Below are 55619 nucleotides of genomic sequence, written 5' to 3' on the forward strand. Positions count from 1 at the left end.
GCGACGGCGGCGGCCGTCCCCAGCGCCGCGCGCACCGGGACCACACCGGCGACCGCCGCGCCGAGCCCCTCCGGGCGGGCCGCCGGCACCCCGGCACGGGCGGCCAGGGTGAGGGCCAGGCGGGCGGCGGTCGCCGAGACCACGGCGGCGAGCGCGCCCCGGCTCCAGGAGGTGCCGTACGCCTGCGCCAGGGCGGCCGCTTGGGCGAGCAGCACCAGGACGAGGGTGAGGACGCCGAACGGCCCGATGTCGGACTGTTTCATGATCCGCAGCGCGTCCTCGGCGGGCCTGCCGCTGCCGAGCCCGTCCGCGGTGTCGGCCAGCCCGTCGAGGTGGAGTCCCCGGGTGAGGGCCGCGGGTACGGCGACGGTGGCCACGGCGGCGAGCGGCGGGCCCGCGCCGAGCAGCAGCAGGACCAGTCCCGCGGCGGCGGCCGCGACCCCGACCGCGAGGCCGGCCAGCGGGGCGCAGAGCATGCCGCCGCGCGCGGCCGTCCGGTCCCAGCGGGTCACCCGGACCGGGAACGCGGTGAGGGTGCCGAAGGCGAAGCGCAGGCCGTCGCGGGCGGGGTTCTCGGACACCGGCGCAGACTACCCGGCGGCCCCCGGGGCGCCCCGGGCAGGCGGGGACACCCGGGGATAAAGTGCGCGTATGGGAGATTGGTGGCAGCGCAACATCGCCGAACCGGGCAAGCTGCCGCTGCTCCTCGCGCTGGTCGCGTTCGTGCTGACGTTCGTGATCACCCGGGTCGTCACCCGGCTTATCCGCGCGGGCAAGGGACCGTTCGGCAACGTCCGGGCCGGCGGGGTGCACATCCACCATGTGGTGCCCGGGGTCGTCCTGACCGTCGTCGGCGGGTTCGGTTCGGTGGCGGGCGGCGGACGGGGTTTCGGTTCCGCGACGTGCGCGGTGGTCTTCGGGACCGGGGCGGGCCTGGTCCTGGACGAGTTCGCGCTGATCCTGCATCTGGACGACGTGTACTGGACGGAGGCGGGCCGCAAGAGCGTGGAGGTGGTGGCGCTGACGGCGGCGCTGGTGGGGCTGGTGCTCGCGGGGTTCACGCCGTTCGGGGTGGACGGTCTGTCGCAGGACGAACTGCGGGACCGGGCCAACGTCATCACGACGGTGGCCGCCGACTTCGTCCTCGCGCTCGTCGCGCTGGGCAAGGGCAAGGCCCGGCTCGCCCTCTTCGGGGTGATCGTGCCGCTCGTCGCGCTGGTCGGCGCGGTACGGCTGGCCCGGCCCGGTTCGCCCTGGGCCCGGCGCTTCTACGGCCGCCGCCCGCGGGCCCGCGCGCGGGCGGCGCTGCGCGCCTACCACCACGACCGGCGCTGGTCCGGCCCCCGCCGCGCCGTCCAGGACTGGATCGGCGGCCGCCCGGACCCGGCCCCCCGAACGCTCGACCACAGGTGACCCGGCCGACGGCCGGGCCGCGCGCCCTCGCCCTGAGGTGGCCGCCGGGTGACGGGCGCACCCGGGCCCGCCGGACGCACCCCGCCGACGGGCTCACGCCCCCTCGGTGACCTCGGTCTCCGCCGCGGCCTCGGTCTCCGCCTCGGTCTCCGTCTCCGCCTCGGCTTCCTCGGCGGTGACCGGGAGTTCCGCCGCCAGTGCCGCCGCGGCCCGCACCAGGGGCAGGGCCAGCAGACCCCCGGCGCCCTCACCCACCGTCAGCCCCTGCGTCAGCAGCGGCTCCAGGGCCATCCGGTCCAGCGCCTTGGCCTGGCCGGGCTCCCCGCTGTCGTGGCCCGCCAGCCACCAGTCCGGCGCGCGGAACGCGATCCGCTGGCCGACCAGCGCACAGGCGGCCGCCACCACCCCGTCCAGGATCACCGGCATCTTCCGTACCGCGCTCTGCAACAGGAACCCGGTCATCGCGGTCAGGTCCGCGCCCCCGACCGCGGCCAGCAACTGGAGCTGGTCCCCGAGCACCGGACGGGCCCGCCGCAACGCGTCCCGGATCGCCGCGCACTTGCGCATCCAGGCGAGGTCGTCGATGGCCAGTCCGCCGCGTCCGGTGACCACCGACGCGTCCGTCCCGCACAGCGCCGCGACCAGTACCCCCGCCGCCGTCGTCCCGCCCACGCTCACATCGCCGAGCACCACCAGATCCGTACCGGAGTCGGCCTCCTCGTCGGCCACCGCGACCCCGGCGCGGAACGCGGCCTCCGCCTCCTGGAGGGTCAGCGCGTCCTCGACGTCGATCCGGCCGCCGCCGCGCCGCACCCGGTGCCGCACGACCTCGGCCGGGAGGCCGTCGGCGTCGCAGTCGAGGGCCATGTCGACGACCCGCACGGGTACGTCCAGGCGCCGGGCCAGCACGGACACCGGACGGCCGCCCGCCAGGACCTCCCGCACCAGGTCGCCGGCGCTGCCCGCGGCCCGTGCCGACACGCCGAGTTCGGCCACCTTGTGGTCGCCGGCGAAGAGCACCACCCGCGGCCGCGCGACCGGCCGCACCGGTACGGCGGACTGCGCGGCGGCCAGCCACTCGCCCAGTTCGTCCAGGCGGCCCAGCGACCCGGGCGGCACGACCTGACGCTCCCGGCGCGCTTCGGCGTCGCGGCGCACCCCGCTGTCCGGGCGCTCGATCAGATCGGTGAAGTCGTCGAGATTCAGCGCGCTCATTCGCCGAACAGTACCGGCCCGGATCAAGGGCGGCAGAGGGACCGCCCCGTCCCCGCCCGAGCGGCGTCGTTGCACCCCGCACCGGTATCCCATACGTTCCGTTTTGCAGTGGAATGTCGCTGGAGTGGATCGCCGCCAGCGAAGTCGCCCACGTCCCGTCGTCCCCGGCCCGGGAGCCGCCCATGTCCGCACCGCCCGCCCCACCGCCACCCGCACCACCACCCCCACCGCCCGCTCCCCGGTACGCGCCGTACCGCGAGGACTGCCCCTGGTGCGGATCGCTGCGGCTGCGCCCCCGGCCGCGCGGCGGGCACCCGCGCCCCCGCCCGGCCGCCCTCGCCACCTGCCGGGACTGCCGGCACGTCTTCGGCAACCCGCCGCCCGCCGCCGTCCCGGAGGGGGCCGGCTCCCCACCGGCCGCGGCGGTCGTACGGCTCAGGCACCGGCTCGCCGCCCGCGCGCTGCTGCGCCGCTGCCCCGAGCCGGAGAGCTGGCTCGACGTGGACACCGCGGACGCGTGTTTCCCGCACGCGGCGCGACGGCTCTTCCCGTACACCTCCTTCGACGGCCTGGACACCACCGCCCGCGTCCTGCGCGCCCGCGCGCGCGACCGCGTCGAGGAGGCGTACGTCGGCCGGCCCGCCGACCCGTACCTCGCCGCGCGCCTGCGCGCCCGCTACGACGTCGTCAGCCTGTTCCACCTGCACCGCGCCCCGGACCCGCGTGCCGAACTGCGCGCCGCGCTGCGCCTGCTGCGCCCCGGTGGCCACCTGCTCGTCGACGTCGTCGACCCGCGCGCCCTGCTCGCGCAGCCGCCGGGCCCCCGGGCCACCGCCCGGCTGCGCACCGAGCTGACGGCGCAGGGCTGCACGCTCCTCGGCGCCGGCGGCGGCCACCGGATCGTCGCCCGCACCCCGGTGCCGCCCCCGTGGCGGCGGTCAGCCCCGTAGCACCAGCGCCTGGCCCGCCACCACCAGCAGCAGATGCTCGCACTCCGCGCCGAACGCCGCGTTCAGGCGGCCCAGTTCATCCCGGTAGCGGCGGCCCGACGCGGTGGCCGGCACGATCCCGGAGCCCACCTCGTTCGAGACCGCGACGACGGTACGGCGGGTGCCGCGCACCGCCTCGGTCAGGTCCCGTACCCGGTCCCGCAGCGCCCGCTCCCCGCCGTCCGCCCACTGCGCGTCGTCCCACGCCCCTGCGGCGTCCATCGCGTCGGTCAGCCACAGCGAGAGGCAGTCGATCAGCAGCGGCGGCCCGTCGTCGTCCTTGAGCAGCGGAATCAGGTCGCAGGTCTCCGTGGTGCGCCAGGACCCCGGGCGCCGCTCCCGGTGCGTGGCCACCCGCCGGGCCCACTCGGTGTCGCCGTCCCGGGTGCCGCCGGTCGCCACGTAGAGCACGTCCGGGAACGCCTCAAGCCGCCGTTCGGCCTCCACCGACTTCCCGGACCGCGCCCCGCCCAGCACCAGGGTCCGGCGCGGAACATCGGGTACGTCCTCGTACGCGCCCACCGTCAGCGTCGTCCCGTCCGGCACCGCCCGCGCCCCCGCCGCCGCGAGCCGCCGCCGCAACTCGGCGCCCGGCGGCACGTCGTGACCGAGGTGGACGGCGACGACGTCGGTGGCCGGGCCCACCGACCCCACCGCCCGCAGCCTCGCCAGCGCGTCCGGCCGCCCGACGACGTCCGCGAGGACCAGGTCGTAGCCCTCGCCCGGCCCCTCAAGCCCGGCGGGCGCGCAGCCGGGCGGCAGATACAGCAGCCGCTCCCCGCCGGGACCGGTCACCGCGTAGCCCGTACCCGGCGAGTCCATCGCCACCGCCCGCACCCGGTGGCCGGTCAGCAGCGCCAGCTCCCGCCCGTCCGGCACCCGGCCCGGCTGCGGCAGCCCGGCCGGCACCTCCACCGCCGGGCCGTCGTGCGGGTGCGACAGCAGCACCTGGCCCACGCCGCCCAGCGACCGCCCGGAGCGCGCGGCGGCGAACACGGCGCCCGGCGTCAGGTCGAGCAGCAGCGCCCCGTCCACCAGCAGCGCGGTCGCCGCCCGCGCGTGGGGGCCCTGCGCGGCGGCGCAGGCCGCGCAAGGACAGTCGGGGCGGGGGAGTCCCGAGGGGGCACCGGTACCGAGCAGAGTCACGTCCACGCCCCGATCTTCCCCGCTCACCGCCCGGCCTGCGCGCCCGAGGCCCCCCTCGGGGTCTGTCCGGCAGCTCTCGTGCGGTGCGGTGGTCCGCCCCGGCGGGCCCGGTCGAGCGCATAGGCTGCGACCGGGAGCGGGACCAAGATCCGGTCCGCGCTCCGCAGGTGCTCACATCTTGGAGGCGACATGGCGGCATGGGCGTGGCGGTTCGAGACGGCCGACGGGACGGAGGTCCAGCCCGCGGTGCAGCCCGAGGAGTTCACCACGCAAGGGGACGCCGAGTCGTGGATCGGGGAGTACTGGAAGGAACTGAAGGAAGGCGGCGCGGACCAGGTGCGGCTGTTCGAGGACGCCGCGGAGATCTACGGCCCGATGAGCCTGCACGCCGAGGACGCCTAGAGATCCACGGGCCGGTCCACGCCGGTCCACGTGCCGTGCCGCACCCCCGTCCACCGCGGCGGGGTGCGGCACGGCGTCACTGCTCGCCCAGCGTCACCTCGGCGCTCCGCTCGCGGTCGTCGCGGGTGTACGTCAGCTCCGTGCGGGCGCCCGGTTTCCGGGTCGCCAGGGCCTCGGTGAGCGAGGTGATCGTGGTGATGTCCGTGTCGCCCAGACGGGTGATGACATCACCGGACTCCAGGCCCGCCTCCGCGGCCGCCCCGCCGTCGGACACCTCGACCACGGCCACCCCGGCGGCCCGGTATCCGTCGTCGACGACCGTGCGGCCGGTGATGCCGAGCGCCGCCCGGCCGGAGTCGGTGACCCGGCCGTCCGCGACGATCTGACCGGCGACCGTCCGCACCATCGACGCCGGGATCGCGAACCCGATACCGGGCGCCGCCCCCTCGCCGAGGCCGGGGTCGGTGGCGGCGAGGGTGGGGATGCCGATGACCCGGCCGTCGAGGTTCACCAGGGCGCCGCCGCTGTTGCCGGGGTTGATCGCGGCCGAGGTCTGCACCATGTCCGCCAGCGTCGCGCCGGTACCGCCGCCCGAGCCGGGCTCGGTGACGGTCCGCCCGGTCGCCGAGACGATGCCCTGGGTCACGCTGGAGGACAGGCCGAGCGGAGACCCCATCGCCAGCACGATCTGCCCGACCTCGACCTTCGCGGAGTCCCCGAGGGAGGCCGGTTTCACCCCGTCCGGCACCCGGTCCAGCTTCACCACGGCGAGGTCCTGCTCCGGATAGGAGGAGACCAGCGTCGCGCGCAGCGGTTCCTCGCTGTTGGCGGCCGTCACCTGGAAGGTCCTGGCGTCCCCGACGACGTGCGCGTTGGTGACGATGTGCCCCTTGGCGTCGTACACGACCCCCGACCCCAGGTCGTCGCCCGCCTGGATCTGCACCACCGAGGGCAGTACGTCCTCGATCACCCGCTGGTAGTCGCTCTGCAGGTCGCTCGCGGCCCGCGGCACGGCGGCCCGGGGCACCGCGGCCCGCTCGGCGGCCGGCCGGGTCCGCGGCACGTCGACGCCGGAACAACCCGTGAGCACGGCGAGCAGGGCGAGTACGGCGGGTACGACACGTACGACACGTACGGGGAGGTTGGCGGCCGAGCGGACCGGCGCGGTGAGGGGCGCGGCGACGGGGGCGTCGGGCCGGGCGGGGCGGGGCCGGGAAACGTCCATGCCCGCAGTCTCGCCACCGGCCGGACGCCCGGCTTCCGGGGAGCACCCGAACGGGCGCCCACCCCGGCGCGCGCGGCGCGTCAGCCCCGTACCCCGCACAGGTGCAGCAGCGCGGCGACGCCGCGGTACGGGTCGGTGCGGCCGGCCCGCTCCTCCACCGCGAGGAGTGCCTCGACGTCGGCCGGGACGGGGGCCTCGTCCGGCGCGGTGTCCGTGAAGACGCGCACCCCGTACCAGGTGTGCAGCGGGGCGCCGATCCCCGCCAGGGTCGCGGTCAGCGCCGCCCGCCGGTCCGCGCGGACGTCGAGGCCGAGACGGTTGCGGTACGCGGTGGTCTCGAAGGCGGTCAGCGCGCCCGCCCAGTCGCCGTACAGGCCCGGCCGCATCGCCAGGGCGTCGCCGTTACGGGCCAGCAGCGACAGCAGCCCGCCGGGGGCCAGCATCCGCGCGAGGCCCGCCAGCAGCGGATCGGGCTCCTCCACGTACATCAGTACGCCGTGGCAGAGCACCACGTCGAAGCTGCCGGGCAGGAAGTGCACCCCGGTGTCCCGGCCGTCGCCCTCGATGATCCGCATCCGCTCCTGGATGCCCGCGGGCTGGCCGGCCAGAGCCTCCCGCGCCGCGGCGATCATCGTGGCGTCCTGCTCCAGACCGGTCACCTGGTGTCCGGCGCGGGCCAGCCGCAACGCCTGCGTGCCCTGGCCCATACCGACGTCGAGCACCCGCAGCCGCTGCCCCACCGGGAACCGGCCGGCTATCTGCTCGTCGAGCTGCCGGGCCACCAGCTCCTGCCGTACGACGTCCCGCAGACCGCCGAGCCCCTTGAGCCAGGCCGCCGCCGCGCCCCCGGTGAACGACGCGCCGCTCAGGGCCGCTCCCCGCGCTTGACCTGCGGCTTCGGCAGCCGCAGTCGCCGCATCTGAAGCGAACGCATCAGGGCGTAGGCGACGGCGCCACGCTTGTTGTCGTCACCGAAGCGCTCCCGCAGGGCCTTCTTCAGACGCGTGGCGCTGACGATCGAGTCGAGCACGATCAGCAGGATCACGACCAGCCACAGCAGCAGCGCCACGTTCTGCAGCGAGGCCACGCGGACCATGCTCAGGACGAGGATGACCACGGCCATCGGCAGGAACCACTCCGCGATGTTGAACCGCGAGTCGATGAAGTCGCGCGCGAACTTGCGCACCGGGCCCTTGTCACGGGCCGGCAGGTACCGCTCGTCACCGCTGGCCAGCGCCTTGCGTTGACGCTCCATGGCGGTGCGGCGATCCTCGCGCTGCCGCTTGGCGGCCTCCTTGCGCGTGGTCGGCGTATTGGCGACGCTGCGGCGCTGGCCCTGGGCCTGGCTGCGCTTGGGCGTCGGGCGACCCTTGGGCGCCTGCGGGTGGCGGGACTGCGTGGAGTCGGTCGGCGACGCCGTGGAGGCGGTCGCGGCCTTCTCTTCCTTGGCACGGCTACGGAACACAAAACCCAAGGGTAAGGGCTCTCCCGGCATGGACCACAGTCCGGCGGGGAACGATCCCGCAACACCACTCGTCTGTAAGGGGACAGACGGGACGTTGCGCACACCCCGGGCCCCTCGCGGGTGTCCCGGGGCGGCCGCCCCGGGGATCACCTACTCCCTGGGCCGGATCAGGAGCGTACGCAGTCGTCCTTGGGGATGAGCGCATCGGTCCCCGAACAGTGCGGTAATGGAAGCAGGGCCCGTACTGTGGGTTCTGTCGCAGAGCTGGTGCCGGAGTCCGTCAGAAGGGGGCGCGCGAAGCCCATGAGCGGTGTCATGAAGCGTATGGGGATGATCTTCCGCGCGAAGGCGAACAAGGCCCTTGACCGGGCCGAGGACCCGCGCGAGACCCTCGATTACTCGTACCAGAAGCAGCTCGAACTGCTCCAGAAGGTCCGCCGCGGCGTCGCCGACGTGGCGACCAGCCGCAAGCGCCTGGAACTCCAGCTCAACCAGCTCCAGTCCCAGTCGTCCAAGCTGGAGGACCAGGGCCGCAAGGCGCTCGCGCTGGGCCGGGAGGACCTCGCCCGCGAGGCGCTCTCCCGCCGCTCCGCGCTCCAGCAGCAGGTGACCGACCTGGAGACGCAGCACGCCACGCTCCAGGGCGAGGAGGAGAAACTCACTCTGGCGGCCCAGCGCCTCCAGGCCAAGGTCGACGCCTTCCGCACCAAGAAGGAGACGATCAAGGCCACCTACACGGCGGCCCAGGCCCAGACCCGGATCGGGGAGGCGTTCTCCGGCATCTCCGAGGAGATGGGCGACGTGGGCCTCGCCATCCAGCGCGCCGAGGACAAGACCGCCCAGCTCCAGGCCCGGGCCGGCGCCATCGACGAACTGCTCGCCTCCGGGGCCCTCGACGACCCCTCCGGCATGCGCAAGGACGACATCCAGGCCGAGCTGGACCGCCTCTCCGGTGGTACGGATGTAGAGCTGGAACTGCAGCGCATGAAGGCCGAGCTGGCCGGCGGCTCCACCGCCGGACAGCAGGCCATCGAGGGCGCCGACCGCACCGAGCGGCCCGCGCCGGCGCCGCAGGACACCCCGCGCTTCGACAAGCAGTAGCCAGGGCGGTGAGACCCGCCGCAGCCCGGGCCGTGGCCCACGCCGAGGAGGGCGACATGATCGTACGGATCATGGGGGAGGGGCAGGTGAGGCTGGCCGCCGGCCACCTCGCCGAGCTGGACAGGCTGGACGACGAGCTGCTCGCCGAGATGGAGAACGGCGACGGGCCCGGCTTCCGCCGCACCCTCGCGGCCCTGCTCGCCAGGGTCCGCGAACTGGGCGAGCCGCTCCCCGACGACTTCCTGGAACCGTCCGAGCTGATCCTCCCCGCCGAGGACGCGACCCTGGACGACGTCCGGGAACTGCTCGGCGACGACGGCCTCATCCCGGGCGGTACCTGACGGACGCCGGGGCACATCCGGTCACCGGGATACGTCCGAACGCCGGGGCACATCCGGTCACCGGGATACGTCCGGTCGCCGGGGCACGTCCGGTCACCGGGATACGTCCGGTCGCCGGGGCACGTCCGGTGCCGGGCCGGGCGGTGACCGTCACCGTGGCCGCTCAGCTCCACTCCGACCACCACCGTGGACAGCCGTGAGCACACTCGCCCGAGCCCGCCGCGGACTCGGCGCCCACCCCTTCGCCCTCGACGCGGCCCTCGCCGCGTTCGTCCTGGTCTGCATGGTCGCCGGTTCCTTCACCGACCCGCACGGCCCCGACGGCGCCACCTGGGGCGTGCGCACCCCCGACCCGCTGAGCCTGGTCCTCATGGCGCTCGGCGCCGCCGCCCTCGTACCGCGCCGCCGCGCCCCCAAGGCCGTCCTCGCACTGACCAGCGGCGTCTCCGTCGTGGAGAGCGTCACCGGCGACCCCCGCGCCCCCGTCGTCATGTCGGCCGTCATCGCCCTGTACACCGTCGCCGCCACCACCGACCGCCCCACCACCTGGCGGGCCGGCCTGCTCACCATGACCGTCCTCACCGGCGCCGCCATGCTCTCCGGCCCGCTGCCCTGGTACGCCCAGGAGAACCTCGCCGTCCTCGCCTGGACCGGCATCGGCGCCACCGCAGGCGACGCGGTACGCAGCCGCCGCGCCTTCGTGCACGCCATCCGGGAACGCGCCGAGAAGGCCGAGCGCACCCGGGAGGAGGAGGCCCGGCGCCGGGTCGCCGAGGAGCGGCTGCGCATCGCCCGCGACCTGCACGACGTCGTCGCCCACCACATCGCGCTGGTCAACGTGCAGGCCGGGGTCGCCGCCCACGTCATGGACAAGCGCCCCGACCAGGCCAAGGAGGCGCTCGGGCACGTCCGCCAGGCCAGCCGCTCGGCCCTGGACGAACTCCGTGCCACGGTCGGCCTGCTCCGCCAGTCCGGCGACCCCGAGGCCCCGACCGAACCCGCCCCCGGCCTGCACCGCCTGGACGAACTGGCCGACACCTTCCGCAACGCCGGCCTGCACGTCGAGGTGGCCCGCGCCGACCAGGGCACCACCCTGCCCGCCGCCGTCGACCTCGCCGCCTACCGCGTCGTCCAGGAGGCCCTGACCAATGTGCAGAAGCACGCGGGCACCGGCGCCAGGGCCGAGGTCAGCGTCGTCCGCGTCGGCCCGGACATCGAGGTGACCGTCCTCGACGACGGTGCCGACGGGACGGACAGGTCCGACGGGTCCGACGGGACCACCGGCCCCGCCCCGGACGCCGGTGGCGCCGGTGGCGGCGGACACGGACTGCTCGGCATGCGCGAGCGGGTCGTGGCGGTGCGCGGCACCCTGACCACCGCCCCCCGCTACGGAGGCGGTTTCCGGGTCCACGCGACCCTCCCGGTCCACGCGACCCTTCCGGCCCATGCGATCCTTCCGGTCGAGAACCGGACAGACGCCGCGGAGGGCCCCGTATGACGATCCGTGTCCTGCTCGCCGACGACCAGGCGCTGCTGCGCAGCGCCTTCCGGGTGCTGGTCGACTCCGAGCCCGACATGGAGGTGGTGGGGGAGGCGTCCGAGGGCGCCGCGGCGGTGCGCCTGGCCCGCGAGCAACGCGCCGACGTCGTGCTGATGGACATCCGGATGCCGGGCACCGACGGCCTCGCCGCCACCCGCATGATCAGTGCCGACCCCGCGCTGGCCCACGTCCGGGTGGTCATCCTGACCACCTTCGAGGTCGACGACTACGTGGTGCAGTCGCTGCGCGCGGGCGCCTCCGGCTTCCTCGGCAAGGGCTCCGAGCCCGAGGAACTGCTCGCCGCCATCCGGATCGCGGCCGGCGGCGAGGCGCTGCTGTCGCCCACCGCCACCAAGGGGCTGATCGCCCGCTTCCTCGCCCAGGAGGGCCCGGCCCGCGAGGACCGCGACCCCGCCCGCGCCGAGAAGCTGGGCACGCTGACCGTGCGCGAGCGCGAGGTGCTGGTGCAGGTGGCCGGCGGACTCTCCAACGACGAGATCGCCGAGCGCCTGGAGGTCAGTCCGCTCACCGTGAAGACCCATGTGAACCGGGCCATGGCCAAACTGGGCGCCCGGGACCGGGCCCAGCTCGTCGTCATCGCCTACGAGTCGGGGCTGGTACGTCCAAGGGTGGAGTGACCTCCGCCCGGGTGTACTGCGCCGGGAGTATGTCCCGGATAAGGAAATGGACCTGGGGCCTAGGGAACCGGGGGCGCCCATGGCTCAGTGTGTGTGGAGTGGGCGTACGCATGTGCCCCGTCCCCCGCTCGGCCACAGAAGAGAGACCCTGACCCATGTCCTGGCTGTCGAGATTCAGCCTCGCGCAACGGGCCCTGATAGGGCTGATGTCGATCGTCGCGCTCGTTTTCGGGGCGATCGCCATCCCCCAGCTCAAGCAGCAGTTGCTGCCCACCATCGAACTTCCCATGGTGTCCGTGATCGCCCCCTACCAGGGCGCCTCTCCGGACGTGGTCGAGAACCAGGTCGTCGAACCCATCGAGAACAACCTCGAAGGGGTCGACGGCATCTCGGGCGTCACCTCCACGGCCAGCGAGGGCAGCGCCGTGATCATGGCGTCCTTCGACTACGGCCCCGACACCCAGCAGTTGGTCGCCGACGTCCAGCAGGCCGTCAACCGGGCCCGCGCCCAGCTCCCGGACGACGTGGACCCGCAGGTCGTGGCCGGCTCCACGGACGACATCCCCACCGTCGTCCTCTCCGTCACCTCCGACAAGGACCAGCAGGCCCTGGCCGACCAGCTCGACAAGACGGTCGTGCCCGCGCTGGAGGACATCGACGGCGTCGGCCAGGTGACCGTGGACGGCGTGCGGGACGTGCAGGTCGCCGTCACGCCCGACGACGCGAAGCTCGCCAGGGCCGGCGTGACCACGCAGACCCTCGTACAGGCGCTCCAGGCGGGCGGCGCGACCGTCCCGGCGGGCTCCTTCGACGAGGACGGCGCCAACCGCACCGTGCAGGTCGGCGGCGGCTTCACCTCGGTCGGGCAGATCCGGGACCTGATGGTCACCGGCGAGGGCGTGGACAAGCCGGTCCGCCTCGGCGCCGTGGCCGAGGTCGAGGAGAAGGAGGCCACGGCCGACTCGCTCACCCGGACCGACGGCAAGCCCAGCCTCGCCGTCGCCGTCACCATGGACCGGGACGGCTCCGCGGTCGCCATCTCGGAGGCCGTCGACGACAAGCTCGGCGACCTGCGCGAGCAGCTCGGCGCGGGGGCGACCCTCACCGTCGTCAGCGACCAGGGCCCCGCGGTCTCCAAGGCCATCGAGGGCCTGACCACCGAGGGCGGCCTCGGTCTGCTCTTCGCGGTCGTCATCATCCTGGTCTTCCTGGCCTCGATCCGCTCCACCCTGGTCACCGCGGTCTCCATCCCGCTCTCGGTGGTGCTCGCGCTGATCGTGCTGTGGACCCGCGACCTGTCGCTGAACATGCTCACCCTCGGCGCGCTGACCATCGCCATCGGCCGCGTCGTGGACGACTCGATCGTGGTCCTGGAGAACATCAAGCGGCACCTGGGCTACGGCGAGGAGCGCCAGGACGCCATCCTCAAGGCCGTGCGCGAGGTGGCCGGCGCGGTCACCTCCTCCACCCTCACCACGGTCGCCGTCTTCCTGCCGATCGGCCTGGTAGGCGGCATGGTGGGCGAGCTGTTCGGCTCCTTCAGCCTCACCGTCACCGCGGCGCTGCTGGCGTCCCTGCTGGTGTCGCTGACGGTCGTACCGGTCCTGTCGTACTGGTTCCTGCGGCCCCCCAAGGGCACCCCCGAGGACGCCGGCGAGGCCCGCCGGCTGGCCGAGGAGAAGGAGGCCAGGAGCCGCCTCCAGCGCGTCTACGTGCCCGTCCTGCGGTTCGCCACCCGGCGCCGCCTGACCAGTGTGGCCCTCGCGGCGGTGGTGCTGATCGGCACCTTCGGCATGGCCCCGCTGCTGAAGACCAACTTCTTCGACCAGGGCGAGCAGGAGGTCATCAGCGTCAAGCAGGAGCTGAAGCCGGGCACCAGCCTGGCGGCGACCGACCTCCAGGCGAAGAAGGTCGAGAAGCTCCTCGGCTCCCTCGACGGCGTCAAGGACTACCAGGTCACGGTCGGTTCGTCCGGCTGGATGGCGGCCTTCGGCGGCGGTACCGACACCAACCAGGCGTCGTACCAGATCATGCTGGAGGAGTCGGCGTCCTTCGCCGACGTGCAGGACGGCATCGAGTCCGGCCTGGCGAAGCTCGACGGCATCGGCTCCACCACGGTCTCCGGCGGCGACGGCTTCTCCAGCCAGGACCTCAGCGTCGTCGTCAAGGCGTCCGACCCCGAGACGCTGCGCACCTCCGCCGAGCGGGTCCGCAAGGCGGTCGCCTCCCTGGACGACGTCACCGACGTCACCAGCGACCTCTCCCAGAGCATCCCGCGCATCTCGGTCCGGGCCAATGCCCGGGCCGCCGAGGCCGGTTTCACCGACCAGACCCTCGGCGCGGCCGTCACCCAGGCGGTCCGCGGCACCACCGCCGCCAAGGCGGTCCTGGACGACACCGAGCGGGACGTCGTCATCACCTCGGCGAAGCCCGCCGCGACCGTCGCCGAGCTGAAGGCGCTGCGCCTCGGCCCGGTGAAGCTCGGTGACATCGCCACCGTGGAGCTGGTGGACGGCCCCGTCTCGATGACCCGTATCGACGGCCAGCGCGCGGCGACCGTCACCGCCCGCCCGACCGGCGACAACACCGGCGCGGTCTCCGCCGACCTCCAGTCGAAGATCAACGCCCTGGACCTGCCGACCGGAGCCACCGCCGAGATCGGCGGCGTCTCGGCCGACCAGGACGAGGCGTTCGTCAACCTGGCCCTGGCGATGCTCGCGGCCGTGGCGATCGTCTTCATGCTGCTGGTGGGCACGTTCCGCTCGCTGGCCCAGCCGCTGATCCTGCTGGTGTCGATCCCGTTCGCGGCGACCGGCGCGCTCGGCCTGCTGATCGTCACGGGCACCCCGATGGGCGTCCCCGCGATGATCGGCATGCTGATGCTGATCGGCATCGTGGTCACCAACGCCATCGTGCTGATCGACCTGATCAACCAGTACCGCAGGGACGGCTACGGCGTGGTCGAGGCGGTCGTCGAGGGCGGCCGGCACCGGCTGCGGCCCATCCTGATGACGGCGCTCGCGACCATCTTCGCGCTGCTCCCGATGGCCCTGGGCGTCACCGGCGAGGGCGGCTTCATCGCCCAGCCGCTGGCGGTGGTCGTCATCGGCGGCCTGGTCACCTCCACGCTGCTGACCCTGCTCCTCGTCCCGACGCTCTACGCGATGCTGGAGCTGCGCAAGGAGCGCCGGGCGGCGAAGAAGGCGGCCAAGCGCGGCGGCGACGTACCGCCGCAGGCGACCGGGGCCCCGGCCGCGACGGCCGCGGACGACGACCCGGAGCCGGCGAAGGTCTAGCAACGGGCCCCGCCGCGAGGCGGGCCCCCGGCCCGTCAAAAGACGCCCCGGCCCGTCCCAGGTGAAGTCCTGGGACGGGCCGGGGCGTTCGTCGTCCGCGTCCTTCAGGGCCGCGACGGACGCGGTCCGGGCGGTGGCCGGTTACGGCAGCGCCAGCATCCGCTCCAGCGCCAGCTTGGCGAACTTCTCCGTCTCCGGGTCCACCTGGATGCGGTTGACGAGGGTGCCCTCGGCGAGGGACTCCAGCGTCCAGACCAGGTGCGGCAGGTCGATGCGGTTCATCGTCGAGCAGAAGCAGACCGTCCGGTCGAGGAACACGATCTCCTTGCCCTCGGGGGCGAAACGGTTCGCCAGCCGCCGGACCAGGTTCAGCTCGGTCCCGATGGCCCACTTGGAACCGGCCGGGGCCGCCTCCAGCGCCTTGATGATGTACTCCGTCGAGCCGACCTGGTCCGCCGCGGCGACGACCTCGTGCCGGCACTCGGGGTGCACGAGCACGTTGACGCCGGGTATGCGGGCCCGGACGTCCTGCACCGACTCCAGGCTGAAGCGGCCGTGCACCGAGCAGTGCCCGCGCCACAGGATCATCTTCGCGGCGCGCAGTTCCTCGACGGTCAGCCCGCCGTTCGGCTTGTGCGGGTTGTAGAGGACGCAGTCCTCCAGCGACATGCCCAGGTCCCGCACCGCGGTGTTGCGGCCGAGGTGCTGGTCGGGCAGGAAGAGCACCTTCTCGCCCTGCTCGAAGGCCCAGTTCAGCGCCCGCTCGGCATTGGACGAGGTGCAGATGGTGCCGCCGTGCCTGCCGGTGAACGCCTTGATGTCGGCCGAGGAGTTCATGTACGACACCGGCACGACCTGACCGGCGACACCGGCCTCGGTCAGCACGTCCCAGCACTCGGCGACCTGCTCGGCGGTGGCCATGTCCGCCATGGAGCAGCCGGCCGCGAGGTCCGGCAGGACCACCTTCTGGTCGTCCGTGGTCAGAATGTCCGCCGACTCCGCCATGAAGTGCACACCGCAGAAGACGATGTACTCGGCCTCCGGGCGCGCGGCGGCGTCCCGGGCGAGCTTGAAGGAGTCGCCCGTGACGTCGGCGAACTGGATCACCTCGTCACGCTGGTAGTGGTGACCGAGGACGAAGACCTTCTCCCCGAGCTTCTCCTTGGCCGCACGGGCGCGGGCGACCAGGTCGGGGTCGGAGGGCGAGGGCAGGTCACCCGGGCACTCCACGCCGCGCTCGCTCCTGGGATCGGCCTCGCGGCCGAGGAGCAGCAGGGCGAGGGGCGACGGCTGTACGTCGAGCTCCTGGGCTGGGGCGGTGGTCACGACACCTACCCTTTCTCTACTTTTCGTCTAACTGACGCTATATATCATAACCGGTTCACGTCACTTTGACGATGCCCATCGTGTCGGTGTGACGTGAATCCCGGTCCGTGGGCCGCTGTCCGCAACCCGGGCCATGTGCGAGCATGAGGAGACGAGCCGGGGAGAGAAGCCCGGTCCCGGTCCCGGACCAAAGACACGGGCCCGGTCCAGGAATGAAATCGCGGCCCCGATGGTTCTCATCGTCGGCAAGCAGTCTCCGTACAACCCGGGAGAGATGTAGATGTCCGTATCGGACGAGACCACCACTGTCACCGACGGCATCGTCCTGACCGACGCCGCGGCGGCCAAGGTCAAGGCCCTGCTCGACCAGGAAGGCCGTGACGACCTCGCCCTGCGCGTCGCCGTCCAGCCCGGCGGCTGCTCCGGCCTGCGCTACCAGCTCTTCTTCGACGAGCGTGCCCTCGACGGCGACGTCGTCAAGGACTTCGACGGCGTCAAGGTCACCACCGACCGGATGAGCGCCCCCTACCTGGGCGGCGCGACCGTCGACTTCGTGGACACCATCGAGAAGCAGGGCTTCACGATCGACAACCCGAACGCGACCGGCTCCTGCGCCTGCGGCGACTCCTTCAGCTAGTCGCCCCGGGCGGCCGAAGCGACCAGCCGATCAGGTCCGGTCGCGATCGGCCGACCCGCACGACCGACGAGGGCGGCGGCCCGGATTCCCCCCGGGCCGCCGCCCTCTCGTGCGTCACCGCCCGGCGTCACCGCCCGGCGCCGGCAGGCGCGCGCCCTCCTTGGCGAGCGGGACCCGCTCACCGTCCGCGCCGACCACCCGCCGGTCGCCGAGCGGCTCGTCGAGCGTCACGGTCTGCTCGTACCCCTTGGCGATCAGGATGCAGAACTCGTCCGGGTCGGAGGTCTCGGTCACGGTGAGCGTCACCTCGTCCGCGTCCTCCCGCGCCTCGGTCCCGTACCCGGCGCACACCCCGCCGGTGAAGTGCGCGGTCAGCTCGTCGCCCTCGGCCGTGTACCCGGTCACCTCGACACCCCGCGTCGTGGGCGCCGGGTCCGGCCCCTCGGACGGCGGGGACGGCGTCGGCGTCGCCGACCGCAGATGCGCCGGGTCGAGTGCCGGACGCGTCACCGTGGTGCCCGTCGTGGCTCCCGTGCCGCCCACCTCGAACAGCCAGGACGGCACCAGCGCCTGCCGCCCCTCCACCGGGTACGCGGCCAGCCCGAACACGGCCCGCTCGACGGTCACCGTCTCCCGCGCCCCGCACGCCGTCCCCGGCCGCGTCTTCGCGTCGTCCGCCAGGGGTACCGGGCTCGCGCAGCCGCCGACACCCGCGCGCGGATCGCTCCCCGCGTCCCCGTTCAGCAGCGCGAGCGTCCGCTCCGCGTCCAGGACGGGGTACGTGTCCCCCTTGGCCGGTGCCTTCAGCAGCCCGCTGCCGGACACCACCTGCCCGATGACGTCGACCGTCACCCCGGTGCTCCAGCCGTAGGTGGGCAGCCCGCCCACCACCGGATCGGCGTTCACCGTCCGCCGGGGCCCCACGGCCTGACCGGCGTCCAGCGCCGCCCCGCGCTGGCCCACCGCGGCCAGTACCGGCGCCGCCGCCTTCTTCGCGGCCTTCTCGCTCACCGGGTCGGTGGCCACCGGGGGCGCCATGCACCCGCGTGCCTTCACGCAGTTGTCGCTGCCCGGCCCGTACCGCTGGAAGGTCCAGTTCCCCGGCGCCTCGCGGTCCACCCGCAGCGTCGGACCGGAACCGTCCTTGACCACGCCGACCGTCCACGACGCCCCCCGGGCGACCGGTTTCCCCTCCAGACCGAGCGCCTCGGCCAGCCGGGTGACCTCGGCCGCGGTGACCTCGCCCTCGGCCCGGTACACCGGCGCCGAGCCGGGCCCGTCCGGGAGCGGACCACCGGCCCGGTAGGTGACGCCGTACGGGTTCGGCTCGCCGGGCGCGACGCCGTTCGCACCGTCCGGCGAAGGCGCCGGAAAGCCGTCCAGGGCGAGCGGCGGGGGAGTGCCGTCGCCCGGCGCCGCCGCCGACGTACCGCCGCCCCCGCCGGCACCGTCGGACTCACCGGCACCACCGGAACCGCCCGAGGCGGACGTGGCCAGATACGCGCCGCCGCCGCCGGCCAGCAGTACAGCGGCCGCGACCGAGGCGGTCACGACGGCCCGGGGCCGGCGCCGCCCGGCCCGCTCGCTGCCGCCCGCCGCACGCGGGGCTTTTGCGCCGGTCCCGGCGCCGTCGTGGTCGGGTCGCTCGCTGTTCACCGCATCGCTCCTTCGGCTGTCACGGGGGACGGCGATGGGACGCGGCGCGGGAACATCCGGTTCCCCGCGGTGCGGCGGGCGCCGCCGGGGCGGACCTCAGTCGCCGTACTCCGACATCGCCTCCAGCAGCCGGGCCGACCCCGGCGGCACCGTCACGCCGTGGATCAGTGACGGCGGCACCGGCAGCGCGGCGAACCGCTCCCCGGCCGGCCAGCGCGGCGCCATCCGCGCGCAGTCGCCCCGCAGGGCGGCCAGCTCGCCGTCGGGATCGGCCGGGGCGGGGGAGTGGACCTGGGAAGTCGTCATGGCCGCACGGTAAGCACGCCTCGGCCCGCGAAGAAAGATCTACTATCGGGTAGGTTCGTCCGATTCAGCGGCACCGCGGCGACCGGGTAGCGTGAACTGCCAACCCGCCTCCCTCCAGGAGAGAGTTCACGCCGTGCGCATCGCAGTCACCGGCTCCATCGCCACCGACCACCTCATGACCTTCCCCGGCCGCTTCGCCGACCAGCTCGTCGCGGACCAGTTGCACACGGTCTCGCTCTCCTTCCTGGTCGACCAGCTCGACGTCCGCCGGGGCGGCGTCGGCGCCAACATCGCCTTCGGCATGGGCCAGCTCGGCACCCGCCCGATCCTGGTCGGCGCGGCCGGCCCCGACTTCGCCGAGTACCGCGCCTGGCTGGAGCGGCACGGCGTCGACACCGACTCGGTACGCATCTCCGAGACCCTGCACACCGCCCGTTTCGTCTGCACCACCGACGCCGACCACAACCAGATCGGCTCCTTCTACACGGGCGCGATGAGCGAGGCCCGGCTGATCGAGCTGAAGACCGTCGCCGACCGGGTGGGCGGCCTGGACCTGGTCTCCATCGGCGCCGACGACCCCGAGGCGATGCTCCGCCACACCGAGGAGTGCCGCGCGCGCTCCCTCCCGTTCGCCGCCGACTTCTCCCAGCAGATCGCCCGGATGAACGGCGACGAGATCCGGATACTGCTGGACGGGGCGACCTACCTCTTCTCCAACGAGTACGAGAAGGGGCTCATCGAGTCCAAGACCGGCTGGAGCGACGCGGAGATCCTCGGCCGGGTCGGCCACCGCGTCACCACCCTCGGCGCGCGGGGCGTGCGCATCGAGCGGACCGGCGAGCCGACCATCGAGGTCGGCGTCCCGGACGAGGAGCGCAAGGCCGACCCCACCGGCGTGGGCGACGCCTTCCGCGCCGGGTTCCTCTCCGGCCTCGCCTGGGGCGTCGGCCTGGAGCGGGCCGCGCAGATCGGCTGCATGCTGGCGACCCTCGTCATCGAGACGGTGGGCACCCAGGAGTACCAGTTGCGCCGCGGGCACTTCATGGAGCGGTTCACCAAGGCGTACGGGGACGAGGCGGCCTCCGAGGTCCAGGGCCACCTGGGCTGACCCCCGGACGCGGACGCGGGGCCGGATCACCTGGTCCGGCGGACCACGAAGGCCGTTCCCTTCGCCGCCGGCTCCTCGCCCACGTACCGCTGGCCCCGCATCTCGCACCACGCCGGGATGTCCAGGCGGGCGGCCTCGTCGTCCGCCAGGACGCGGACCGTGCCGCCCACCGGGACCTCGCCGATCACCTTGGCCAGCTCGATGACGGGAAGCGGGCAGAGCTTGCCCAGGGCGTCCAGCACCAAGGCGTCCGGGGCACCCTCCCCCTCGGCGCCGGAGGCGGTCGCCGGGAGGGGCCCGCTCGCCGGGGCGGGCCCGCTCGCCGGGACGGGCCCGGTCGCCGGGGCGGGGGCGGGCGTGGGCGTGGGCGCCCCGAGCTTCTCCCGTACCCCGGCCACCGCCCCCGGCAGCACCTCCAGGAACCGCTCGACATCGGCCTCCACCGCCCCGAACGGCAGCGACACCCGGACGTTGCCCTCGCTGAGCACCCCCATCGCCCTCAGCACATGACTCGGCGTCAGCGTGTCGCTCGTACAGGAGGAGCCGGAGGAGACCGAGAAACCGGCCCGGTCCAGCTCGTGCAGCAACGTCTCCCCGTCGACATAGAGACACGAGAAGGTGACGATCCCCGGCAGCCGGCGCACCGGGTCGCCGACCACCTCCACGTCCGGGACCAGTGCGGGCACCCGCGCCCGGATCCGCTCCGTCAGCTCCCGCAGCCGCGCCGCCTCCTGGGCCGCCTCGGCCCGCACCGCCCGCAGCGAGGCCGCCGCGGCCACGATCGCCGGAATGTTCTCGAACCCGGCGGCCCGTCCCGACTCCCGCTCGTCCACCGGCCGCTGGGGCGCGAAGCGCGTGCCCTTGCGCACCGCGAGCAGCCCGACGCCCGAGGGCCCGCCCCACTTGTGCGCACCGGCCGTCAGCAGCGACCAGCCGCCCGCCACCGGCCCCCAGGCCAGCGACTGCGCCGCGTCCACCAGCAACGGCACCCCGGCCGCCCGGCACGCCCCGGCCACCTCCGCCACCGGCTGCTCGGTGCCCACCTCGTGGTTGGCCGACTGCAGACAGGCCAGGGCGGTGTCCTCGCGCAGCGCCGCCGCGTACGCCGCCGGATCGACCGCGCCGGTCCGCGCCACCGGCATCCGGGTGACCGTGCCGCCGTCCGCCTCGTGCGCCTCGGCCGCGTGCAGCACCGAGGAGTGTTCGACGCTTGACACGATCAGGTGACGCCCGGCGCGCCGCCGCCCGGCCAGCGCGCCCGCGATCCCCGAGTGCACCGCCCGGGTGCCGGACGGGGTGAACACCAGCTCGTCGGCCCGGCACCCCACCGCGTCGGCGGCGGCCTCCCGCGCCGCGTCCAGCAGCAACCGGGCCCGCCGCCCCTCCCGGTAGAGCCGCGCGGGATCGGCCCACCCCTCGTCCAGGGAGGCCAACAACGCCTGCCGGGCGACGGGATGGAGCGGAGCGGAGGAAGCGGCATCGAAGTAGGGCATCCGGCAACGCTAGACGCCCGGCACGCGAACGCCGTCGAGGGGCGCCGGAACGCCGTCCAGGGGCACGGGCCGGGGGCCGCCGGACCCCCGCCCCGAGGCGCTTTCGAGTGACCCCGCGCGCGTATGCCACCCTCCCCGCGAACCTCCGGAGGACGTCGGCTAGGGTTTGGTCCGCATAAACATCCAAACCCCTGCCCGACGCAGGGCGGCGACCGACCTGCGAGAAGGCCGCAGCCGACAGCGCGGGCGAGACTCTCGGGAAGGCGCTACGTGAGTCCCAACGGCTCCGACCTCCCCCACGCCCTGGAGGGCGCGGGCGGTACCCCCATGCCGCGGCGCCCGATGCGGCGGAAGCTGCTGCAGGCACTGACTGCGGGCCTGGTCCTGGCGACCGCCACCGGTTGCACGTCCGAGGACTTCCCCCGCCTCGGCATGCCCACCCCGACCACCGAAGAGGCTCCGCGGATCCTCTCCTTGTGGCAGGGCTCCTGGGCTGCCGCGCTCGCCGTCGGCGTGCTGGTGTGGGGCCTGATCCTGTGGAGTGCGTTCTTCCACCGGCGCAGTCGCACCAAGGTCGAGGTCCCTCCGCAGACCCGGTACAACATGCCCATCGAGGCGCTGTACACCGTGGTCCCGCTCGTCATCGTCTCGGTGCTGTTCTACTTCACCGCCCGCGACGAGTCGGCGATCCTGAAGCTGGAGAAGAAGCCCGATGTGACGGTCAACGTCGTCGCTTTCCAGTGGAGCTGGTGCTTCAACTACGTCGAGACGGTCGCCGGTTCCACCGGTGACGCCAAGACGGCCAAGGAACTGGACGCGATCCCGGACCGCTTCAAGAAGCAGTTCCCGGCGGACGCCGGCGGCGTCTACGACTGCGGCACCCCCAGCACCCGGAACGCCCAGACCGGCAACCCCGGCCCCACCCTGTGGCTGCCCGAGGGCAAGCGCGTCCGGTTCGTCCTGACCTCCCGTGACGTCATCCACTCCTTCTGGGTGGTGCCGTTCCTGATGAAGCAGGACGTCATCCCGGGCCACACCAACTCCTTCGAGGTGACCCCGAACAAGCCGGGCACCTTCAAGGGCAAGTGCGCCGAACTCTGCGGCGTCGACCACTCCCGGATGCTGTTCAACGTGAAGGTCGTCCCCGAGGACGTCTACGAGAAGCACCTCCAGGAGCTCGTGAAGGAAGGGCAGACCGGTTACGTTCCCGCCGGCATCGCGCAGACGAGCCACGAGAAGAACCGGGAGACGAACAACCTGTGAGCATCCTCAACGAACCCCAGGGTGCCGCGGCGGCAGGGTCCCACTACCAGGACGAGCTGCCGGTCCGGCGCCAGAGGCGTGGCGAGATGGTCGTCAAGTGGCTGACCACCACCGACCACAAGACCATCGGCACGCTGTATCTGGTCACGTCGTTCGCGTTCTTCTGCATCGGCGGCGTGATGGCGCTCCTCATGCGCGCCGAGCTGGCCCGTCCGGGCCTGCAGATCATGTCGAACGAGCAGTTCAACCAGGCGTTCACGATGCACGGCACGATCATGCTGCTGATGTTCGCGACGCCGCTGTTCTCCGGCTTCGCGAACTGGATCATGCCGCTCCAGATCGGTGCCCCGGACGTCGCGTTCCCGCGGCTGAACATGTTCGCCTACTGGCTGTACCTGTTCGGCTCGCTGGTCGCGGTGGGTGGCTTCCTCACCCCGCAGGGCGCGGCCGACTTCGGCTGGTTCGCGTACTCGCCGCTCTCCGACGTGGTGCACTCGCCCGGTATCGGCGGTGACCTGTGGATCATGGGTCTGGCCTTCTCCGGCTTCGGCACCATCCTCGGCTCGGTCAACTTCATCACCACGATCATCTGCATGCGCGCGCCCGGCATGACGATGTTCCGCATGCCGATCTTCACCTGGAACGTGCTGCTGACCGGTGTGCTGGTCCTGCTCGCCTTCCCCGTCCTCGCGGCGGCGTTGTTCGCCCTGGAGGCGGACCGCAAGTTCGGCGCCCATGTGTTCGACGCGGCCAACGGCGGGGCGTTGCTCTGGCAACACCTGTTCTGGTTCTTCGGGCATCCGGAGGTGTACATCATCGCGCTGCCGTTCTTCGGCATCGTCAGTGAGATCATCCCGGTCTTCTCCCGCAAGCCGATCTTCGGCTACATGGGCCTGATCGGCGCCACCATCGCGATCGCGGGTCTCTCCGTGACCGTGTGGGCGCACCACATGTACGTCACCGGCGGCGTACTCCTGCCGTTCTTCTCCTTCATGACGTTCCTCATCGCCGTACCCACCGGCGTGAAGTTCTTCAACTGGCTGGGCACGATGTGGAAGGGCTCACTGTCCTTCGAGACACCGATGCTCTGGTCCACCGGCTTCCTGATCACCTTCCTCTTCGGTGGTCTGACCGGTGTCATCCTGGCCTCGCCCCCGATGGACTTCCACGTCTCCGACTCGTACTTCGTGGTGGCGCACTTCCACTACGTCGTCTTCGGCACCGTGGTCTTCGCGATGTTCGCCGGCTTCCACTTCTGGTGGCCGAAGTGGACGGGCAAGATGCTCGACGAGCGGCTGGGCAAGATCACCTTCTGGACGCTGTTCATCGGCTTCCACGGCACCTTCCTCGTCCAGCACTGGCTGGGCGCCGAGGGCATGCCGCGCCGGTACGCCGACTACCTGGCGGCCGACGGCTTCACCGCCCTGAACACGATCTCGACGATCAGCTCGTTCCTGCTCGGCATGTCGATCCTGCCGTTCTTCTACAACGTCTGGAAGACGGCCAAGTACGGCAAGCCGGTCGGCGTCGACGACCCGTGGGGCTACGGCCGTTCGCTGGAGTGGGCGACCACCTGCCCGCCGCCGCGGCACAACTTCCTCACCCTGCCGCGCATCCGCAGCGAATCCCCGGCCTTCGACCTGCACCACCCGGAGATCTCCGCTCTCGACCAGCTCGAGAACGTCGGTCACGGCGACAAGGCCCTCGCTGGCGGCAAGGAGACCGGCAAGTGAAGATCCAGGGCAAGATGTTCATGTGGCTGGGCATCTTCATCCTCGTCATGGCGATCGTCTATGGCGTGTGGTCGAAGGAACCGGCCGGTACCACGGCCCTCTTCCTGGCCTTCGCGCTCGCGATCATGATCGGTTTCTACCTCGGCTTCACGGCCAAGCGGATCGACGCGGGCGCGCAGGACAACAAGGAAGCGGACGTCGCGGACGAGGCCGGCGAGGTCGGGTTCTTCAGCCCGCACAGTTGGCAGCCGCTCTCGCTGGCCATCGGCGGCGCCTTCGCCTTCACCAGCATCGCGATCGGCTGGTGGCTGATGTTCTTCTCCGCCCCGCTGATCGTGATCGGCCTGTTCGGCTGGGTCTTCGAGTACTACCGCGGTGAGAGCCGCACGCAGTAGCACAGGTCACGCCCGAAGGGCCCGGACGCTCCGCCAGGAGTGTCCGGGCCCTTCGTCTGCCGCCCCGCCGTAACCCGTACGGGTTACCCGCCGTGCCGCCGCCGACAGGGCTTCCTACCTTGAGGCCATGAGCCACTTCGTTCACTTCCAGGCGCGGGGGCGCACCACCACCGTCGTCGGCTGCACGCTGCTGGTGATCGCCCTCGGCGCGGGCGCCACCGCCTGCAGCGGCGACGACGGCCATCCGCTGGCCGCCGCGCCCTACGACGCGGCCGGCCACATCTCCTTCAACGGCCCCACCGAGGCGGGGAAGAAGGCCGACCCCGACAAACCCCTGGAGGTGGTCGCCGAGGGTTCCGACGGGCGCATCACGGACGTCACGGCCGTGGACGCGGCGGGACGCTACGTGGCGGGCGAACTCTCCGCCGACGGCGCCCGCTGGCACAGCACCTCACCGCTGGCCGCACAGGCCCGCTACACCGTCCGGGTCAGCACCGAGGACGGGGACGGGGCGCCCGGCCGCAAGGTCCTCTCCTTCGACACCGGCCGGCCCACCACCAAGCAGCGCCTCGACGTCTCCTTCGGACCCGAGCCGGGCACCTACGGCGTGGGCCGGCCGGTCACCGCCGAGCTGAGCCGGCCGATCCGGGACCCCGCCCAGCGCGCGGTCGTCGAACGCGCCCTCAAGGTCGAGTCGGTCCCGGCGGTCCAGGGCGCCTGGCACTGGGTGGACGACAAGGAACTGCACTACCGCCCCGAGGACTACTGGCCCGCCCACGCCACCGTCCGGGCCCGCTCCACCCTGGAGGGCATCAAGGTCGGCGACCGGCTCTGGGGCGGCCGGACGGCGCCGCTGCGGATCAGCACCGGCGACAAGGTCGTCGCCGTCACCGACGCCTCGTCACACACGATGACGGTCTACCGCAACGGCGAGGAGATCAAGCAGATCCCCGTCACCACCGGCAAGCCCGGCTTCGAGACCCGCAACGGCGTCAAGGTCGTCATCGGCAAGGAGCCGTTCGTACGGATGCGCAGCTCCACCGTGGGCATCGCCGAGGGCACCTCGGAGTCGTACGACCTGCCCGTCCACTGGGCCACCCGGCTCACCTGGAGCGGCGAGTACGTGCACGCCGCGCCCTGGTCGGTGGGGTCCCAGGGCTCGGCCAACGTCAGCCACGGCTGCACCGGCATGAGCACCGGCAACGCCGAGTGGTTCTTCGACACCGTCCGCGAGGGCGACGTCGTCCAGGTCGTCAACTCCTTCGGCGACACCATGGAGACGTTCGGCAACGGCTTCGGCGACTGGAACCTCGACTGGAACAAGTGGCGCACGGGCAGCGCCCTGACGGGCGGCACGCCGAACGCCCCCACCCCCCAGGACGCGGCCCGACTGCGCCCGACGGCCGTCTAGGCGCCCTGCAGCCGCTTCTGGCGCAGCAGTGAGGCCAGCGCGGAGGCGAACTCCACCGGCTCGACCGGCAGCGTCACGGCCGCGTCCGCACGGCTCCAGGTGGCCAGCCAGGCGTCCTGGGGCCGCCCGATCAGCAGCAGCACCGGCGGGCAGTGGAAGATTTCGTCCTTGATCTGGCGGCAGACCCCCATGCCGCCCATGGGCACCGCCTCGCCGTCCAGAACGCAGACGTCGATGCCGCCCTTGTCCAGCTCCGAGAGGACGGCGGCCGGAGTCGCGCACTCCACGAACTCCACCACGGGCGCGTCCGGCGCCGGCCGGCGGCCGGTCGCGAGCCGTACTTGCTCCCGGGTGGTGGAGTCGTCGCTGTAGACCAGCACGGTGGCGGTCGGCTGCATGCTTCCTCCGATACGCAGTGGTACGCAGTGGGACATGTGCGGACGCGCCGGAAGAACCGCGGTGGCGCCCGTTGCGCGGGATGCTACTCCTCCCCACTCCCCGTCAACACCGGTCGGAACACCCCGGCGAGGGGCCTTTCGCTGGGCCATCCGGGCAGTCCAGACGGTGCGAACACTCCGAACGGCACCCCCGGGAGTGAGGGCGGGATAAGCGACCGACATAATGTCGGTCGTGGCGACAGCAACGACAGTAGATACCGGGCACGCGCACCCGTCGGTCAACCGGCCGAACCTCACCAGCGTCGGAACCATCATCTGGCTGAGTTCCGAGCTGATGTTCTTCGCGGCCCTCTTCGCGATGTACTTCACCCTGCGATCGGTGACCGGCCCGGACTTCTGGTCCGAGAAGGCCGGCGCGTTGAACTTCCCGTTCTCCGCGACGAACACCACGATCCTGGTGCTCTCCTCCCTCACCTGCCAGCTCGGCGTGTTCGCCGCCGAGCGCGGTGACGTGAAGAAGCTCAGGATGTGGTTCATCGTCACCTTCATCATGGGTGCGATCTTCATCGGCGGTCAGGTGTTCGAGTACACCGAACTGGTCAAGAAGGACGGCCTCTCGCTGTCCTCCGACCCGTACGGCTCGGTGTTCTACCTGACCACCGGCTTCCACGGCCTGCACGTGACGGGAGGGCTCATCGCGTTCCTGCTGGTCCTCGGCCGCACCTACGCGGCCAAGAGGTTCACCCATGAGCAGGCGACCGCCGCCATCGTCGTGTCCTACTACTGGCACTTCGTCGATGTCGTCTGGATCGGCCTCTTCGCCACGATCTACATGATCAAGTAGGCGCGGACCGCTCCCGCGCACATCCAGAAGCATCGACGCAGAAGATCCTGACACCGGGGTAATCCGTGAAAAAGCTCTCCGCACGACGACGCCATCCGCTGGCGGCGCTCGTCGTCCTACTCCTCGCGCTGGCATGCACCGGGGGGCTCTACGCCGTGTTCGCACCCGCGGACCAGGCGCAGGCCGATGAAACGGCCCAGTCCCTCGCCATCGACGAGGGCAAGAAGCTCTACGCCGTCGGCTGCGCCACCTGTCACGGCACCGGCGGTCAGGGCACGACCGACGGACCCAGCCTGGTGGGCGTGGGCGCCGCGGCCGTGGACTTCCAGGTGGCCACCGGACGCATGCCGGCCCAGCAGCCGGGCGCCCAGGTCCCGAAGAAGAAGAACATCTACTCCCAGGCCGAGATCGACCAGCTCGCGGCCTACATCTCCTCGCTCGGCGCCGGTCCGGCCATCCCGACCGAGGAGCAGTACGGGACCGACGACGCGGACATCGCCGAGGGCGGTGAGCTGTTCCGCACCAACTGCTCGCAGTGCCACAACTTCACCGGCAAGGGCGGCGCGCTGACGAACGGCAAGTTCGCCCCGACGCTCGAGGGCGTCGACCCGAAGCACATCTACGAGGCCATGCAGACCGGCCCGCAGAACATGCCTTCCTTCCCCGACAGCACGCTGACGGAGCAGAACAAGAAGGACATCATCGCGTACCTCGACGCGGTGAACGGGGACGACACCGTGGAGCCGGGCGGTCTGTCGCTGGGTGGCCTCGGGCCGGTCAGTGAGGGCCTCTTCGGCTGGATCTTCGGTCTCGGTTCCCTCATCGCCGTCGCCGTGTGGGTCGCCGCCCGGACCGCAAAGGCCAAGAAGTCATGAGTAGCCAAGACATTCCAGAGAAGAACCTGCCCGCAGCGCGGGAGACCACCCACGGCGAGGTCGCGGACGAGCAGCACCCGTTCGCCGACCCGGGGCTGCCGCCCCACGAGCACCGCGTCCAGGACATCGACGAGCAGGCCGCCAAGCGCTCCGAGCGCAGCGTCGCCCTGCTGTTCACCCTGTCGATGCTCGCCACCGTCGCCTTCATCGCCGCCTTCGTGGCGATCCCGCACGACAAGGCGATCTACGTCTTCCCGATCGGGCACCTCAACGCGCTGAACTTCGCGCTGGGCGTGACCCTGGGCGTGGCGCTGTTCGCCATCGGCGCGGGCGCGGTCCACTGGGCCCGCACCCTGATGTCCGACGTCGAGGTCGCCGACGAGCGGCACGCGATCGCGGCCGACCCCGAGGTCCGTGCCAAGGTGCACGCCGACTTCAAGCAGGGCGCCAAGGAATCGGTGATCGGCCGGCGCAAGCTGATCCGCACCACCATGTTCGGCGCGCTCTCCCTGGTGCCGCTCTCCGGCGTCGTGCTCCTGCGCGACCTCGGTCCGCTGCCCGAGGACAAGCTCCGCCACACCCTGTGGTCCAAGGGCAAGCTGCTGGTCAACATGAACACCAACGAGCCGCTGCGCGCCTCCGACGTGGCCGTCGGCTCGCTCACCTTCGCCAAGCCCGAGGGCCTGGAGGAGGAGGACCACGCTTTCCAGAACGAGATCGCCAAGGCCGCCCTGATGATCGTCCGCATCCAGCCGGACGACATCAAGGACAAGCGCGAACTCGAGTGGTCGCACGAGGGCATCGTCGCGTACTCGAAGATCTGCACCCACGTCGGTTGCCCGATCTCCCTGTACGAGCAGCAGACGCACCACGTGCTCTGCCCCTGCCACCAGTCCACCTTCGACCTCGCCGACGGAGCCCGGGTCATCTTCGGTCCCGCCGGTCACGCCCTGCCGCAGTTGCGCATCGGCGTGAACGACGAGGGTTACCTCGAAGCGCTCGGCGACTTCGCGGAGCCCGTCGGTCCTGCATTCTGGGAGCGCGGATGAGCACTTCAGGCAGTAACACGGCCCGCTCACGCGGGAAGGCACCGGCCGGCGAACGCGTCGCCGACTGGGCCGACGGCCGGCTCGGGATCTACGCCCTGGCCAAGGCCAACATGCGGAAGATCTTCCCGGACCACTGGTCCTTCATGCTCGGCGAGATCTGCATGTACAGCTTCATCATCATCATCCTCACGGGTGTGTACCTGACGCTGTTCTTCCACCCGTCGATGAACGAGGTGGAGTACCACGGCAGCTACATCCCGATGCAGGGCCAGTTGATGAGCGAGGCGTACAAGTCGACGCTCGACATCAGCTTCGACGTCCGCGGCGGCCTGCTGATCCGGCAGATCCACCACTGGGCGGCCATCGTCTTCCTCGCCGGCATGTTCGTGCACATGATGCGCGTCTTCTTCACCGGCGCGTTCCGCAAGCCGCGCGAGATCAACTGGCTCTTCGGCTTCCTGCTGTTCGTCCTGGGCATGTTCACCGGTTTCACCGGCTACTCGCTCCCGGACGACCTGCTCTCCGGCACCGGTGTCCGCTTCACGCAGGGCGCGATCCTGTCCATGCCGATCGTGGGCACGTACATCTCGATGTTCCTGTTCGGCGGGGAGTTCCCCGGCGACGACTTCGTCGCCCGGTTCTACTCGATCCACATCCTGCTGCTGCCGGGCATCATGCTCGGGCTGATGGTGGGCCACCTGATCCTGGTCTTCTACCACAAGCACACGCAGTTCGCGGGCCCCGGCAAGACCAACAAGAACGTCGTGGGCATGCCGCTGCTGCCGGTGTACATGGCGAAGGCCGGCGGCTTCTTCTTCCTGGTCTTCGGTGTCATCGCGCTGATGGCCGGCATCGCCTCGGTCAACCCGATCTGGTCGATCGGCCCCTACCGGCCCGACCAGGTCTCCACCGGCGCCCAGCCCGACTGGTACATGGGCTTCGCCGAGGGTCTGGTCCGCGCCATGCCGGGCTGGGAGATCAACTTCTGGGGCCACACCCTGGTCCTGGGCGTGCTCATCCCACTGGTGATCTTCGGAGTCTTCCTCGCGATCATCGCGCTGTACCCGTTCATCGAGTCCTGGGTCACCAAGGACAAGCGCGAGCACCACATCCTGGACCGCCCGCGCAACGCCCCGACCCGTACGGCCTTCGGCGTCGCCTGGGTCACCGCGTACATGATCATGCTGGTCGGCGGTGGCAACGACATCTTCGCCACCCACTTCCACCTGTCGATCAACGCGGTCACCTGGTTCGTCCGGATCGGCTTCTTCGTCGGCCCGGTCATCGCCTTCGTGATCACCAAGCGGATCTGCCTCGGCCTCCAGCGCCGGGACAAGGAGAAGGTGCTGCACGGCCGCGAGTCCGGCATCATCAAGCGCCTGCCGCACGGTGAGTTCATCGAGGTGCACGAGCCGCTCAGCCAGGAGCAGCTCTACACGCTCACCGCGCACGAGCAGTACCGGCCGGCCGAGATCGGCGCGGGTGTCGACGAGAACGGCGTCGAGCGCAAGGCGACGGGCTCCGAGAAGCTCCGCGCCAAGCTCAGCAAGTCGTACTACGGCGAGGAGTCCCAGATTCCGAAGCCGACCGTCGAGGAGTACAAGGAGATCACCAGCGGCCACGGCCACCACTGACTCCCTCCACGTCGCCACACGACAGGCGAAGGGCCCCGATCCGAACACCGGACGGGGCCCTTCCCCGTGCCCCGGGCTGGATAGGGTGGAGGCAGTCCGGTTTTTCGTACTGCCCCATTCTCACGACCCAGGAGCGGCTGATGAGCGCTGTGACCCCCGCTGGAGGCGACATCACGGCGGTTCGCTCCTGGCCCGTCCTCCTCAACGGCCTGCTCGACGGCCGGGACCTGTCGGCGGACGAGACCGCCTGGGCGATGGACACGATCATGCGCGGTGAGGCGACCGACGCGCAGATCGCCGGGTTCGCGGTGTCGCTGCGGGCCAAGGGCGAGACCGTGGACGAGATCGGCGGACTGGTCCGCGCGATGTACGAGCACGCCCACGTGATCCAGGTGCCGGGGGAGACGGTCGACATCGTCGGCACCGGCGGCGACGGCGCCAAGACGGTCAACATCTCCACGATGTCGGCGATCGTGGTGGCCGGCACCGGCGCCAAGGTGGTCAAGCACGGCAGCCGCGCCGCCTCCTCCGCCTCCGGTGCCTCCGACGTCCTGGGAGAGCTGGGCGTCAACCTGGAGCTGACCCCGCGCCGGGTCGCCGAGGTCGCCGAGGAGGCCGGGATCACCTTCTGCTTCGCCGTGAAGTTCCACCCGGCGCTGCGCCATGTGGCGGCGGCCCGCGGCCAGCTCGGCATCCGGACGGTCTTCAACTTCCTGGGCCCGCTGACCAACCCCGCCAAGGTCCGCTCCCAGGCGATCGGTGTCGCCGACGCCCGGATGGCCCCGATCATCGCCGGGGTCTTCGCCGAGCGCGGCAACTCCGCCCTGGTCTTCCGCGGCGACGACGGCCTCGACGAGCTGACGACGACCTCCACCTCCCGGGTGTGGGTGGTGCGCGACGGCAAGGTCGCCGAGGAGAGCTTCGACCCGCGCGACGTCGGACTGGAGATCGTGCCCGTCCAGGCGCTGCGGGGCGCCGACGCCGCCTACAACGCCGAGGTCGCCCGGCGGCTGCTGGACGGCGAGGGCGGCCCGGTGCGGGACGCGGTGCTGCTCAACTCGGCGGCGGCCCTGGTGGCCCTGGAGCCCGGCGGGGGACCGCTGACCGACCGCGTGCGGGCCGGCATGGAACGCGCCGCCGAGGCGATCGACTCCGGAGCCGCCAAGCGCGTACTGGAACGCTGGGTGGCCGCCAGCAACGCCTAGCGGTGCGCACGTAGCGGTGCGGGCGAGGCGCGTCCCGCGATCCGGACACGGGTTGCGGGACGACGATCATCTCGTCTAAGTTTCTGCACCAGGTCATGAGTGACAGTCATGAGGCCCCGGCCGACTGTCCGGCAACCCTCCGTCCGTGGCGGGGTGCCCCGGGTGAAGACCAGGCCGTGGACAGCAAGGTCCTCGGCAAGCGCGGACCCCTCGCGAGCCAGGGGTCCTGGTCGTCGAGGAGCCTTCCGTGAGCAAGCGAATGCGATAGGGCCGCAGAGCCCCCTCTCCGCACGCCCTTTCTTCATCCCCCCGGCGCCTCGTCCTCGCCGCGCCTTTCTCTCACGGGAGTTCGCCATGTCTGTCCCCACCGCTGCCGCCGACCAGTCGCTTTGTGCCCCGCTGCCCGTTCTGGGCCGGGATGTCACCGTCCCGCTGGTCACCGGCGGGGAGGTCGCCTACGCCGCGCTCGACTACGCCGCCAGCGCCCCGGCGCTCCAGCGGGTCTGGGACGACGTGGCCGCCTATGCGCCGTACTACGGCAGCGTGCACCGGGGCGCGGGCTACCTCTCGCAGCTCTCCACCGACCTGTTCGAGAACGCCCGCCGCACGGTCGCCGAGTTCCTCGGCTGCCGGGAGGGCGACCAGGTCGTCTTCACCCGCTCCACCACCGACTCCCTCAACCTGCTCGCCGCGGCGCTCCCGGCCGGCTGCCAGGTCTTCGTCTTCGAGACCGAGCACCACGCCTCGCTGCTGCCCTGGCGCCACGCGGACGTCACCTACCTGGACGCCCCGAGCAGCCCCGCGCAGGCCGTGCGGACGCTGGAGCGCGCCCTCGCCGCCCGTGCGCCGCACGGGCCCGCCCTGGTCTGCGTCACCGGCGCCTCCAACGTCACCGGCGAGCTGTGGCCGGTGCGCGAACTGGCCGCCGCCGCCCACGCCCACGGCGCCCGCATCGTCCTGGACGCCGCCCAGCTCGCCCCGCACCACCCGGTCAGCGTGGCCGACCTGGACGTGGACTGGGTCGCCTTCTCCGGACACAAGCTGTACGCCCCCTTCGGCGCCGGGGTGCTGGCCGGCCGCGCCGACTGGCTCGCCGTCGCCGAGCCGTACCTCGCGGGCGGCGGCGCCAGCCGCAAGGTCTCCCGGCGGGACGACGGCGGCGTGCACGTCGAGTGGCACGACAGCGCCGCCCGCCACGAGGCCGGCTCGCCCAACGTGATCGGCGCCTACGCCATCGCCTCCGCCTGCAAGGCGCTCACCGAGGCCGGCTTCGAGACGCTGGTGGCGCGGGAGCGGTACCTGATCGGCAAGGTCCGCGAGGGGCTCGCCGCCGTGCCCGAGGTGCGGGTGCTCTCGCTCTTCGGTGACGACGCCGCCCGCGTCGGCGTGCTCTCGTTCGTGGTGGACGGCTGGAACAGCTCGCACTTCGCCGCCGCCCTGTCGGCCGAGTACGGCATCGGGGTGCGCGACGGCCTGTTCTGCGCGCACCCGCTGGTGCGCACCCTGCTCGGCAGCGACCCCCAGTCGCAGGGCGAGTGCGGCGCCCCCGAGGCCGCGCCCGGCGAGAAGTCCCTCAACGCCATCCGGGTCAGCTTCGGCGCCGGCACCCCGGACGAGCACGTCGAGCGGTTCGTGACGGCCGTCACCGAGCTGGTGCGGGACGGGGCGCGCTGGAACTACCGCACCGAGGAGGGCCGCTGCGTGCCCGACACCTCCACCGCCGCCGCGTGAGCCGGTGGCCGCCGGCCTCCGGGCCCGGGGGCCGGCGTCAGTTCTCCAGGCCGATGGAGAACGCCGCCTCCAGGTCGTGCTGGGAGTACGTGCGGAACGCCACATGCGTGTCCGTGCCCTCGACGCCCGGGATCTTGCTGATCCGGCCGGGGATGACGTCCGCCAGGTCCTCGTGCTGGCGCACCCGCACCATGGCGATCAGGTCGTAGGTGCCGGTGACGGAGAAGACCTCGCTCACCCCCTCCAGCGCGGTGATCCGTTCCGCGATCTCGGGAATCCGGTCCACACTGGTCTTGATGAGGACGATCGCGGTGATCACGGCTGTTTCTCTCCCTCGGGGGCGGTCACTGGGACGTTCTTCACTCTAGCCCTCCGCCCGCGGCCGCCCCACGCGTAGAGGAAGCCCAGCCCGAAACCGACCAGGTGGGCGAGGTAGGCCACCCCCGGTCCGTCGCCGGCCCGCGCCGCCGCCAGCCACTGCAGGGCCGCCCAGAAGGGCAGCACCAGCCAGGCCGGGAAGCGCAGCGGCAGGAAGAGGAGGAAGGGCAGCAGGCTGGTCACCCGGGCGCGCGGGAACAGGTACAGGAACGCGCCGAGCACCGCCGAGATCGCCCCGGAGGCGCCGATCAGCGGCTGCGGGGAGTGGCTGTTGGCGAGCGCGTACCCGAGCAGCGCCAGGTAGCCGCAGCCGAGGTGGAACAGGGCGAAGCGGACCCTGCCCATCCGTTCCTCGGTCAGCGCCCCGAAGACGTACAGGAACAGCAGGTTGCCGAGCAGATGCACCCAGCTCCCGTGGACGAAGAGCGCCGTGGCCGGGGTGAGAACGGCCCGGGGGGAGCCCTCGAACAGGTCTGCGGGGATCACGCCCCAGCGCTGGAAGTAGGCGCGCTGCGCGGCGAACAGCTCCGCACCGGTGCCGTACACCGGGTTGACCCCGGCCGCGGGACCGATCAGGAAGACCGCGCAGCACAGGAGCATCAGCCCGTACGTCACCGGAGCGGCCGGCCCCCGGGCCGCCCGGCCGGCGCGCGAGGCGCCCGCCGCCCTCGCCGCCCGCACCCTCCTGGCCGCCCTGCCGACGGCCGCGCTCCAGTTCCGGATCATGGGTACAGAGCATGACGTAACGGGATACGACGGGACGTACCGCCTCGCCGCCGTGGACGGACGGGCGGCGACTGTCCCCCAGGCCGTAGGGTTACGAGCCACACGCGCCGGGGCGACCGGCGCGTCGCGCGACACTGGAAGAGAGCGAACAGCCACGATGACGGTTCCCCTGCCGACCGACACGACGCGGTGGCGCTGCACCCTGTGCGGCAACCTGACCCGCTTCGACGTGACCCGGGCCTCGAAGGTCGTCGAGTACCTCCACCTCGATCTGGCCGGTGAGCCGAAGGTCGAGGAGCGCGAGGTGCTCAGTGAGACCATCGAGTCGGTGCGGTGCCGCTGGTGCAACGCCGTGGACCAGGTGGAACTCGTGGACAGGCCGGGCGCCGGCTCCTGAGGGAGCGGGCCCCGCCGCAGCGACCGGCGTAGCGTACCGGGATCGCGCGTAGGCATAGGGGTGACGGATGGCGCAGACACAGGCGGAAGGGCCGGGCGACGGCGCCGCCGAGGTGCTCGACCGCCCGCTCCCGGACGGGGTGCGCCGCCGGGTCGTGCAGATCGTGTCCGACGGCTTCGGTGGTCTGACCCTCACCGAACTGCCCGCCCCGCTGCGGCAGTACGCCCGGTTCGCCCCGAACCGGCGGGTGAAGTTCGCGGGCAACGCGATGGCCGCCGCGGTGGAGAGCGATCCGGTCTTCCGCCAGCGCATCGGCGAGAAGCTGAAGGAGACCCAGCCGGAGCTGACCGGCGCCCTCGACTCCGGGTCGCCGCCCCCGGCCGCTGACCCGCTGGACGTGGCGGCCGCCGCCTACGTCCTGCGGCCGGCCGGCTGGGTGAAGCTGGTGACCGCGGCCGGCGAGGAGGCGCAGCGGGCGGACGCCGAGCGCGCCGACGAGGAGACCCGCGCCGAACTGGAACGGCTGCGAGGCGAACTGGAACGCGCCCGCGACCACGGCCGGACCGAGACCGAGCGGCTCCGCGCCGAGCTGGACGCCGCCAGGAAGGAGGCGGAGTCGCTCCATCGCAAGCTGCGCTCCGCGGTCAGCGACGTCCGGCGCGGCGAGGCGGCCCTGCGCAAGGTCCACGCCGAGCTGGACACCGTACGCGCCGACGGACAGACCCAGCTCTCCGCCGCCGACAGCGAGACCCGGCGGCTCAAGGCGCGCCTCGGGGAGGCCGAGGCGGCCCTGGAGGCCACCCGCAAGGCCGCCCGCGAGGGACGCAGCGTCGAGGACATGAGAGTACGGCTGCTCCTCGACACCCTGCTGGAATCCGCGCAGGGGCTGCGCCGGGAACTGGCGCTGCCGCCCGTCTCGGTGCGGCCGGCCGAGACCGTGGACGCCGTCGAGCCCGGCCGGATGACGCCGAAGGACATCGCCGCCCGCGCGCTCTCCGAGCACGACCCCGCCATCCTCGACCAGTTGCTGGCGCTGCCGCAGGCGCACCTCGTCGTCGACGGCTACAACGTCACCAAGACCGGCTATCCGCAGATGCCGCTGGAGAAGCAGCGGCTGCGGCTCCTCGGCCAGCTCTCGCAGCTCGCCGCGCAGACCGGCGCCGAGGTGACCTGCGTCTTCGACGGCGCCGAGCTGCTCGCGCCGGTCCTGCTCGCGCCGCCGCGCGGGGTGCGGGTGCTCTTCTCCAAGCCCGGCGTCACCGCCGACGAGCTGATCCGCCAACTGGTGCGGGCCGAGCCGCCGGGCCGGCCCGTCATCGTCGCCTCCACCGACCGCGAGGTGGCCGACGGGATCGCGCGCGCCGGCGCCCGCCCCGTCGCCTCCGCCGTGCTCCTCAAGCGGCTTTCCTGACACCTGCGACGCATCCGTCCCCACCGCAACGTACGGGCCGGATGCCGGAATTGACGCATCTCTCACGCAACGTAGCGTCAATTCAGGGTCACACCTGGTGAGTTGCCGTAAAATATGCGGTGCGTAACCAGGATTTTTCGGCGGAGGATTTGAACTGATCACAAGTGGGTCACTAGGGTCAGGCTTCGAACCCTAGAACGGGTGATCACTCACACGAAGGAGTTCGCCTCCGTGGCGTCCCACCGTCGACCCAAGCAGCCCAGCCGCGCGCGCGTCACCGTGCTCACCACCGCCGCCGCCGCCGCTGTCGTCCTCAGCTCGCAGGCCGCCAATGCCGCGCCCAGCGAGAAGCCCGGCAAGGACGAGGTGAAGTCGAAGGTCGACAAGCTCTACGTGGAGGCCGAACAGGCCACCGAGAAGTACGTGGGCGCCAAGGAGAAGCAGGAGAAGCTCCAGAAGGAGATCTCCACCATCCAGGACAACGTCGCCCGCGGCCAGGAGGAGCTGAACGAGCTGCGCGACGGCCTCGGTTCGATGGCCAGCGCCCAGTACCGGGCCGGCGGCATCGACCCGTCCGTGCAGCTCTTCCTCTCCGCCGACCCGGACGACTACCTCGACAAGGCGTCCACGCTCGACCAGTTGAGCGCCCAGCAGGTCGACGCCCTGAAGAAGATCCAGGACAAGCAGCGCGACCTCGCCCAGCAGCGCGAGGAGGCCGCCGAGAAGCTCAAGGACCTCTCCGCGACCCGCACCGAACTGGGCAAGAAGAAGGAGGAGGTGCAGGGCAAGCTCGCCGCCGCGCAGAAGCTGCTCAACACCCTCACCGCCGCCGAGAAGGCCGCCCTGGAAGAGGAGGAGGAGCGCGCCAGCCGCAGCAGCGCGCGTGAGGTCCTCTCCGGTGACACCACCTCCGTCGACGCCTCCGGGTCCGGCCGCTCCGGAGCCGCCTTCTCCGCCGCCCAGAGCAAGATCGGCAGCCCGTACGTCTACGGCGCCACCGGCCCGTCCTCCTACGACTGCTCGGGCCTGACCTCCTGGGCCTACGCGCAGGCCGGCGTATCCATACCGCGCACCTCCGAGGCCCAGTCGCAGATCGGCACGCGCATCACCTCCGTCAACGACCTCCAGGTCGGCGACCTCGTCTTCTTCTTCAACGACCTGCACCACGTCGGCCTGTACGCCGGCAACGGCCAGGTGCTGCACGCCCCGCGCACCGGCACCGTCGTCCGCTACGAGTCGATGAGCACCATCGGCGGCCCCTTCATGTGGGGCGTGCGGGTCTGACCTCCGGCCCTTCCCGATCAACCCGGCCTGTCGCCCGAACGGGCTAATCGCGACACCCCGCTGTGATCCCGCGCCCCGCCGCTGACCTGCGTCAGCGGCGGGGCGCGGGGCCGCGCGGGGCCCGAGGTCGTTGGTCGGCACCCCACCACGGGGCTACTGTCTGCCGCGTTTACCTGTCCGTCAGCGGAAAAGGAGTGCGGCTTCCCGTGGGGTCCCATCGCCGCCTTGCACCGTCCGGGTTCGACCGGAGCGCCACCGCCGTGGTCGGCCTGTTCTCCGCCGCCATCGCGGTCCTCGGCGCGGTGACGGCTTCGGCCGCGCCGCTCGACGACACCCGTGCCGAGGTGGACCGCCTCCACCAGGAGGCCGAGCGGGCCACCGAGGCGTTCAACCGAGCCGACGAACGCACCGACGTCCTGCGCAAGCAGGTCAGCGGCGCCCAGGAGCGCATCGCCCGGCAGCAGGGGCGGATCAACACCATGCGGGACGCGCTGGGGTCGCTGGCCGGCGCCCAGTACCGGGCCGGCGGCATCGACCCGTCCCTGGCGCTGCTGCTCTCCGCCGACCCGGACGACTACCTCGACAAGGCCGCGGTCCTGGACCGGATCGGCACCCGGCAGGCCGGTGAGCTGAAGAACCTCCAGAAGGCCATGCGCCTCCTCGCCGCCGACCGGGCCCGCGCGACCCGCACGCTCGGCGAGCTGAACCGCAGCCGGCAGACGGTCGCCGCGCACAAGAAGACCGTGGAGCGCAGGCTCGCCGAGGCCCGGCGGCTGCTCAACTCCCTCCCGGACGAGGAGCGCGCGGCCCTCGGCCGGTCCTCCCGCTCCGGCCGCGCCGAGCTGCCCGGCCCCTCGGGCGCCCCCGCCTCGGGCCGTGCCTCGGCCGCCGTCGCCGCCGCGCGGTCCGCCCTCGGCAAGCCCTACGTCTGGGGCGCCAACGGCCCCACCCGCTTCGACTGCTCGGGCCTGACCCAGTGGTCGTACGCGCAGGCCGGGGTGGGGCTGCCGCGCACCTCGCAGGCGCAGGCCGGCGCCGGGCGGCGGGTCCCCCTCTCCCAGGCCCGCCCCGGCGACCTGGTCGCCTACCGGAACGACGCCAGCCACATCGGCATGTACGTGGGCAACGGCCAGGTGATCCACGCGCCCTACCCCGGCGCCCCGGTGCGCTACGACCCGGTCGGGATGATGCCGGTCTCCTCGGTCACCCGGGTCTGATCCGGGTCCGGCCCCCTGACCGGGGCGGCCCGGCCCCCGTACGATCGGGAACGTGGCTGGTCGCGGGCGGGTGCCGGGGTGCTCGGTGGTGGTGCTGTGCCTGCTGCTGGCCTCCCTCGTGGCCTGCGGCGGGCGGCCCGCCGCCGATTCGGTCCGGGCCGAGGTACGGCGGGTACTGGACCACCGGGCGGCGGCGCTGCTGGCGCGGGACGCCGCCGGCTACGCCGCGACCGGCACCCGGGACGGCTTCGCCGAGACGGCCGCGGTGCCACTGGCCGGCTGGTCGTACCGGGTCGGGAAGGTGCGGCGCACCGGCGACGAGGCGCGCGCCGACGTCGAGCTGAGCTACCGGCTGGCCGGACACGACAGGGGCGCCGTCACCACCGCCCGTACCGTACGCCTCGGCCGCGAGCGGGGACGCTGGTCCGTCGTCTCCGACCGGCCCGCCGACGGAACCGGCCGGCAGCTCTGGGACCAGGGCACGGTACGGGTGGTGCGCGCCGAGCGCGGCCTGGTCCTCGGCGTCGGGCAGTCCGAGGCGGCGCTGCGCGGCTTCGCGGACCTGGTCGACCGGGCGGTGCCCGCCGTGTCGGACGCCTGGGACGGCGACTGGGCCCGCCGCCTCGTCGTCCTGGTACCGGAGTCGCTGGAGGGGATGGCGGGGCTGCTGGGCTCGCCCGCCTCCTCCTACCGCGGGATCGCCGCCGTCACCACCGGCGAGACGGGCGCCCCGGCCGGCGCGCCCGCGGACCGGATCGTCGTCAACCCGGAGGCGTACCGGCTGCTCGGCACGGTCGGCAGGCAGGTGGTGCTCACCCACGAGGCCACCCATGTGGCCACCCGGGCCCACACCTCCGCCGCCACCCCGCTGTGGCTCTCCGAGGGCTACGCCGACTGGGTCGGCTACCGAGGCGGCGGGAGCGACCCGGCCCGGACCGCCCCCGAACTGTCCCGCGCGGTGTCCCAGGGGCACCTGCCCGAGTCGCTCCCGGCCGACGAGGACTTCGGCTTCACCGGGGAGGCGGGCGACCTCGCACGGGCCTACGAGGGCGGCTGGACGGCCTGCCGCATGATCGCGGAGCAGTGGGGCGAGGCGCGGCTCGACGACTTCTACCGGGCGGTGGGCGCCCAGGGGGACCGGGACGGGGCCGACCGGAACGGGGCCGACCCGGCGGACCCGGCGGAGGCGGTCGGGAACGCGCTCGGTGAGGTGCTCGGCACCACACCGGAGGAGTTCACGGCGCGGTGGCGGGAGTATCTGCGGGCCCGGTTCGGCTGACCGGGGTCCCGCCGGCGCGGGGGTCCGGTTCGCGGCGGTCGGGTCCGCGGGGGTCCGGTTCCGGCGGCGGCGCGGGTGTCTCGCGCGCGGTCGTCGCGCGCCACAGCACCCGGCCCGCGACGACCGCGGCGGCCACCAGCAGGCCGTTGCGCAGGAACAGCAGGGTGACGCCGAGCCGGTCGCTCGCCACCACGTTCCCGAAGTACAGCGGGAACTCCAGCACCGTCACCAGGCTCGCCGCCAGCACCAGCACGGCGGGCACCGTCATCCGGCCGGCCCGGAAGCACAGGCAGACCGCAGCGGTGCCGATCAGCCACACCAGGTACTGCGGGCTGATGACCCGGCTGGTGACCGTGAACAGCAGCACCGCCACGAACGCCGCGTCCGCGGCCGTGTGCGCCTCGAACCGGGTGGCCCGCAGCCGCCACAGCAGCAGCCAGCCGAACGCCGCCCCGGTCAGCGTGAGAGCGGCCGTGCTCACCAGGTCCACCCAGGGGCCGAGGAACTCCACCGAGCCGTAGTTGAACACCACCTGCCCGTCCCAGCCGAAGCCGCGGGCGACGTGGAAGACGAGCGCGCCCAGCGACTCCACCTCGGTGCCCCGGTCCCGCTGGAAGGTCAGGAACGCGAACGCCCCCGGCACCGCCACCCAGAACGCCCCCGCCACCACCACGCCGGTGACCGCGGCGGCGGCCCAGGCCGACCGCTCCCGGACGCCGAGCAGCAGCAGCGCCGGCCAGACCTTCAGCAACGCCCCCACCGCCGCGAGCGCGCCCGCCGCCCGCGGATGCCGGGCGGCGGCGAGCAGCCCGGCCACGGCGACCGCGGTGACCATCACGTCGTAGCGCGCGTACACCGTCGGGCCGAGCAGCGGGACGCCCACCACCCACACCCAGGCCCCGCGCAGCGTGCCGCCCCGGCCGAGGCCCCCGTGGGTCAGCAGCGCCAGCACCGCGAGGTCGGCGGCGCAGGCCAGGGTGAAGAAGGCCGTGGCGTAGTCCAGGAACGGCAGCAGGCCGGGGGAGAGGATCGCGACGGCGGCGGCGGGCGGGTACTGCCAGGTGACATCGGTCAGCGGAAACGTTCCGGTGCGCAGGACCTCGTACCAGCCCCGGTAGATCACCGACACGTCGCTGGTGACGTCCGGGCCGGGGAAGACGTACACCTTCAGCACGAACAGCAGCAGGGTCAGCCGGGTCGCGCACCAGACCACCGGGAGCCAGGCCAGGGACCGTCCCGCGCTCGTCGTCTTCACTGTTCCCGCCCGCCCGTCGCGCTGTCGTCCGATGGGCTCATGATGTCCCGAACGGCTGTGTGTGTGCCACACGCACAGGCGACGGACACGGGGGAAGGGGGCTTCGATAGGGTCTGCGGCGATGCACAAGACCTTGATCGTGACCAACGACTTTCCGCCCCGGCCGGGCGGCATCCAGGCGTTCCTGCACAACATGGCGCTGCGGCTGGACCCCGACCGGTTCGTCGTGTACGCCTCCACCTGGAAGCGCACCCGGGAAGGCGTCGAGGCGACCGCGGCCTTCGACGCCGAGCAGCCGTTCACCGTCGTACGGGACCGTACGACGATGCTGCTGCCGACGCCGGGGGCGACCCGGCGGGCGGTCGGGCTGCTGCGGGAGCACGGGTGCGCCTCGGTGTGGTTCGGGGCCGCCGCGCCCCTGGGGCTGATGGCCCCCGCGCTGCGCCGGGCCGGCGCCGAGCGGCTGGTCGCCACCACCCACGGGCACGAGGCCGGCTGGGCCCAGTTGCCCGCCGCCCGGCAGGCGCTGCACCGGATCGGGGAGACCACGGACACCCTCACCTACCTGGGGGAGTACACCCGCTCGCGGATCGCCGGCGCGCTGAGCGAGCGGGCCGCCGCGCGGATGGTCCAGCTCCCGCCCGGTGTCGACGAGCAGACCTTCCACCCCGGCAGCGGCGGCGAGGCGGTCCGGGCCCGGCTCGGACTGACCGAGCGGCCGGTCGTGGTGTGCGTCTCCCGGCTGGTGCCGCGCAAGGGCCAGGACACGCTGATCCGGGCCCTGCCCCGCATCCTGGCCGCCGAGCCGGACACCGTGCTGCTGATCGTCGGCGGCGGCCCCTACGAGAACGAGCTGCGCCGGCTGGCCCGGGAGACCGGCGTCGCCCGCGCGGTCCGCTTCACCGGCGCCGTGCCCTGGTCCGAGCTGCCCGCCCACTACGGCGCCGGGGACGTCTTCGCCATGCCCTGCCGGACCCGCCGGGGCGGGCTCGACGTCGAGGGGCTCGGCATCGTCTACCTGGAGGCGTCCGCGACCGGCCTGCCGGTCGTCGCCGGCGACTCCGGCGGGGCGCCCGACGCGGTCCTGGACGGCGAGACGGGCTGGGTGGTGCGCGGCGACCGCCCCGAGCAGACCGCCGACCGGATCACCGCCCTCCTCGGCGACGAGGCGCTGCGCCGGAGGATGGGGGAGCGGGGGCGGCGGTGGGTGGAGGAGAGGTGGCGCTGGGATCTGCTGGCCGAGCGCCTGAGGGCGCTGCTGTAGCCGAGCCGCGGCCGAGCGGCGACTCCGGCTCCCGCTTCGAGGAGATCGCCTCCTCCCGCTCCGAGCCGATCGCCCGCTCCTACTTCGCGTAGATCGCCTCGATCTCGGCGGTGTAGTCCTTGGCCACCACGCCCCGCTTCAGCTTCAGCGAGGGCGTCAGGTGACCGGAGTCCTCCGTGAACTGGGCCGACAGGATCCGGAACCGCCGCACCGACTCGGCCTTCGACACCGCCGCGTTCCCGTCGTCCACCGCCGACTGGACCGCGGCCAGCAGGTCCGCGTCCTGGCGCAGCGACGCCGCGGTGGACCCGGCCGGCTTGCCGTTCTCCTCGCACCAGCGGCCCAGGAACTCCTCGTCGAGGGTGATCAGCGCGCCCACGAACGGCCGCCCGTCGCCGACCACCATGCACTCCGCCACCAGCGCGTGCGCGCGGATGCGGTCCTCGATCACGGCCGGCGCGACGTTCTTGCCGCCCGCGGTGACCAGGATCTCCTTCTTCCGGCCGGTGATGCGCAGGTAGCCGTCCTCGTCGAGGGTGCCGATGTCACCGGTGTGGAACCAGCCGTCCGCCAGCGCCTCCGCGGTCGCGGCCGGGTTGTTCCAGTACTCCTTGAACAGGTGCTCGCCGTGGAGCAGCACCTCGCCGTCGTCGGCGATGCGGACCACCGAACCCGGCAGCGGCTGCCCGACCGTGCCGATCTTCTGCCGGTCCCAGGGGTTGAACGCGGTGGCCGCGCACGACTCGGTCAGCCCGTACCCCTCCAGCACGGTGAAGCCGATGCCGCGGAAGAAGTGGCCGAGGCGCTCGCCGAGGGGGGCGCCGCCGGAGATCGCGTACTCGCCGCGTCCGCCCAGGACCGCGCGCAGCTTGCTGTAGACCAGCCGGTCGAAGACCTTGTGCTTGAGCTTGAGGCCCAGGGAGGGGCCCGACGGGGTGTCCAGGGCCCGGCTGAAGGCGATCGCCGTGTCGGCGGCCCGGTCGAAGATCCGGCCCTTTCCGTCGGCCTGCGCCTTGGCGCGCGCCGAGTTGTAGACCTTCTCGAAGACCCGCGGCACGCCGAGGACCAGGGTGGGCCGGAACGCGGCCAGCTCCTCGGTGAGGTTCTTGACGTCCGGCACGCAGCCCAGCTTGATCGGCGCCATCATCGGCGCGATCTGCACCAGCCGCCCGAAGACGTGCGCGAGCGGCAGGAAGAGCAGGACCGAGCACTCACCGGTGCGGAAGAGCGGACGCAGCCGTTCCACGATGTTGCCGCACTCGGCGAAGAAGCTGCGGTGGGTCAGCACGCAGCCCTTGGGCCGGCCGGTGGTGCCGGAGGTGTAGACGATGGTCGCGGGATCGTCGGCCTTCGCGATCGCGCCGCGTCCCTCGACCGTCTCGTCGGTGACGTCCTGCCCGAGCCGCCCCAGTTCCTTCACGGCCCCGGCGTCGAGCTGCCAGAGGTGCTTGAGGGCGGGCAGCCGTTCGCGCACCGACTCCACCGCGGCGGCGTTGCCGGCCGACTCCACCACACAGGCGGTGGCGCCCGAGTCGCCGAGGATCCACTGCACCTGCTCCGGCGAGCTGGTCTCGTACACCGGGACGGTGACCCCGCCCGCGCACCAGATGGCGAAGTCGAGGAGGGTCCACTCGTAGCGGGTGCGCGACATCAGGGCGACCCGGTCGCCCGGTTCGACGCCCGCGGCGATCAGGCCCTTGGCGGCGGCGAGCACCTCGGCGAGGAAGGTCCGCGCGCTCACGTCCTGCCAGACGCCGTCCACCTTGCGGGCGACGACGGCGACCTCGGGATGCTGCGCGGCGTTTCTGCGGACGATGTCGGTCAGGTTGCCGTCCGCGGGGACCTCGTACAAAGCCGGAAGGCTGAACTCGCGCAAGACTGCTGCTCCTCATAGGGCACCGGCGCCACGACGTTGTGTGATGCGACGGTGCGGTCCAAGGCTGGGGCGGTGCCCGGGAGGACCGCGCCTTCGCACGGCGGCATCCTGAGCACGACTGGACTGCCCGGACGTTACCCGCCGGTATGGCGTCTTCGACAGGGGGCCCGGTGAGATGTTCGCTGCGTCACACGGCTGCTGTTTCCTTCGCGCACAGTAGTCGACACGCCGACCGGGCAGCCAGTAATCGCAGGTCCGGCCGGTGCTGTTCACCAGCCGCGCGCGGCTTCTATTCTTGATCGCCATGGCACCCACACCGTCCGGAAACCCGGCGACACGCGTCCATGTGGTCAGTGACGTGCACGGCAACGTCCGCGACCTGGCCCGGGCCGGTCAGGGCGCCGACGCGCTGCTCTGCCTGGGAGACCTGATCCTCTTCCTCGACTACGCCGACCACTCGCGCGGCATCTTCCCCGACCTGTTCGGCACCGAGAACGCCCACCGCATAGTCGAGCTGCGCACCGCCCGCCGCTACACCGAGGCGCGGGAGCTGGGCACGCGGCTCTGGGCGGGCGTCGACGGCGACCGGCGCGAGGTGATGGAACAGGCGGTGCGCCGGCAGTACGCCGAGCTGTTCGCCGCGTTCCCCACCCCGACGTACGCCACCTACGGCAACGTCGACGTGCCGCCCCTGTGGCAGGAGTACGCCCGCCCCGGCCTGACCGTCCTGGACGGCGAGCGCGTGGAGATCGGCGGCCGGGTCTTCGGCTTCGTCGGCGGCGGCCTGCGCTCCCCGATGCGCACGCCCTACGAGATCGGCGACGAGGAGTACGCCGCGAAGATCGAGGCGGTGGGCGAGGTGGACGTGCTGTGCACCCACATTCCGCCGGAGGTCCCGGAACTCGTCTACGACACCGTGGCCCGCCGCTTCGAGCGGGGCAGCCGCGCCCTGCTCGACGCCATCCGGCGCACCCGGCCCCGGTACGCGCTCTTCGGCCACGTCCACCAGCCGCTGGTGCGGCGGATGCGGATCGGGGCGACCGAGTGCGTGAACGTCGGTCACTTCGCGTCCACCGGGCGGCCGTGGGTGCTGGAGTGGTAGCCGTGCGGGTGGCCCGGCCGGTGCGAGGTAGCCTTCACGCTGCACGCACGCGTGCGCGACGACCCACCTACCGGCCCGCATCTGGAGGAGCCACGGCGATGGCGGAACACACCAGCTCGAGCATCACGATCGAGGCGGCACCGGCCGAGGTCATGGAAGTGATCGCCGACTTCGCCCGCTACCCGGACTGGACCGGTGAGGTGAAGGAGGCGGAGGTGCTCGCGACCGACCCGCGGGGCCGCGCCGAGCAGGTCCGGCTCGTGATGGACGCCGGGGCGATCAAGGACGACCAGACGCTGGCGTACACCTGGGCCGGGGAGCACGAGGTCTCCTGGACGCTGGTGAAGTCCCAGATGCTCCGCTCCCTCGACGGCTCCTACCTCCTCGCCCCGGCGGGCACCGGCACCGAGGTCACCTACCGGCTCACCGTCGACGTCAAGATCCCGATGCTCGGCATGATCAAGCGCAAGGCCGAGAAGGTCATCATCGACCGCGCCCTGGCCGGGCTGAAGAAGCGCGTGGAGTCGGGGGCGCGGTAGCCGACGGTCCGGGCGCGCGGATCGCGTCGGGCGCGCGGATCGCGCCGGGCGTGCCGGGCCGGGCGCGCCGGGCGTGCCGGGCCGGGCGCGCCGGGGCGTACGCCGTCCGGGCGTGGTGAGCCGTACGGCGCCGGGCGCGCGGAGCCGTACGCCGGGCGGGCGAAGGTACCGTTCACCCTCATGCGCACCCTCCTGATCACGGGCCCGGGCGGCGGTGGACGGACCACCGTCGCCGCCGCCACCGCGCTCACCGCCGCCCGCGAGGGCACCCGCACCCTGCTGCTGGGCGCCGACCGCGAGGACACCCTCGGCGCCGTGCTCGGGGTGCCCACCGGGCCGGCCCCGGTCGCCGTCGAGGAGCACCTCACGGCCTGGCGGCCCGACGCGGCCCAGGGGTTCCGCGACGATCTCACCGCCCTCCAAGGCCGCGCGGCCGCCGCCCTCGACCTGCTCGGCGCCGCCCGCCTCGACCCCGAGGAACTCACCCCGCTGCCCGGCGCCGAGGAACTCGCGCTGCTGCGCGCCCTGCGGGACGCCGCTCTCGCCGAGGCGCACGACCTCCTCGTCGTCGACCTGCCGCCCGGGCCCCGCGCCCTCGCCCTGCTCACCCTGCCCGAGGAACTGCGCCGCTACCTGCGCCGCCTGCTGCCCTCCGAACGGCAGGCCGCCCGCGCCCTGCGCCCCGTCCTCGGCCGGCTCGCGGGCGTCCCCGTGCCCACCGAGGCGCTGTACGAGAACGCCGCGCGCTGGGACCTGGAACTCGCCGCCACCGAGGCCGTCCTCACCGACCGGGACACCGCCGTCCGGCTGGTCGCCGAACCCGGGCCGGCCGGCGCCGACGCGGTGCGCACCGCCGCCCTCGGCCTCGCCCTGCGCGGCCTCGCCGTGGAGCGCGTGATCGCCAACCGGGTACTGCCCGAGCAGGCCCCCGACGGCTGGCTGGCCGTACCCGTCGCCCAGCAGCGCAAGACCCTGGAGGAGTGGCGGGCCGTCCACCCCGTCCACGCCGTGCCCCACCTCGGACGCGACCCGCGCGGCACCGACGACCTCGGCGCCCTGGCCGCCCCCGGCGTCTCGGCGGACTCCGCGGTCTCCCCGGTCGAGTGGCCGGTCGCCGACCGGCTGGCCGAGGACGGCGTACTGGTCTGGCACATCCCGCTGCCCGGCGCCCGGCGCGAGGAACTGGACCTGGTCCGGCGCGGCGACGAGCTGGTGGTCGCCGCCGGCCCGTTCAGCCGTGTCGTCGCGCTGCCGTCCGCGCTGCGCCGCTGCACCGTCGAGGGGGCGGCACTGCGCGAGGGCCGGCTGAGCGTACGGTTCGCGCCGGACCCGCGACTGTGGCCCCGCGGCCGCTGAACCGGGCGGGACCGTTCGGGTAACGTCGTAGAGACGAACCGTAGTCAGGAGTCCGTCATGAGCGAAGAGCTCCCCCCGACCGGCGACGCCCCCTCCGGCGCGGCTCGCGACGCGGCGGCCGACGAGGTACGCGCCCGCGTGAGTGACGCCGACGCCTGGGCGACCGCCTGCGCGGAGGACCTGGAGGCGGAGCAGGACCGCCGCCGCACCCGGTACGGGCCGCCCCCGGGCTCGGCCGCGGAGGAGCTGCGCCGCCTCGTCGACACGGTCGCCGACAAGCTGTCCGGCCTCCAGTCACCGCTGTTCGGCGCGGTCGCCGGACCGGCCGCCCAGCAGGTGGTCAAGCAGGTCGTCGAGCAGGCCAAGGCCGCCGTCGAACCGGTCATCGAGCGCAATCCGGATGTCTTCGACCATCTCGCGGCGGCCGGCGGTGAACTGCTCGCCGCCTACCGCTCGGCCGTGCAGCACCAGGAACGCCGCTGGACCACCCCGGACAGCGACTCCCGGGACCCCCGTGACCTCGGCGAACGTCCCGACGAGGGCGACGAGGGCACCGGCGGGACCCAGCGCATCGACCTGGACTGACGGCCCTCGGCCGACAGCGGCTCGGGTACGGTTGGCCTTAGCGGGGCTCGACCGAAACTGAGGGATTCATGGGACTCACCATCGGCGTCGACATCGGCGGCACGAAGATCGCGGCCGGGGTGGTCGACGAGGAAGGCAACATCCTCTCGACCTTCAAGGTGCCGACCCCCACCACGCCGGAGGCCATCGTGGACGCCATCGCCTCGGCGGTGGAGGGCGCACGCGCGGGGCACGAGATCGTCGGCGTGGGCATCGGCGCCGCCGGCTACGTCAACCGGCAGCGCTCGACGGTGTATTTCGCGCCGAACATCGACTGGCGCAACGAGCCGCTCGAAGAGAAGGTCGAGGCCCGCGTGGGCCTCCCGGTCGTCGTGGAGAACGACGCCAACGCCGCAGCCTGGGGCGAGTACAAGTTCGGCGCCGGCAAGGGCCACCGCAACGTCATCTGCATCACGCTCGGCACCGGCCTCGGCGGCGGCATCATCATCGGCAACAAGCTGCGCCGCGGCCACTTCGGCGTCGCCGCCGAGTTCGGCCACATCCGCATGGTCCCGGACGGCCTGCTGTGCGGCTGCGGCTCGCAGGGCTGCTGGGAGCAGTACGCCTCCGGCCGCGCCCTCGTCCGCTACGCCAAGCAGCGCGCCAACGCCACCCCCGAGCGCGCCGAGGTGCTGCTGTCGCTGGGTGACGGCAGCCCCGACGGCATCGAGGGCAAGCACATCTCGATGGCCGCCCGGCAGGGCGACCCGGTCGCCGTCGACTCCTACCGCGAGCTGGCCCGCTGGGCCGGCGCCGGTCTCGCCGACCTCGCCTCCCTCTTCGACCCGTCCGCCTTCATCGTCGGCGGCGGCCTCTCGGACGAGGGCGAGCTGGTCCTCGACCCGATCCGCAAGTCGTACAAGCGCTGGCTGGTCGGCGGCAACTGGCGGCCGGTCGCGGACGTGATCGCCGCCCAGCTCGGCAACAAGGCGGGCCTCGTGGGCGCCGCCGACCTGGCCCGGGAGCCCGCCCCGGTCATGTAGTCGGGCGAGCATCGCAGGCCCGTCCGGGCGCGGGGTTCTCGTACGGACCCCGCGCCCCGGCCCATTGGGCGCCCGGACCCGGCCGGGCGTAAATTGGCCCGCATGCCAACGTCCCTCCCCGCGCTCCCCAACTCCCGCACGGAAGCCGACGGTTCCGCCGTCGTCCGGGTGCTCAGCTACAACATCCGCTCGATGCGCGACGACACCGCCGCCCTCGCCCGGGTGATCACCGCCTGCGCGCCCGACCTGGTCCTCCTCCAGGAAGCCCCCCGCTTCTTCCGCTGGCGCAAGAAGCTCACCCGGCTCGCGGCCGCCTCCGGCCAGGTCATCCTCTCCGGTGGCGGCACGGCGGCCGGCCCCGCGCTGCTGTGCTCGCTGCGGGCCACCATGGAACGCACCGAGGACGTGCTGCTCCCGCTCACCCCCGGACTGCACCGCCGCGGCTTCGCCACCGCCGTCGTCCGCTTCGGCAAGGCCCGCGTCGGTCTCCTGAGCTGCCATCTCTCGCTGCAGAAGGACGAGCGGTACGAGCAGGGCGGGGCGCTCCTCGACCGGCTCGCCGGCCTCGGCGCGCCGCACGCCATCGCGGGCGGCGACCTCAACGAGCGCCCCGACGGGCCCACCTTCCGCCGCGTCGCCAAGGACCTCCAGGACTGCTGGGCCACCTCCCCCTGGGGCGGCGAGCACACCTCGACGCCGGCCGAGCCCCGGCAGCGGATCGACGCGCTCTTCGCCACCCCGGGCATCGAGGTGCTGGGCTGCGGGGTGCCGGACGGGCTGCCCGGGGTGACCCGGGACGACCTGAGGGCGGCCACGGACCACCTGCCGGTCCTGGCCGCCCTCAGGATTCCGGCCGCGTAGGGCCCGGACGGACGGGCGTCTCGCGCGGGGTCAGACCACGGCGCCCCGCCCGGGGTCGTCGCCCTCCTCGTCGTCGTCTCGCATCCGCAGCACCAGGGTGGCGAAGCCGCCGAGGAAGCCGCCGACGCAGAGGGTCGTCAGCCACCAGGTCATCTCCCAGCCCAGCAGGACGGCGAGCAGCAGCAGGACGGGGCCGCCGAGCACGCCGAGCCAGGCGAATCTCGCGGTGGTGTCGCCGTCCGGCAGCGGCGGCGGCTCGGGCGGCACGAAGTGGCCCTCGTCGTCCTCGTCCAGGTCGTCGTCGGCGGGCTCGGCCAGGCTGTGGTCGCGCGGGCCGCCGACACCGGGGGCGAAGACGACGGAGCTGCCCAGCGGACCGGCCGGGACCGGGGCGTCGCCGAAACGGTCGGGCTCGTCGCCCGAGCGGTCGCGTCCGTCGCCCGAGCCGTCGCGACCGTCGCCGGACGGGTCGGGTCCGGCGGCCGGCGGGGCGGGTCCGGCGGCCGGCGGGGCGGGGTCGGCGGCGCGGGCCGCCTCCCCGGTCCGGACGGCCTCGGTGTCGTTGGTCTCGGCCTCCAGGAGCGCCAGGTCGTCCACCGACTTGAAGGGCTTGGCGCCCGGCGGGTCCGGCGGCTCGTCACCGTACCCGGCGACGATCGCCGCCCAGGCGGCCTCCTCGTCGAAGGGCACGCTCTGCTCCTGCGAGGCGCCCTGCTCCAGGCCCTCGCGGTTCTGCCGCTCGTCCCGCTCCTCGCGGTCCTCACGGTCGGAGTCGTGCTCAGCCACCTGCGGCCGTCCCTTCCTTGCCGAGACCGGGCTCCGGCTCCTGGACGAGGCCGGGCGCGAGCCGGGCGACGAAGGAGACGCTCTCCGTGAAGATCCGGTCCGCGTCATGGTCCAACGTCGCGACGTGGTAGCTCTGTTCCAGCAGGATCTCCGTCACGTCCGTGGACGACACCCGGCCGAGGATCCGGGCGGAGTCGGCCGGCGGGACCACATGGTCGCGCGGGCTGCGCAGCAGCAGCAACGGCTGCGTGACCTGCGGCAGCTCGCCGTCGACGAGACGGAAGAAGGCACGCAGGGAGTGGGCCGCGTGCAGCGGCACCCGGTCGTACCCCAGCTCGGCGACCGAGGGCTTGGCGATGTCGCTGGCGATGCCGCGGGTGGCCGGCACCAGGTGCCGCAGGACGGGCAGCGCGTGCTGCGCCACCCCGTGCATGCGGTTGGCCGGGTTGACGACCAGGACGCCGCTGATCGCGTCGCCGTGCCGGGCGGCGAGCCGCAGCGCCAGGGCGCCGCCCATCGACAGACCGGCGACGAACACCCGCGCGCACCGCTCGCGCAGGGCGTGCAGCGCGCGGTCCACCTCCGCGTACCAGTCGGGCCAGCCGGTGACCTGCATGTCCTGCCAGCGCGTGCCGTGGCCGGGAAGCAGCGGCAGCGAGACCGTCAGACCGTGTCCGGCGAGGTGCTGGGCCCAGGGGCGCAGCGACTGCGGTGAGCCGGTGAAACCGTGACAGAGGAGGACGCCGACGTCCCCGCCCTCGTGGCGGAACGGCTCGGCTCCGGGGAGGACCGGCACGTTGCGGGCTCCTGTTCGTCAGAAGGCTGGCACGTCTTGATGCGGGTACTTCACCGTACGCGACCGCACTGACACCGACCAGGGCCGCAAAGCCCTTTGACGGTGGACCGGGATAAGGTCTGAGCTACACATACAGGAGGCACTCGCTTGTTGTACGGCGCGATGAAGGTCACCATCGGCGGTTCGCTGAAACTCGCCTTCCGCCCCTGGGTGGAGGGGCTGGAGCACGTGCCGTCCGAGGGTCCCGCCATCCTGGCCAGCAACCACCTGTCGTTCTCCGACTCGTTCTTCCTGCCGGCCGTCCTCGACCGCAAGATCACCTTCATCGCCAAGGCCGAGTACTTCAACACCCCCGGGGTCAAGGGACGGCTGACCGCCGCCTTCTTCAAGGGGGTCGGCCAGCTCCCCGTGGACCGCTCCGGCGCGCGCGGCGCGGGCGCGGCCGCGATCAGGAGCGGCATGGAGGTGCTGGAGCGCGGCGAGCTGTTCGGCATCTACCCCGAGGGCACCCGCTCGCCCGACGGCCGCCTCTACCGCGGCAAGCCGGGCGGCCTCGCACGCGTGGCGCTCGCCACCGGCGCGCCCGTCCTGCCGGTCGCCATGATCGACACCGAGAAGATCCAGCCGCCCGGCCAGGTGATGCCCAAGCTCATGCGGCCGGGCATCCGCATCGGCGAGCCGCTGGACTTCAGCCGCTACCAGGGCATGGAGCACGACCGCTTCGTCCTGCGCGCCGTGACCGACGAGGTCATGTACGAGATCATGAAGCTCTCCGGCCAGGAGTACGTCGACATGTACGCGACCGCGATGAAGCGGCAGCTCACCGAGGCGGCGAAGGCGGAGAAGGAGGCGGCCAAGGAGGCCAGGGCCGCCCTCGCCCGTGCCGAGAAGGAACAGGCCGAGAAGGAACAGGCCGAGAAGGAACAGGCCGAGAAGGAACAGGCCGAGAAAGAGNAGAGCACGCCGAGAAGGAACAGGCCGGGAGGGATCGCGAGGACACCGAGCGGTCCGGGACGTAAGCACCGCACGGGGCGAGGGACGGGGGGCACGGGGGTGGGGGAGACGGCCGGGCGCGAGCGGGTCATGAGGATGTCGGTCGAGCTGCCGCTGTGGCGCGCGCTCACCGCCTACCGCGTCCTGACCATGGTGTACGCGATCGGCCTCTTCGCCACCGCCTACGACGAGTTCACCCGCCCCTGGCTGGCCGTCGGCTACTACGCGGTGCTGGCCGTCTGGACCCTGGTCACCCTCCCGAGGGTGGCGAACGCCGCCGCCTGCACCAAGCCCTTCCTCGCCGCCGACCTCACCGTCGCGCTCACCGGCATCCTGCTCACCCCGGTCGCCGACGCCCACGCGCGGGTGGTGGCGGGCGGCCCGACCCTGCCGTCGATATGGACCGCGGGCGCCGTCCTGGCCTTCGCGGTCAAGGGCGGCTGGCGCTGGGCCGCCGTCGCCTCCACCCTGGTCGCCGTCGCCAACCTGATCGAACGCGGCGCCCCCGCCCGCGACACCGTGCACAACGTACTCCTCGTCTGGGTCGCCTCCATCGCCATCGGCTACGTCGTGGAGGTCGCCCGCGCCTCCGAGCGCACCCTCGCCCGCGCCCTGGAGATCGAGGCGGCCACCCGGGAGCGGGAGCGCCTCGCCCGGGACATCCACGACAGCGTGCTCCAGGTGCTGGCGATGGTGCAGCGGCGGGGCGCCGTCCTCGGCGGCGAGGCGGCCGAGCTGGGCCGGATGGCCGGCGAGCAGGAGGTGGCCCTGCGCACCCTGGTCTCCGGCGGCCTGGTCCCCGTCTCCCGGGTCTCGGAGGACGCCGCCGAGGGAGCCGTCGTACGGGCCGTGGAGGAACCGGACACGCCGGACGCCGGCGGCCCGGTGGACCTGCGCGCCCTGCTCGCCCCCTACGCCGGCGCGCGGGTCAACCTCGCCGAGCCGGGGGCGCCGGTGGAGCTGGACCCGGCCGCGGCGCGGGAGGTCGCGGCGGCCGTCGGCGCCGCCCTGGACAACGTCCGCCGGCACGTCGGGGCGGACGCCCGGGCGTGGATCCTGGTCGAGGACGAGCCGGACGAGGTGCTGGTCACCGTCCGCGACGACGGACCGGGCATCCCCGAGGGGCGGCTCGCCGAGGCCGAGGGCGAGGGGCGGCTGGGCGTGGCCCTGTCGATCCGGGGCCGGCTGCGCGACCTGGGCGGCTCGGCCGAACTGGTCTCGGTGCCCGGCCAGGGCACGGAGGTCGAACTGAAGGTACCGAAGGACGTGACGCGCGCGCCGTACGCGACGCCGCGCGCGGGGGAAGGCGGCGGAGGATGAGCGAGCGGCCGGGGCCGATCAAGGTCATGGTGGTCGACGACCACCCCATGTGGCGCGACGCGGTCGCCCGGGACCTGGCGGAGTCCGGGTTCGAGGTGGTGGCCACCGCGGGCGACGGTGAACAGGCCGTGCGGCGGGCCCGGGCGGCCGCGCCCGAGGTCCTGGTGCTCGACCTCAACCTGCCCGGCAAGCCCGGCGTCCAGGTCTGCAAGGAGGTCATCGGCGCCGACCCCGCCCTGCGCGTCCTGGTGCTCTCGGCCAGCGGCGAGCACGCGGACGTCCTGGAGGCGGTGAAGTCCGGTGCCACCGGCTATCTGCTGAAGTCCGCCTCGACCGGCGAACTCCAGGACGCGGTCCGCCGCACGGCCGCCGGCGACCCTGTCTTCACCCCGGGCCTGGCCGGTCTCGTCCTCGGCGAGTACCGCCGCCTGGCCTCCGAACCGGCCCCCGCCGCGGACACCGGCGAGCCCGGGGCACCCCGGCTCACCGACCGCGAGACCGAGGTACTGCGCCTGGTCGCCAAGGGCCTGAGCTACAAGCAGATCGCCGAACGCCTGGTCATCTCCCACCGGACCGTGCAGAACCACGTCCAGAACACCCTGGGCAAGCTCCAGTTGCACAACCGGGTGGAACTGGTCCGGTACGCGATCGAGCGGGGTCTGGACGACGAGTGACCCCACGCGGGACAGTGTTCCCACCACCCACCGTGACGAAGGAGTTACGCGATGAGGGTCGGAGTACTGACCGGTGGCGGTGACTGCCCGGGGCTGAACGCCGTCATCCGGGCCATCGTCCGCAAAGGCGTACAGGAGTACGACTACGAGTTCGTGGGGTTCCGGGACGGCTGGCGCGGTCCGCTGGAGAACGCCACCGTCCGCCTCGACATCCCGGCCGTGCGCGGCATCCTTCCCCGCGGCGGCACGATCCTCGGTTCCTCGCGCACCAACCCGCTCAACGCCCGGGACGGCATCCGCCGCGTCGAGGCGACCCTCGCCGAGCGGGAGATCGGCGCGCTGATCGTGATCGGCGGCGAGGACACCCTGGGTGTCGCCGCCCGCCTCGCCGACGAGCACGGCGTCCACGTCGTGGGCGTGCCGAAGACCATCGACAACGACCTCTCCGCCACCGACTACACCTTCGGCTTCGACACGGCCGTCAACATCGCCACCGAGGCCATCGACCGGCTGCACACCACCGCCGAGTCCCACATGCGGGTGCTGGTGGTGGAGGTGATGGGCCGGCACGCCGGCTGGATCGCCCTGCACTCCGGCCTGGCCGGCGGTGCCAACGTCATCCTCATCCCCGAGCAGCGCTTCGACATCGAGCAGGTGTGCACC

General features: G+C 72.8%; 52 protein-coding genes, 1 pseudogene and 1 riboswitch (1 of these 54 running past the window's edge). Of the genes and pseudogenes, 36 read left to right on the forward strand and 17 right to left on the reverse strand.

The window, feature by feature from the left end:
- Positions 1–581: adenosylcobinamide-GDP ribazoletransferase (locus ABEB00_RS26000; RefSeq protein ID WP_345622658.1), on the reverse strand; the 581-nt coding region annotated here is incomplete at its 3' end.
- A 70-nt stretch (positions 582–651) separates the two neighbouring features.
- On the opposite strand from ABEB00_RS26000, the gene ABEB00_RS26005 reads away from it, so the two are divergent.
- Entirely contained in the window at positions 652–1413 is a 762-nt protein-coding gene (locus tag ABEB00_RS26005; protein ID WP_345622660.1) for a hypothetical protein, read from the forward strand.
- 93 nt (positions 1414–1506) lie between these two features.
- Here ABEB00_RS26005 and cobT read toward each other — a convergent pair whose 3' ends face one another.
- On the reverse strand, positions 1507–2628 hold the full coding sequence (gene cobT, locus ABEB00_RS26010) for a nicotinate-nucleotide--dimethylbenzimidazole phosphoribosyltransferase (protein WP_345622661.1): 1122 nt from the start codon (positions 2626–2628) through the stop codon (positions 1507–1509).
- A gap of 182 nt (positions 2629–2810) precedes the next feature.
- Between cobT and ABEB00_RS26015 the strand changes: the two genes are divergently transcribed.
- A complete protein-coding gene (locus ABEB00_RS26015) occupies positions 2811–3578 on the forward strand; it encodes a methyltransferase domain-containing protein (RefSeq protein ID WP_345622663.1) in 768 nt (255 codons plus the stop codon).
- Here ABEB00_RS26015 and ABEB00_RS26020 read toward each other — a convergent pair.
- Positions 3567–4769, reverse strand: a complete 1203-nt coding sequence (locus ABEB00_RS26020) for a bifunctional adenosylcobinamide kinase/adenosylcobinamide-phosphate guanylyltransferase (protein WP_345622665.1) — start codon at positions 4767–4769, stop codon at positions 3567–3569. The two genes, ABEB00_RS26015 and ABEB00_RS26020, sit on opposite strands and share 12 nt — an antisense overlap.
- 183 nt (positions 4770–4952) lie before the next feature.
- On the opposite strand from ABEB00_RS26020, the gene ABEB00_RS26025 reads away from it, so the two are divergent.
- Positions 4953–5165 carry a hypothetical protein gene (locus ABEB00_RS26025; RefSeq protein ID WP_345622666.1) on the forward strand — a complete coding sequence of 71 codons (213 nt, stop codon included), beginning with the start codon at positions 4953–4955 and terminating at the stop codon, positions 5163–5165.
- A gap of 76 nt (positions 5166–5241) precedes the next feature.
- On the opposite strand, the gene ABEB00_RS26030 is transcribed toward ABEB00_RS26025, so the two are convergent.
- From ABEB00_RS26030 to ABEB00_RS26040, 3 genes are all read right to left on the reverse strand, one after another.
- Positions 5242–6390, reverse strand: coding sequence for a S1C family serine protease (locus ABEB00_RS26030; RefSeq protein ID WP_345622667.1), 1149 nt, complete (start codon positions 6388–6390; stop codon positions 5242–5244).
- Positions 6391–6470: 80 nt separating this feature from the next.
- Positions 6471–7172 carry a class I SAM-dependent methyltransferase gene (locus ABEB00_RS26035; RefSeq protein ID WP_345622669.1) on the reverse strand — a complete coding sequence of 234 codons (702 nt, stop codon included), beginning with the start codon at positions 7170–7172 and terminating at the stop codon, positions 6471–6473.
- Positions 7173–7255: 83 nt separating this feature from the next.
- Positions 7256–7885, reverse strand: a complete 630-nt coding sequence (locus tag ABEB00_RS26040; RefSeq protein ID WP_345622672.1) for a DUF3043 domain-containing protein — start codon at positions 7883–7885, stop codon at positions 7256–7258.
- Between the two features lie 294 nt (positions 7886–8179).
- On the opposite strand from ABEB00_RS26040, the gene ABEB00_RS26045 reads away from it, so the two are divergent.
- The 5 genes from ABEB00_RS26045 (at position 8180) to ABEB00_RS26065 (ending at position 14771) form a co-directional block, all read left to right on the forward strand.
- A complete protein-coding gene (locus ABEB00_RS26045; protein ID WP_345622868.1) occupies positions 8180–8956 on the forward strand; it encodes a PspA/IM30 family protein in 777 nt (258 codons plus the stop codon).
- A 56-nt stretch (positions 8957–9012) separates the two neighbouring features.
- On the forward strand, positions 9013–9297 hold the full coding sequence (gene pspAA, locus ABEB00_RS26050; RefSeq protein ID WP_345622673.1) for a PspA-associated protein PspAA: 285 nt from the start codon (positions 9013–9015) through the stop codon (positions 9295–9297).
- A gap of 196 nt (positions 9298–9493) precedes the next feature.
- A complete protein-coding gene (locus ABEB00_RS26055; protein WP_345622675.1) occupies positions 9494–10795 on the forward strand; it encodes a sensor histidine kinase in 1302 nt (433 codons plus the stop codon).
- The gene (locus tag ABEB00_RS26060) at positions 10792–11475 is read left to right on the forward strand and encodes a response regulator (RefSeq protein WP_345622677.1); all 684 of its coding nucleotides are present in this window, start codon (positions 10792–10794) and stop codon (positions 11473–11475) included. Before ABEB00_RS26055 ends, ABEB00_RS26060 begins: the two co-directional genes overlap by 4 nt.
- Before the next feature lie 155 nt (positions 11476–11630).
- Entirely contained in the window at positions 11631–14771 is a 3141-nt protein-coding gene (locus ABEB00_RS26065; RefSeq protein WP_345622679.1) for an efflux RND transporter permease subunit, read from the forward strand.
- A 141-nt stretch (positions 14772–14912) separates the two neighbouring features.
- Here the strand turns inward: ABEB00_RS26065 and nadA are convergent, their stop codons facing one another.
- Positions 14913–16097: a quinolinate synthase NadA gene (gene nadA / locus ABEB00_RS26070; protein WP_345622681.1), complete on the reverse strand. Its 1185-nt coding sequence runs from the start codon at positions 16095–16097 to the stop codon at positions 14913–14915.
- A 280-nt stretch (positions 16098–16377) separates the two neighbouring features.
- Between nadA and ABEB00_RS26075 the strand changes: the two genes are divergently transcribed.
- Positions 16378–16734 (forward strand): iron-sulfur cluster assembly accessory protein, encoded by a 357-nt coding sequence (locus ABEB00_RS26075; RefSeq protein WP_345622682.1) that lies wholly within the window; start codon positions 16378–16380, stop codon positions 16732–16734.
- Positions 16735–16848: 114 nt separating this feature from the next.
- Here the strand turns inward: ABEB00_RS26075 and ABEB00_RS26080 are convergent, their stop codons facing one another.
- Positions 16849–18390 (reverse strand): hypothetical protein, encoded by a 1542-nt coding sequence (locus tag ABEB00_RS26080; protein WP_345622683.1) that lies wholly within the window; start codon positions 18388–18390, stop codon positions 16849–16851.
- 96 nt (positions 18391–18486) lie between these two features.
- On the reverse strand, positions 18487–18696 hold the full coding sequence (locus tag ABEB00_RS26085) for a hypothetical protein (RefSeq protein WP_345622685.1): 210 nt from the start codon (positions 18694–18696) through the stop codon (positions 18487–18489).
- Between the two features lie 133 nt (positions 18697–18829).
- Here ABEB00_RS26085 and ABEB00_RS26090 point away from each other — a divergent pair, with 133 nt between their 5' ends.
- Positions 18830–19804 (forward strand): carbohydrate kinase family protein, encoded by a 975-nt coding sequence (locus ABEB00_RS26090; protein WP_345622687.1) that lies wholly within the window; start codon positions 18830–18832, stop codon positions 19802–19804.
- Positions 19805–19830: 26 nt separating this feature from the next.
- Here ABEB00_RS26090 and ABEB00_RS26095 read toward each other — a convergent pair whose 3' ends face one another.
- Positions 19831–21297 (reverse strand): cysteine desulfurase/sulfurtransferase TusA family protein, encoded by a 1467-nt coding sequence (locus tag ABEB00_RS26095; RefSeq protein WP_345622690.1) that lies wholly within the window; start codon positions 21295–21297, stop codon positions 19831–19833.
- Between the two features lie 270 nt (positions 21298–21567).
- Between ABEB00_RS26095 and ctaC the strand changes: the two genes are divergently transcribed.
- From ctaC to ABEB00_RS26115, 4 genes are all read left to right on the forward strand, one after another.
- A complete protein-coding gene (ctaC, locus tag ABEB00_RS26100) occupies positions 21568–22560 on the forward strand; it encodes an aa3-type cytochrome oxidase subunit II (protein WP_425586568.1) in 993 nt (330 codons plus the stop codon).
- Positions 22557–24293 carry an aa3-type cytochrome oxidase subunit I gene (gene ctaD, locus ABEB00_RS26105; RefSeq protein WP_345622692.1) on the forward strand — a complete coding sequence of 579 codons (1737 nt, stop codon included), beginning with the start codon at positions 22557–22559 and terminating at the stop codon, positions 24291–24293. The genes ctaC and ctaD overlap by 4 nt, the downstream gene beginning before the upstream one ends.
- Complete coding sequence (locus ABEB00_RS26110; RefSeq protein ID WP_345622693.1) at positions 24290–24688, forward strand: cytochrome c oxidase subunit 4; 399 nt, start codon at positions 24290–24292, stop codon at positions 24686–24688. The genes ctaD and ABEB00_RS26110 overlap by 4 nt, the downstream gene beginning before the upstream one ends.
- A 127-nt stretch (positions 24689–24815) precedes the next feature.
- Positions 24816–26099 carry a L,D-transpeptidase gene (locus tag ABEB00_RS26115; RefSeq protein ID WP_345622695.1) on the forward strand — a complete coding sequence of 428 codons (1284 nt, stop codon included), beginning with the start codon at positions 24816–24818 and terminating at the stop codon, positions 26097–26099.
- Here the strand turns inward: ABEB00_RS26115 and ABEB00_RS26120 are convergent.
- Positions 26096–26497, reverse strand: a complete 402-nt coding sequence (locus ABEB00_RS26120; RefSeq protein WP_345622697.1) for a response regulator — start codon at positions 26495–26497, stop codon at positions 26096–26098. The genes ABEB00_RS26115 and ABEB00_RS26120 overlap by 4 nt on opposite strands.
- Before the next feature lie 223 nt (positions 26498–26720).
- Here ABEB00_RS26120 and ctaE point away from each other — a divergent pair, with 223 nt between their 5' ends.
- The 6 genes from ctaE to ABEB00_RS26150 all read left to right on the forward strand — a co-directional run bounded on the left by ctaE (position 26721) and on the right by ABEB00_RS26150 (position 33835).
- Positions 26721–27341 (forward strand): aa3-type cytochrome oxidase subunit III, encoded by a 621-nt coding sequence (gene ctaE, locus ABEB00_RS26125; RefSeq protein ID WP_345622699.1) that lies wholly within the window; start codon positions 26721–26723, stop codon positions 27339–27341.
- Positions 27342–27406: 65 nt separating this feature from the next.
- The gene (gene qcrC, locus ABEB00_RS26130) at positions 27407–28216 is read left to right on the forward strand and encodes a cytochrome bc1 complex diheme cytochrome c subunit (protein WP_345622701.1); all 810 of its coding nucleotides are present in this window, start codon (positions 27407–27409) and stop codon (positions 28214–28216) included.
- On the forward strand, positions 28213–29265 hold the full coding sequence (gene qcrA / locus ABEB00_RS26135; RefSeq protein ID WP_345622703.1) for a cytochrome bc1 complex Rieske iron-sulfur subunit: 1053 nt from the start codon (positions 28213–28215) through the stop codon (positions 29263–29265). Before qcrC ends, qcrA begins: the two co-directional genes overlap by 4 nt.
- Entirely contained in the window at positions 29262–30899 is a 1638-nt protein-coding gene (qcrB, locus tag ABEB00_RS26140; RefSeq protein ID WP_345622704.1) for a cytochrome bc1 complex cytochrome b subunit, read from the forward strand. The genes qcrA and qcrB overlap by 4 nt, the downstream gene beginning before the upstream one ends.
- 140 nt (positions 30900–31039) lie before the next feature.
- A complete protein-coding gene (gene trpD, locus ABEB00_RS26145; protein WP_345622705.1) occupies positions 31040–32104 on the forward strand; it encodes an anthranilate phosphoribosyltransferase in 1065 nt (354 codons plus the stop codon).
- Positions 32105–32195: 91 nt separating this feature from the next.
- Positions 32196–32312, forward strand: a riboswitch (SAM riboswitch).
- A gap of 146 nt (positions 32313–32458) precedes the next feature.
- Positions 32459–33835 (forward strand): aminotransferase class V-fold PLP-dependent enzyme, encoded by a 1377-nt coding sequence (locus ABEB00_RS26150; RefSeq protein WP_345622708.1) that lies wholly within the window; start codon positions 32459–32461, stop codon positions 33833–33835.
- Positions 33836–33872: 37 nt separating this feature from the next.
- On the opposite strand, the gene ABEB00_RS26155 is transcribed toward ABEB00_RS26150, so the two are convergent.
- Entirely contained in the window at positions 33873–34154 is a 282-nt protein-coding gene (locus ABEB00_RS26155) for an Lrp/AsnC family transcriptional regulator (protein WP_345622710.1), read from the reverse strand.
- Positions 34151–34939 carry a rhomboid family intramembrane serine protease gene (locus tag ABEB00_RS26160; RefSeq protein WP_345622711.1) on the reverse strand — a complete coding sequence of 263 codons (789 nt, stop codon included), beginning with the start codon at positions 34937–34939 and terminating at the stop codon, positions 34151–34153. The genes ABEB00_RS26155 and ABEB00_RS26160 overlap by 4 nt, the downstream gene beginning before the upstream one ends.
- A gap of 157 nt (positions 34940–35096) precedes the next feature.
- Here ABEB00_RS26160 and ABEB00_RS26165 point away from each other — a divergent pair, with 157 nt between their 5' ends.
- From ABEB00_RS26165 to ABEB00_RS26185, 5 genes are all read left to right on the forward strand, one after another.
- The gene (locus tag ABEB00_RS26165; protein WP_345622713.1) at positions 35097–35336 is read left to right on the forward strand and encodes a hypothetical protein; all 240 of its coding nucleotides are present in this window, start codon (positions 35097–35099) and stop codon (positions 35334–35336) included.
- A 67-nt stretch (positions 35337–35403) separates the two neighbouring features.
- Complete coding sequence (locus ABEB00_RS26170) at positions 35404–36747, forward strand: NYN domain-containing protein (protein ID WP_345622715.1); 1344 nt, start codon at positions 35404–35406, stop codon at positions 36745–36747.
- A 231-nt stretch (positions 36748–36978) separates the two neighbouring features.
- Positions 36979–38031, forward strand: a complete 1053-nt coding sequence (locus ABEB00_RS26175) for a C40 family peptidase (protein WP_345622871.1) — start codon at positions 36979–36981, stop codon at positions 38029–38031.
- A 206-nt stretch (positions 38032–38237) separates the two neighbouring features.
- A complete protein-coding gene (locus ABEB00_RS26180) occupies positions 38238–39248 on the forward strand; it encodes a C40 family peptidase (RefSeq protein ID WP_345622717.1) in 1011 nt (336 codons plus the stop codon).
- Between the two features lie 52 nt (positions 39249–39300).
- A complete protein-coding gene (locus ABEB00_RS26185) occupies positions 39301–40527 on the forward strand; it encodes a hypothetical protein (protein WP_345622719.1) in 1227 nt (408 codons plus the stop codon).
- Here the strand turns inward: ABEB00_RS26185 and ABEB00_RS26190 are convergent.
- Positions 40484–41782 (reverse strand): glycosyltransferase 87 family protein, encoded by a 1299-nt coding sequence (locus ABEB00_RS26190; RefSeq protein ID WP_345622721.1) that lies wholly within the window; start codon positions 41780–41782, stop codon positions 40484–40486. The two genes, ABEB00_RS26185 and ABEB00_RS26190, sit on opposite strands and share 44 nt — an antisense overlap.
- A gap of 121 nt (positions 41783–41903) precedes the next feature.
- Here ABEB00_RS26190 and ABEB00_RS26195 point away from each other — a divergent pair, with 121 nt between their 5' ends.
- On the forward strand, positions 41904–43046 hold the full coding sequence (locus ABEB00_RS26195) for a glycosyltransferase family 4 protein (RefSeq protein ID WP_345622723.1): 1143 nt from the start codon (positions 41904–41906) through the stop codon (positions 43044–43046).
- A gap of 79 nt (positions 43047–43125) precedes the next feature.
- On the opposite strand, the gene ABEB00_RS26200 is transcribed toward ABEB00_RS26195, so the two are convergent.
- Positions 43126–44922, reverse strand: a complete 1797-nt coding sequence (locus ABEB00_RS26200; RefSeq protein WP_345622726.1) for an AMP-dependent synthetase/ligase — start codon at positions 44920–44922, stop codon at positions 43126–43128.
- A 304-nt stretch (positions 44923–45226) separates the two neighbouring features.
- Between ABEB00_RS26200 and ABEB00_RS26205 the strand changes: the two genes are divergently transcribed.
- The 6 genes from ABEB00_RS26205 to ABEB00_RS26230 all read left to right on the forward strand — a co-directional run bounded on the left by ABEB00_RS26205 (position 45227) and on the right by ABEB00_RS26230 (position 50387).
- Positions 45227–46024 carry a metallophosphoesterase family protein gene (locus tag ABEB00_RS26205; protein WP_345622727.1) on the forward strand — a complete coding sequence of 266 codons (798 nt, stop codon included), beginning with the start codon at positions 45227–45229 and terminating at the stop codon, positions 46022–46024.
- Positions 46025–46122: 98 nt separating this feature from the next.
- Complete coding sequence (locus ABEB00_RS26210; protein WP_345622728.1) at positions 46123–46563, forward strand: SRPBCC family protein; 441 nt, start codon at positions 46123–46125, stop codon at positions 46561–46563.
- Between the two features lie 180 nt (positions 46564–46743).
- Positions 46744–47919 (forward strand): ArsA family ATPase, encoded by a 1176-nt coding sequence (locus ABEB00_RS26215; protein WP_345622730.1) that lies wholly within the window; start codon positions 46744–46746, stop codon positions 47917–47919.
- Positions 47920–47976: 57 nt separating this feature from the next.
- Positions 47977–48504, forward strand: a complete 528-nt coding sequence (locus ABEB00_RS26220) for a DUF5304 domain-containing protein (protein ID WP_345622732.1) — start codon at positions 47977–47979, stop codon at positions 48502–48504.
- Positions 48505–48572: 68 nt separating this feature from the next.
- Positions 48573–49526 carry an ROK family glucokinase gene (locus ABEB00_RS26225; protein ID WP_345622734.1) on the forward strand — a complete coding sequence of 318 codons (954 nt, stop codon included), beginning with the start codon at positions 48573–48575 and terminating at the stop codon, positions 49524–49526.
- 102 nt (positions 49527–49628) lie between these two features.
- Positions 49629–50387 (forward strand): endonuclease/exonuclease/phosphatase family protein, encoded by a 759-nt coding sequence (locus ABEB00_RS26230; RefSeq protein WP_345622735.1) that lies wholly within the window; start codon positions 49629–49631, stop codon positions 50385–50387.
- A gap of 30 nt (positions 50388–50417) precedes the next feature.
- Here the strand turns inward: ABEB00_RS26230 and ABEB00_RS26235 are convergent, their stop codons facing one another.
- On the reverse strand, positions 50418–51173 hold the full coding sequence (locus ABEB00_RS26235) for a hypothetical protein (protein ID WP_345622736.1): 756 nt from the start codon (positions 51171–51173) through the stop codon (positions 50418–50420).
- Positions 51166–51969, reverse strand: a complete 804-nt coding sequence (locus tag ABEB00_RS26240) for an alpha/beta hydrolase (protein WP_345622737.1) — start codon at positions 51967–51969, stop codon at positions 51166–51168. The genes ABEB00_RS26235 and ABEB00_RS26240 overlap by 8 nt, the downstream gene beginning before the upstream one ends.
- 162 nt (positions 51970–52131) lie before the next feature.
- Between ABEB00_RS26240 and ABEB00_RS26245 the strand changes: the two are divergent.
- The 4 genes and pseudogenes from ABEB00_RS26245 to ABEB00_RS26260 form a co-directional block, all read left to right on the forward strand.
- Positions 52132–52560, forward strand: a pseudogene (locus ABEB00_RS26245) (lysophospholipid acyltransferase family protein); the annotation flags it as partial.
- Positions 52561–53052: 492 nt separating this feature from the next.
- Positions 53053–54282 (forward strand): MacS family sensor histidine kinase, encoded by a 1230-nt coding sequence (macS, locus tag ABEB00_RS26250; RefSeq protein ID WP_345622872.1) that lies wholly within the window; start codon positions 53053–53055, stop codon positions 54280–54282.
- Positions 54279–54956 carry a response regulator gene (locus ABEB00_RS26255; protein WP_345622739.1) on the forward strand — a complete coding sequence of 226 codons (678 nt, stop codon included), beginning with the start codon at positions 54279–54281 and terminating at the stop codon, positions 54954–54956. Before macS ends, ABEB00_RS26255 begins: the two co-directional genes overlap by 4 nt.
- 51 nt (positions 54957–55007) lie before the next feature.
- Positions 55008–55619 carry the 5' portion of a 6-phosphofructokinase gene (locus ABEB00_RS26260; RefSeq protein ID WP_345622741.1) on the forward strand. The gene runs 417 nt beyond the window's last position, so the window shows 612 of its 1029 coding nt (coding positions 1–612); it begins with the start codon at positions 55008–55010; its stop codon lies beyond the right edge, outside the window.

Origin of the sequence: Streptomyces ziwulingensis, from assembly GCF_039542605.1 — a bacterium.
Taxonomy (GTDB): Bacteria; Actinomycetota; Actinomycetes; order Streptomycetales; family Streptomycetaceae; genus Streptomyces; species Streptomyces ziwulingensis.

Excerpts from the sequence above, each read along its gene's own strand:
- ABEB00_RS26095 (WP_345622690.1), bottom strand. The coding sequence starts at position 21,297 with ATGCCCTACTTCGATGCCGCTTCCTCCGCTCCGCTCCATCCCGTCGCC.
- ABEB00_RS26030 (WP_345622667.1), bottom strand. The coding sequence starts at position 6,390 with ATGGACGTTTCCCGGCCCCGCCCCGCCCGGCCCGACGCCCCCGTCGCC.
- ABEB00_RS26115 (WP_345622695.1), top strand. The coding sequence starts at position 24,816 with ATGAGCCACTTCGTTCACTTCCAGGCGCGGGGGCGCACCACCACCGTC.
- ABEB00_RS26195 (WP_345622723.1), top strand. The coding sequence starts at position 41,904 with ATGCACAAGACCTTGATCGTGACCAACGACTTTCCGCCCCGGCCGGGC.
- ABEB00_RS26060 (WP_345622677.1), top strand. The coding sequence starts at position 10,792 with ATGACGATCCGTGTCCTGCTCGCCGACGACCAGGCGCTGCTGCGCAGC.
- ABEB00_RS26165 (WP_345622713.1), top strand. The coding sequence starts at position 35,097 with ATGACGGTTCCCCTGCCGACCGACACGACGCGGTGGCGCTGCACCCTG.
- ABEB00_RS26065 (WP_345622679.1), top strand. The coding sequence starts at position 11,631 with ATGTCCTGGCTGTCGAGATTCAGCCTCGCGCAACGGGCCCTGATAGGG.
- ABEB00_RS26210 (WP_345622728.1), top strand. The coding sequence starts at position 46,123 with ATGGCGGAACACACCAGCTCGAGCATCACGATCGAGGCGGCACCGGCC.
- ABEB00_RS26015 (WP_345622663.1), top strand. The coding sequence starts at position 2,811 with ATGTCCGCACCGCCCGCCCCACCGCCACCCGCACCACCACCCCCACCG.
- ABEB00_RS26075 (WP_345622682.1), top strand. The coding sequence starts at position 16,378 with ATGTCCGTATCGGACGAGACCACCACTGTCACCGACGGCATCGTCCTG.
- qcrB (WP_345622704.1), top strand. The coding sequence starts at position 29,262 with ATGAGCACTTCAGGCAGTAACACGGCCCGCTCACGCGGGAAGGCACCG.
- ABEB00_RS26170 (WP_345622715.1), top strand. The coding sequence starts at position 35,404 with ATGGCGCAGACACAGGCGGAAGGGCCGGGCGACGGCGCCGCCGAGGTG.
- ABEB00_RS26040 (WP_345622672.1), bottom strand. The coding sequence starts at position 7,885 with ATGCCGGGAGAGCCCTTACCCTTGGGTTTTGTGTTCCGTAGCCGTGCC.
- ABEB00_RS26220 (WP_345622732.1), top strand. The coding sequence starts at position 47,977 with ATGAGCGAAGAGCTCCCCCCGACCGGCGACGCCCCCTCCGGCGCGGCT.
- trpD (WP_345622705.1), top strand. The coding sequence starts at position 31,040 with ATGAGCGCTGTGACCCCCGCTGGAGGCGACATCACGGCGGTTCGCTCC.
- pspAA (WP_345622673.1), top strand. The coding sequence starts at position 9,013 with ATGATCGTACGGATCATGGGGGAGGGGCAGGTGAGGCTGGCCGCCGGC.
- ABEB00_RS26225 (WP_345622734.1), top strand. The coding sequence starts at position 48,573 with ATGGGACTCACCATCGGCGTCGACATCGGCGGCACGAAGATCGCGGCC.
- ABEB00_RS26230 (WP_345622735.1), top strand. The coding sequence starts at position 49,629 with ATGCCAACGTCCCTCCCCGCGCTCCCCAACTCCCGCACGGAAGCCGAC.
- ABEB00_RS26160 (WP_345622711.1), bottom strand. The coding sequence starts at position 34,939 with ATGATCCGGAACTGGAGCGCGGCCGTCGGCAGGGCGGCCAGGAGGGTG.
- ABEB00_RS26005 (WP_345622660.1), top strand. The coding sequence starts at position 652 with ATGGGAGATTGGTGGCAGCGCAACATCGCCGAACCGGGCAAGCTGCCG.
- macS (WP_345622872.1), top strand. The coding sequence starts at position 53,053 with ATGAGGATGTCGGTCGAGCTGCCGCTGTGGCGCGCGCTCACCGCCTAC.
- ABEB00_RS26085 (WP_345622685.1), bottom strand. The coding sequence starts at position 18,696 with ATGACGACTTCCCAGGTCCACTCCCCCGCCCCGGCCGATCCCGACGGC.
- ABEB00_RS26150 (WP_345622708.1), top strand. The coding sequence starts at position 32,459 with ATGTCTGTCCCCACCGCTGCCGCCGACCAGTCGCTTTGTGCCCCGCTG.
- ctaE (WP_345622699.1), top strand. The coding sequence starts at position 26,721 with ATGTCGGTCGTGGCGACAGCAACGACAGTAGATACCGGGCACGCGCAC.
- cobT (WP_345622661.1), bottom strand. The coding sequence starts at position 2,628 with ATGAGCGCGCTGAATCTCGACGACTTCACCGATCTGATCGAGCGCCCG.
- ABEB00_RS26045 (WP_345622868.1), top strand. The coding sequence starts at position 8,180 with ATGGGGATGATCTTCCGCGCGAAGGCGAACAAGGCCCTTGACCGGGCC.
- ABEB00_RS26120 (WP_345622697.1), bottom strand. The coding sequence starts at position 26,497 with ATGCAGCCGACCGCCACCGTGCTGGTCTACAGCGACGACTCCACCACC.
- ABEB00_RS26025 (WP_345622666.1), top strand. The coding sequence starts at position 4,953 with ATGGCGGCATGGGCGTGGCGGTTCGAGACGGCCGACGGGACGGAGGTC.
- ABEB00_RS26215 (WP_345622730.1), top strand. The coding sequence starts at position 46,744 with ATGCGCACCCTCCTGATCACGGGCCCGGGCGGCGGTGGACGGACCACC.
- qcrA (WP_345622703.1), top strand. The coding sequence starts at position 28,213 with ATGAGTAGCCAAGACATTCCAGAGAAGAACCTGCCCGCAGCGCGGGAG.
- ABEB00_RS26205 (WP_345622727.1), top strand. The coding sequence starts at position 45,227 with ATGGCACCCACACCGTCCGGAAACCCGGCGACACGCGTCCATGTGGTC.
- ABEB00_RS26255 (WP_345622739.1), top strand. The coding sequence starts at position 54,279 with ATGAGCGAGCGGCCGGGGCCGATCAAGGTCATGGTGGTCGACGACCAC.